Annotated in this window: 55 protein-coding genes (2 of these 55 only partly in view); 25 read left to right on the top strand and 30 right to left on the bottom strand. The window is 65.1% G+C overall.

Annotated features, from left to right (window positions below):
- A protein-coding gene (locus tag ACZ9J7_RS01270) for a response regulator transcription factor (RefSeq protein ID WP_476206382.1) crosses the window boundary here: on the top strand, positions 1 to 708 show its 3' portion. The gene continues 75 nt to the left of window position 1, outside the view; the window shows 708 of its 783 coding nt (coding positions 76–783); its start codon lies beyond the left edge, outside the window; its stop codon occupies positions 706 to 708.
- 3 nt (positions 709 to 711) lie between these two features.
- Here the strand turns inward: ACZ9J7_RS01270 and ACZ9J7_RS01265 are convergent, their stop codons facing one another.
- From ACZ9J7_RS01265 to ACZ9J7_RS01175, 19 genes are all read right to left on the bottom strand, one after another.
- Positions 712 to 1194: an Hpt domain-containing protein gene (locus ACZ9J7_RS01265; RefSeq protein WP_476206380.1), complete on the bottom strand. Its 483-nt coding sequence runs from the start codon at positions 1192 to 1194 to the stop codon at positions 712 to 714.
- 94 nt (positions 1195 to 1288) lie between these two features.
- Entirely contained in the window at positions 1289 to 2173 is an 885-nt protein-coding gene (locus ACZ9J7_RS01260; protein WP_307362590.1) for a type II secretion system F family protein, read from the bottom strand.
- A gap of 7 nt (positions 2174 to 2180) precedes the next feature.
- Positions 2181 to 3113, bottom strand: coding sequence for a type II secretion system F family protein (locus ACZ9J7_RS01255; protein WP_476206377.1), 933 nt, complete (start codon positions 3111 to 3113; stop codon positions 2181 to 2183).
- Between the two features lie 10 nt (positions 3114 to 3123).
- Positions 3124 to 4608, bottom strand: coding sequence for a CpaF family protein (locus ACZ9J7_RS01250; protein WP_476206376.1), 1485 nt, complete (start codon positions 4606 to 4608; stop codon positions 3124 to 3126).
- Positions 4608 to 5801 (bottom strand): CpaE/TadZ family protein, encoded by a 1194-nt coding sequence (locus ACZ9J7_RS01245; RefSeq protein WP_476206374.1) that lies wholly within the window; start codon positions 5799 to 5801, stop codon positions 4608 to 4610. Before ACZ9J7_RS01245 ends, ACZ9J7_RS01250 begins: the two co-directional genes overlap by 1 nt.
- Positions 5798 to 6547 (bottom strand): Flp pilus assembly protein CpaB, encoded by a 750-nt coding sequence (gene cpaB, locus ACZ9J7_RS01240; protein ID WP_476206372.1) that lies wholly within the window; start codon positions 6545 to 6547, stop codon positions 5798 to 5800. The genes ACZ9J7_RS01245 and cpaB (ACZ9J7_RS01240) overlap by 4 nt, the downstream gene beginning before the upstream one ends.
- A 26-nt stretch (positions 6548 to 6573) precedes the next feature.
- On the bottom strand, positions 6574 to 7548 hold the full coding sequence (locus tag ACZ9J7_RS01235; RefSeq protein WP_476206370.1) for a pilus assembly protein TadG-related protein: 975 nt from the start codon (positions 7546 to 7548) through the stop codon (positions 6574 to 6576).
- Positions 7536 to 7949 (bottom strand): TadE/TadG family type IV pilus assembly protein, encoded by a 414-nt coding sequence (locus ACZ9J7_RS01230; protein WP_476206368.1) that lies wholly within the window; start codon positions 7947 to 7949, stop codon positions 7536 to 7538. Before ACZ9J7_RS01230 ends, ACZ9J7_RS01235 begins: the two co-directional genes overlap by 13 nt.
- A gap of 115 nt (positions 7950 to 8064) precedes the next feature.
- The gene (locus ACZ9J7_RS01225; protein WP_141159792.1) at positions 8065 to 8304 is read right to left on the bottom strand and encodes a Flp family type IVb pilin; all 240 of its coding nucleotides are present in this window, start codon (positions 8302 to 8304) and stop codon (positions 8065 to 8067) included.
- A 262-nt stretch (positions 8305 to 8566) separates the two neighbouring features.
- On the bottom strand, positions 8567 to 9451 hold the full coding sequence (locus ACZ9J7_RS01220; RefSeq protein WP_476206366.1) for a type II secretion system F family protein: 885 nt from the start codon (positions 9449 to 9451) through the stop codon (positions 8567 to 8569).
- Positions 9452 to 9460: 9 nt separating this feature from the next.
- Entirely contained in the window at positions 9461 to 10402 is a 942-nt protein-coding gene (locus tag ACZ9J7_RS01215; RefSeq protein WP_476206364.1) for a type II secretion system F family protein, read from the bottom strand.
- A gap of 4 nt (positions 10403 to 10406) precedes the next feature.
- Complete coding sequence (locus ACZ9J7_RS01210) at positions 10407 to 11879, bottom strand: CpaF family protein (protein ID WP_476206362.1); 1473 nt, start codon at positions 11877 to 11879, stop codon at positions 10407 to 10409.
- A complete protein-coding gene (locus tag ACZ9J7_RS01205) occupies positions 11876 to 13075 on the bottom strand; it encodes a CpaE/TadZ family protein (RefSeq protein ID WP_476206360.1) in 1200 nt (399 codons plus the stop codon). Before ACZ9J7_RS01205 ends, ACZ9J7_RS01210 begins: the two co-directional genes overlap by 4 nt.
- On the bottom strand, positions 13072 to 13848 hold the full coding sequence (gene cpaB, locus ACZ9J7_RS01200; protein ID WP_476206359.1) for a Flp pilus assembly protein CpaB: 777 nt from the start codon (positions 13846 to 13848) through the stop codon (positions 13072 to 13074). The genes ACZ9J7_RS01205 and cpaB (ACZ9J7_RS01200) overlap by 4 nt, the downstream gene beginning before the upstream one ends.
- A 55-nt stretch (positions 13849 to 13903) precedes the next feature.
- A complete protein-coding gene (locus ACZ9J7_RS01195; RefSeq protein WP_476206358.1) occupies positions 13904 to 14950 on the bottom strand; it encodes a Tad domain-containing protein in 1047 nt (348 codons plus the stop codon).
- Positions 14938 to 15429, bottom strand: a complete 492-nt coding sequence (locus ACZ9J7_RS01190; protein WP_476206356.1) for a TadE/TadG family type IV pilus assembly protein — start codon at positions 15427 to 15429, stop codon at positions 14938 to 14940. Before ACZ9J7_RS01190 ends, ACZ9J7_RS01195 begins: the two co-directional genes overlap by 13 nt.
- 24 nt (positions 15430 to 15453) lie before the next feature.
- Positions 15454 to 15648: a Flp family type IVb pilin gene (locus ACZ9J7_RS01185; protein WP_441858674.1), complete on the bottom strand. Its 195-nt coding sequence runs from the start codon at positions 15646 to 15648 to the stop codon at positions 15454 to 15456.
- A 661-nt stretch (positions 15649 to 16309) separates the two neighbouring features.
- Positions 16310 to 16504, bottom strand: a complete 195-nt coding sequence (locus ACZ9J7_RS01180) for a Flp family type IVb pilin (protein WP_441858672.1) — start codon at positions 16502 to 16504, stop codon at positions 16310 to 16312.
- A 279-nt stretch (positions 16505 to 16783) separates the two neighbouring features.
- Positions 16784 to 17449, bottom strand: a complete 666-nt coding sequence (locus ACZ9J7_RS01175; RefSeq protein WP_476206353.1) for a prepilin peptidase — start codon at positions 17447 to 17449, stop codon at positions 16784 to 16786.
- A gap of 295 nt (positions 17450 to 17744) precedes the next feature.
- Between ACZ9J7_RS01175 and rplM the strand changes: the two genes are divergently transcribed.
- The 3 genes from rplM (at position 17745) to glmM (ending at position 20344) form a co-directional block, all read left to right on the top strand.
- Positions 17745 to 18188, top strand: a complete 444-nt coding sequence (gene rplM, locus ACZ9J7_RS01170) for a 50S ribosomal protein L13 (protein ID WP_015937805.1) — start codon at positions 17745 to 17747, stop codon at positions 18186 to 18188.
- A 38-nt stretch (positions 18189 to 18226) separates the two neighbouring features.
- A complete protein-coding gene (gene rpsI, locus ACZ9J7_RS01165; RefSeq protein ID WP_159631395.1) occupies positions 18227 to 18730 on the top strand; it encodes a 30S ribosomal protein S9 in 504 nt (167 codons plus the stop codon).
- A 252-nt stretch (positions 18731 to 18982) separates the two neighbouring features.
- A complete protein-coding gene (glmM, locus tag ACZ9J7_RS01160; protein ID WP_476206349.1) occupies positions 18983 to 20344 on the top strand; it encodes a phosphoglucosamine mutase in 1362 nt (453 codons plus the stop codon).
- A 92-nt stretch (positions 20345 to 20436) separates the two neighbouring features.
- Here the strand turns inward: glmM and ACZ9J7_RS01155 are convergent, their stop codons facing one another.
- The 4 genes from ACZ9J7_RS01155 to coaA all read right to left on the bottom strand — a co-directional run bounded on the left by ACZ9J7_RS01155 (position 20437) and on the right by coaA (position 23634).
- A complete protein-coding gene (locus ACZ9J7_RS01155) occupies positions 20437 to 21099 on the bottom strand; it encodes a methyltransferase family protein (RefSeq protein WP_476206347.1) in 663 nt (220 codons plus the stop codon).
- Positions 21100 to 21323: 224 nt separating this feature from the next.
- Complete coding sequence (gene mscL, locus ACZ9J7_RS01150; protein ID WP_387557448.1) at positions 21324 to 21713, bottom strand: large conductance mechanosensitive channel protein MscL; 390 nt, start codon at positions 21711 to 21713, stop codon at positions 21324 to 21326.
- Positions 21714 to 21805: 92 nt separating this feature from the next.
- Positions 21806 to 22663, bottom strand: coding sequence for a M15 family metallopeptidase (locus tag ACZ9J7_RS01145; RefSeq protein ID WP_476206345.1), 858 nt, complete (start codon positions 22661 to 22663; stop codon positions 21806 to 21808).
- A 5-nt stretch (positions 22664 to 22668) separates the two neighbouring features.
- On the bottom strand, positions 22669 to 23634 hold the full coding sequence (coaA, locus tag ACZ9J7_RS01140) for a type I pantothenate kinase (protein ID WP_476206343.1): 966 nt from the start codon (positions 23632 to 23634) through the stop codon (positions 22669 to 22671).
- A gap of 134 nt (positions 23635 to 23768) precedes the next feature.
- Between coaA and glmS the strand changes: the two genes are divergently transcribed.
- From glmS to ACZ9J7_RS01125, 3 genes are all read left to right on the top strand, one after another.
- Complete coding sequence (gene glmS, locus ACZ9J7_RS01135) at positions 23769 to 25661, top strand: glutamine--fructose-6-phosphate transaminase (isomerizing) (RefSeq protein ID WP_476206342.1); 1893 nt, start codon at positions 23769 to 23771, stop codon at positions 25659 to 25661.
- Between the two features lie 184 nt (positions 25662 to 25845).
- Complete coding sequence (locus ACZ9J7_RS01130; RefSeq protein WP_476206153.1) at positions 25846 to 26250, top strand: helix-turn-helix domain-containing protein; 405 nt, start codon at positions 25846 to 25848, stop codon at positions 26248 to 26250.
- Entirely contained in the window at positions 26247 to 27101 is an 855-nt protein-coding gene (locus tag ACZ9J7_RS01125) for an IS3 family transposase (RefSeq protein ID WP_285245879.1), read from the top strand. Before ACZ9J7_RS01130 ends, ACZ9J7_RS01125 begins: the two co-directional genes overlap by 4 nt.
- 44 nt (positions 27102 to 27145) lie before the next feature.
- Here ACZ9J7_RS01125 and ACZ9J7_RS01120 read toward each other — a convergent pair whose 3' ends face one another.
- Complete coding sequence (locus ACZ9J7_RS01120) at positions 27146 to 27577, bottom strand: DUF5956 family protein (protein WP_476206145.1); 432 nt, start codon at positions 27575 to 27577, stop codon at positions 27146 to 27148.
- A 224-nt stretch (positions 27578 to 27801) separates the two neighbouring features.
- On the opposite strand from ACZ9J7_RS01120, the gene ACZ9J7_RS01115 reads away from it, so the two are divergent.
- From ACZ9J7_RS01115 to ACZ9J7_RS01075, 9 genes are all read left to right on the top strand, one after another.
- Positions 27802 to 28413, top strand: a complete 612-nt coding sequence (locus ACZ9J7_RS01115; RefSeq protein ID WP_285245880.1) for an RNA polymerase sigma factor — start codon at positions 27802 to 27804, stop codon at positions 28411 to 28413.
- Between the two features lie 56 nt (positions 28414 to 28469).
- Entirely contained in the window at positions 28470 to 29078 is a 609-nt protein-coding gene (locus ACZ9J7_RS01110) for a hypothetical protein (RefSeq protein ID WP_476206143.1), read from the top strand.
- A 397-nt stretch (positions 29079 to 29475) separates the two neighbouring features.
- Entirely contained in the window at positions 29476 to 29823 is a 348-nt protein-coding gene (locus tag ACZ9J7_RS01105; protein WP_141159808.1) for a holo-ACP synthase, read from the top strand.
- 15 nt (positions 29824 to 29838) lie between these two features.
- Entirely contained in the window at positions 29839 to 31422 is a 1584-nt protein-coding gene (locus ACZ9J7_RS01100; RefSeq protein ID WP_476206339.1) for an NAD(P)H-hydrate epimerase, read from the top strand.
- A gap of 69 nt (positions 31423 to 31491) precedes the next feature.
- The gene (gene glgX / locus ACZ9J7_RS01095; protein ID WP_476206337.1) at positions 31492 to 33750 is read left to right on the top strand and encodes a glycogen debranching protein GlgX; all 2259 of its coding nucleotides are present in this window, start codon (positions 31492 to 31494) and stop codon (positions 33748 to 33750) included.
- The gene (gene treY, locus ACZ9J7_RS01090; protein ID WP_476206335.1) at positions 33747 to 36077 is read left to right on the top strand and encodes a malto-oligosyltrehalose synthase; all 2331 of its coding nucleotides are present in this window, start codon (positions 33747 to 33749) and stop codon (positions 36075 to 36077) included. Before glgX ends, treY begins: the two co-directional genes overlap by 4 nt.
- Positions 36074 to 37861, top strand: a complete 1788-nt coding sequence (gene treZ, locus ACZ9J7_RS01085) for a malto-oligosyltrehalose trehalohydrolase (RefSeq protein WP_476206333.1) — start codon at positions 36074 to 36076, stop codon at positions 37859 to 37861. The genes treY and treZ overlap by 4 nt, the downstream gene beginning before the upstream one ends.
- Positions 37858 to 38898, top strand: a complete 1041-nt coding sequence (mgrA, locus tag ACZ9J7_RS01080; protein ID WP_476206331.1) for an L-glyceraldehyde 3-phosphate reductase — start codon at positions 37858 to 37860, stop codon at positions 38896 to 38898. The genes treZ and mgrA overlap by 4 nt, the downstream gene beginning before the upstream one ends.
- Positions 38899 to 39060: 162 nt before the next feature.
- Positions 39061 to 40146, top strand: a complete 1086-nt coding sequence (locus ACZ9J7_RS01075; protein WP_476206330.1) for an inositol-3-phosphate synthase — start codon at positions 39061 to 39063, stop codon at positions 40144 to 40146.
- Positions 40147 to 40480: 334 nt separating this feature from the next.
- On the opposite strand, the gene ACZ9J7_RS01070 is transcribed toward ACZ9J7_RS01075, so the two are convergent.
- From ACZ9J7_RS01070 to ACZ9J7_RS01055, 4 genes are all read right to left on the bottom strand, one after another.
- A complete protein-coding gene (locus ACZ9J7_RS01070; protein ID WP_476206328.1) occupies positions 40481 to 41440 on the bottom strand; it encodes a DUF559 domain-containing protein in 960 nt (319 codons plus the stop codon).
- Positions 41441 to 41656: 216 nt separating this feature from the next.
- A complete protein-coding gene (locus ACZ9J7_RS01065; protein ID WP_476206327.1) occupies positions 41657 to 43333 on the bottom strand; it encodes a formate--tetrahydrofolate ligase in 1677 nt (558 codons plus the stop codon).
- 105 nt (positions 43334 to 43438) lie between these two features.
- Positions 43439 to 44704 (bottom strand): D-inositol-3-phosphate glycosyltransferase, encoded by a 1266-nt coding sequence (mshA, locus tag ACZ9J7_RS01060; RefSeq protein WP_476206325.1) that lies wholly within the window; start codon positions 44702 to 44704, stop codon positions 43439 to 43441.
- A gap of 76 nt (positions 44705 to 44780) precedes the next feature.
- Positions 44781 to 46193, bottom strand: a complete 1413-nt coding sequence (locus tag ACZ9J7_RS01055) for a family 4 glycosyl hydrolase (protein ID WP_476206324.1) — start codon at positions 46191 to 46193, stop codon at positions 44781 to 44783.
- A gap of 90 nt (positions 46194 to 46283) precedes the next feature.
- Between ACZ9J7_RS01055 and ACZ9J7_RS01050 the strand changes: the two genes are divergently transcribed.
- From ACZ9J7_RS01050 to tsaD, 6 genes are read left to right on the top strand one after another with little or no spacing between them, the layout of a single operon-like run.
- Positions 46284 to 47375 (top strand): carbohydrate kinase family protein, encoded by a 1092-nt coding sequence (locus ACZ9J7_RS01050; RefSeq protein ID WP_476206323.1) that lies wholly within the window; start codon positions 46284 to 46286, stop codon positions 47373 to 47375.
- 56 nt (positions 47376 to 47431) lie between these two features.
- The gene (alr, locus tag ACZ9J7_RS01045) at positions 47432 to 48667 is read left to right on the top strand and encodes an alanine racemase (protein WP_476206321.1); all 1236 of its coding nucleotides are present in this window, start codon (positions 47432 to 47434) and stop codon (positions 48665 to 48667) included.
- Positions 48664 to 49251 (top strand): tRNA (adenosine(37)-N6)-threonylcarbamoyltransferase complex ATPase subunit type 1 TsaE, encoded by a 588-nt coding sequence (gene tsaE, locus ACZ9J7_RS01040; protein WP_476206319.1) that lies wholly within the window; start codon positions 48664 to 48666, stop codon positions 49249 to 49251. Before alr ends, tsaE begins: the two co-directional genes overlap by 4 nt.
- The gene (tsaB, locus tag ACZ9J7_RS01035; protein WP_476206318.1) at positions 49245 to 49916 is read left to right on the top strand and encodes a tRNA (adenosine(37)-N6)-threonylcarbamoyltransferase complex dimerization subunit type 1 TsaB; all 672 of its coding nucleotides are present in this window, start codon (positions 49245 to 49247) and stop codon (positions 49914 to 49916) included. The genes tsaE and tsaB overlap by 7 nt, the downstream gene beginning before the upstream one ends.
- A gap of 44 nt (positions 49917 to 49960) precedes the next feature.
- The gene (gene rimI, locus ACZ9J7_RS01030; protein ID WP_476211788.1) at positions 49961 to 50431 is read left to right on the top strand and encodes a ribosomal protein S18-alanine N-acetyltransferase; all 471 of its coding nucleotides are present in this window, start codon (positions 49961 to 49963) and stop codon (positions 50429 to 50431) included.
- The gene (gene tsaD, locus ACZ9J7_RS01025) at positions 50428 to 51519 is read left to right on the top strand and encodes a tRNA (adenosine(37)-N6)-threonylcarbamoyltransferase complex transferase subunit TsaD (RefSeq protein ID WP_476206316.1); all 1092 of its coding nucleotides are present in this window, start codon (positions 50428 to 50430) and stop codon (positions 51517 to 51519) included. The genes rimI and tsaD overlap by 4 nt, the downstream gene beginning before the upstream one ends.
- Positions 51520 to 51605: 86 nt before the next feature.
- On the opposite strand, the gene ACZ9J7_RS01020 is transcribed toward tsaD, so the two are convergent.
- The gene (locus ACZ9J7_RS01020) at positions 51606 to 52757 is read right to left on the bottom strand and encodes a glutamate--cysteine ligase (protein ID WP_347886895.1); all 1152 of its coding nucleotides are present in this window, start codon (positions 52755 to 52757) and stop codon (positions 51606 to 51608) included.
- Positions 52758 to 53131: 374 nt separating this feature from the next.
- Between ACZ9J7_RS01020 and ACZ9J7_RS01015 the strand changes: the two genes are divergently transcribed.
- Complete coding sequence (locus ACZ9J7_RS01015; RefSeq protein ID WP_476211787.1) at positions 53132 to 54580, top strand: glycoside hydrolase family 3 N-terminal domain-containing protein; 1449 nt, start codon at positions 53132 to 53134, stop codon at positions 54578 to 54580.
- Between the two features lie 42 nt (positions 54581 to 54622).
- Positions 54623 to 55441, top strand: a complete 819-nt coding sequence (locus tag ACZ9J7_RS01010; protein ID WP_476206313.1) for a shikimate 5-dehydrogenase — start codon at positions 54623 to 54625, stop codon at positions 55439 to 55441.
- A gap of 6 nt (positions 55442 to 55447) precedes the next feature.
- On the opposite strand, the gene ACZ9J7_RS01005 is transcribed toward ACZ9J7_RS01010, so the two are convergent.
- Positions 55448 to 56686, bottom strand: coding sequence for a THUMP-like domain-containing protein (locus ACZ9J7_RS01005; RefSeq protein ID WP_476206312.1), 1239 nt, complete (start codon positions 56684 to 56686; stop codon positions 55448 to 55450).
- A gap of 54 nt (positions 56687 to 56740) precedes the next feature.
- On the opposite strand from ACZ9J7_RS01005, the gene ACZ9J7_RS01000 reads away from it, so the two are divergent.
- A protein-coding gene (locus tag ACZ9J7_RS01000) for a hypothetical protein (RefSeq protein WP_476206310.1) crosses the window boundary here: on the top strand, positions 56741 to 57072 show its 5' portion. 49 nt of this gene lie beyond the right edge of the window; the window shows 332 of its 381 coding nt (coding positions 1–332); its start codon is at positions 56741 to 56743; its stop codon lies off the right edge, out of view.

Raw genomic sequence — 57072 nt, 5'->3', positions numbered from 1 at the left:
CAAGCGGGCTTCGAAGTGCATACAGCTGTTGATGGGCGGGCCGGGGTTGAGGTGGTCCGCAGCAAGCAGGCCAACGTTGTTACGCTCGATATTGGCCTGCCGGATATTGACGGCTTCGAGGTTTTGCGGCGAATCCGGAATTTCAGTAACGCGTACGTGGTGATGCTGACGGGACGGACGGAAGAACCGGACCTCCTGTCGGCTCTGAATGCCGGCGCGGACGACTACATTGCCAAACCCTTCAGGCCGCGGGAACTCCGGGCCAGGGTGGCGGCAATGATGCGCAGGCCCCGGCACGAGGTCGCGGGGGAGCAGCCGTCCCCGTCGCACTGGGGACAGGCCGCGGCCCCTGCCATACACGCCGACCCGGCGGTGCTGCAGCACAACGGCCTCCTCCTGAACCACCGGACACGCACGGTGGAGGTCAAGGGTGAGCCGCTGGGACTGACCCGCAGTGAATTCGACCTGCTGCACGTCCTGCTCAAGGGCGGCGGTGCCGTGTGCACCAGGGCTGACTTGGTGCGCGCCGTACGGGGCGACTTCTATGACCACGACACGTACATCAGCGAGGCGGATGAGCGGGCCGTGGAGGTGCATGTGGGAAACCTGCGGCGCAAGCTCAAGGAGGACCAGCTGTCTCCGCGCTGGCTGCAGACCGTCCGCGGGGTAGGCTACCGGCTCGCACCGCGCAGGCCCGATGACGCCTGAGCGTCAGCCTTTTTCCAGGATGTAGGTCGACTGGAGCTCGGACACCGTCCGGGCTCCGTCCTGGGCCACCCCGGGCATCATGGCCTGGCCCTGGACAAAGTCGCCCTTCCGGATCAGGCCTTCGAGGACTTCGGCGAGCCTGGCCAGCCGGACACCGCCCACCATGGCAGAGCTGATCTTCAGGCTAATGACGGCATCCAGGGCAGCGGCCTCGTCCTGGGTGCCCACGGCTGTTCCCAGCCGCGCCAGGCGCAGGTCCCACATGGCGGCGTAGTCGCGGGCGAAACGCTGGGCCAGTCCTGATCCGGCCAGTTCGTCCTCGAGTTCGGCCAGCACGGCTGCGTCAATCAACGGCAAGAGCGCAGCCGCTTCGAGTGAGAGCGCCGTGCGTGCCGCCGGCCCTGGAGCGGCAGGCAGCGGGACCCCGGCCAGCGGGGAGTCCACAGCGGGGCTCTTTCCGCTGGAACCGGGATCCTGACTCTGCATTGTTCAAGGCTACTTCCTGGAAATCCTTCGGCGTCCAATTTCTTATCATTCTGTGTAAACCTTGAGGCAACCTTGCCGTCGCCCTGCGTATCGATTATTGTCCGCTGAACGTCATCACCGTATTGATCACGGCCGGTCCCAGGATGGCGATGAAGAGGACCGGAAAGATGAAGAACAACAGCGGGAAAAGGATCATAACCGGCAGTTTCATGGCTTTTTCCTCGGCCCGCTGGCGCCGCTTGACGCGCATTACCTTCGCCTGGACACGCAGGACCCGGCTGATGGCGATGCCGTACGTGTCGGCCTGGACCACTGCCTGCACGAAGCTGCGCAGCTCAGGGATGCTGGTCCGTTCCGCCAGGGCGATGTAGGACTCACGGCGGCTGCGTCCCACCTGCATGTCCTGGAGGGTGCGGACCAGTTCCTCGGCCAGCGGGCCCTTGCCATTCTCGCCGGCGCGGGCCATGGCGCCTTCGAAGCCGAGCCCTGCCTCCACGGAGATCAGCATCTGGTCCAGCGTGTTGGCCAGTTCAAGCTGCATGGCCTTCTGCCGCTCCTGGCCTTTGCTGTAGAGGAGGAGGTCCGGGATGAAGTAGCCAAGGACCAGGACGAAGATGCCGGCGAGCTTCATCAACGGGCTGCTTCCGATGCCCGCGAGCCAGCCGCCCACCGCCACGCCCGCCAGGCCGAGGGCGAGCTTGGACCCCAGCACCTTTCCAAGCGGCATTGAGGCGGGCCGGCCGGCGAGGGACAGCAGCCGGTCCAGGAAGGCCACGTAGGCCGGGGGCGTTAGGCGCCGGCCGATGCCTTCCAACAGGCTCGGCGTGGATGCAGGTGCAACTGCGGCCGGCGGGGCGCCACGGGAGAGGAGGTCGGTAACCGCGACGCGGCCCTGCTTGTCCACGGTGAGGACGGACCAGGCCATAGCCCCGAGCGGGATGCAGACCAGCAGGACGGAGAGCAGGACGATGAGGTTCATGGGGTCCTCAGAACTTCAGGTCGATAATCTTGCGCATCCACAGCGCACCGATGGTCATCAGGACAAAGGAGGCACCGATCATCACCCAGCCCAGCGGATGGGTGAACATCGCGTTCATGTAGTTGGGGCTCACGGCCAACAGCATGGCCACAATGCCGAACGGCATGGCGATCAGGATGTAGGCGGAGAACTTGCCTTCCGCGGCCAAAGCCTTGATGTGGCCCTTGATCTCTGCGCGCTCGCGGATGGTTTCGTTGACCTGGTCCAGCACCTCGGCCAAATTGCCGCCCACCTCGCGGTTGATCTGGATGGCCTGCGAGATCCACACGAAGTCCTCGTTCTTCATTCGGTCGGCGGTGTCGTTGAGGGCGGCGAGCAGGTCGCGGCCAAGGCTGGTCTCGGTGATCACCCGCCGCATTTCCTCGGAAGTGGGCTTCTGCGACTCGGTCGCCGCGGCGTCGATGGCGCGCAGAATGCTGTGCCCTGCGCGCAGGCCGCCCGAGAGCAGCTGCAGGGTGTCGCCCAGCTGGCTGTCGAAGGCGGTGCGGCGCTTGCTGGCCAGGAATCCGAGGACCAGTTTGCCGACGAAGGGTGCCAGCAGGGCCAGCAGCAGTCCCATGACGGGGCCAACCGTGACCAGGCCCACCAGCATGCCGACGCAGGCGCCGATCCCCACCAGGAGGAAGAACTCGGCCTGACTGAGCCGCAGGCCTGCGTTCTCCAGTTCGGCCCGGGCGAAGAGCTTGACGTTTCGGCCGGCGAGGAGGCGTTCGAAGGACCTGACTGCGGACAAGGCCACGCGGGTCAGCGAGGATGGCGGCTCGGGTTCAAACGGGCGACGGCGGTCCAGCGGCACCGAGGGTGCGCTTGGCAGGAGCACGGCGACGCCCAGCAGGCAGATGGCTGCGAGGAGGATAACGCTTCCTATGGCGATGATCATGGGCCCGTCCCTATTTCACGCCCGGACCCAGCGGCGTCGCAAACACCGCGGGTGAAACATGGATGCCCAGGTCCTCGAACCGGTCGATGAAGCGGGGACGGATGCCGGTGGCTACGGGCCGGCCCAGGAACCGGCCCTGCGCGTCAACACCTGCCGAGTAGTCGAAGATGAAGGCGTCCTGGAGGGTGACGATGTCCCCTTCCATGCCCTGGACCTCCGTGACGTGGGTGATCCGGCGGGAGCCGTCGCGGAGCCGGGAGATCTGGACGATGAGGTTCACGGCGGAGGCGATCTGTTCCCGGATGGCGCGCAGCGGCAGGTCCATCCCGGCCATGAGCACCAGGGTTTCCAGGCGGGCCACGGCATCGCGGGGCGAGTTGGAGTGCACGGTGGAGAGGGAGCCGTCGTGGCCGGTGTTCATGGCTTGGAGCATGTCCAGCGATTCGCCGCCGCGGACCTCGCCCACCACGATCCGGTCCGGGCGCATACGGAGGGAATTGCGGAGGAGTTCGCGAATGGTGACTTCGCCTTTGCCCTCGGTGTTGGGCGGGCGGCTTTCCAGCCGGACCACGTGCTCCTGCTGGATCTGCAGTTCCACCGCGTCCTCGATGGTGACGATCCGTTCGTCGTGGGGAAGGAAGGAGGACAGGACGTTCAGCAGCGTGGTCTTGCCCGTGCCGGTACCGCCGGAGACGATGATGTTCAGCTTGGCCTTGACGCAGGCGTTCAGGAGCTCGGCCATTTCGGGCGTGAGGGTGCCGAAGTCGATGAGGTTCCGGACGGTCAGCGGGGTTTTGCTGAATTTACGGATGGTCAGCGAGGAGCCGCCGACGGCCAGCGGCGGAATGACCGCGTTCACACGGGAACCGTCCTCCAGGCGGGCATCCACCAGCGGGGAGGACTCGTCGATGCGGCGGCCCACCTTGGAAACGATCCGTTCGATGACCTTGCGCAGGTGCTCCTCGGAGCTGAAGCGCGACTCGGTGAGCGTCAGCTTGCCTTTGCGTTCCACATAGATCTGGTCCATACGGTTGACCATGATTTCGGTGACGGCGGGATCGTCCAGGAGGCGCTGGAGGGGGCCGTAGCCCAGGACGTCGTCGGCAACGTCCTGGACCAGGCGGGTGCGTTCCTCGGGGGTCAGCGGCACCTGCTCGGCGTCGACGATGCGGGTGAGTTCTTCCTTGGCAGTGCTCCGCAGCTCCCGTTCACTTACGGCGGCGTCGTTGAAGCGCGTCCCCATCCGTTCGAACAGGGCGGTGGCCGCCCTGTCCTTCATGGCTGCGAAGACGTCCACCCTGGGTGCCGCGGGCACCAAGGGGGTGCCGGCGTCGTGCGTTGAATGGGCGACGGCGGCATGCGCCGGTTGGTGCCGCTCCGTGCTTTCCGCGGGGGAGGGCGAGGGTGCGGGGGCCGGGCGGGGCGGCTCCAGCAGCGCAGTCCCGGCCGCCTGGTTGCGCGATTGGACGGCGTTGATGCGGTCGGAGAGTTTCATCAGATGACCACCCTTCGGTGAAGTTTCCGCTGGGCCTGCGTGCGCCATGCCGGGTTGAAGCGTTCCACGAGCTGGCGGAGGCTCTTGACGGCGGGGTCCTTTTTGGATTCCTGGAGGACGGGGATGCCGCGGTTGGTGGACAGGGCCACGGCGCGGGAGCGGGGGACGCTGACGTCCACGGGGGCGCCGATGGTGGATTCGACGTCGCGGACGTTCAGGCCGGATTTGGCGTCGGCCATGTTGAGGACCACGTGCCGCGATTCGGGCATGATGTCCAGCTGGCGCAGGACCTCAAGGCCGGAGCGGAGGCCGCGCAGGCTGGGGATGTCCATGGCGCTGACCCAGACCACGTCCGTGCACTGTTCCATGGCGGCGAGGCCGATCTCCGGCATGCCGGGGGCCGTATCGATGACCACGTACTGGAATTCCTGGGCCAGCTGTTCCAGCAGGTGGCCGATCTGTTCCGGAGTGATGTGGTCCGCGTCCACGGGGTTGGGCGGGGCGCAGAGCGCGTAGATGCCCGCCGGGTGGACCGTGAGGAAGGCCTTGAGGACCAGGGAGTCCTGGGCGGCGGCAGGGGTAACGGCGTCCGTGACCGTGTGCTGCGGGTTGAGGTAGAGGCCGGAGGCGACGTCCCCGAACTGCAGGTCCAGGTCCACGATGACCACGCTCATGGGCGCGATCTGGCCCAGGCCGATGGCGATGTTGGTGGCCAAAGTGGTCTTGCCCACGCCGCCCTTGGGGGAGAACACGCCGATGACCAGGCCGCTGCCGCTCTCCGCCTGCTGTGCCTCCGGGCCGCGGTGGCGGGTGGCGAAGGACTGGCAGGCGCGTTCCAGCAGCACCCGGATTTCCGCGGCGTCGGCCTGCGGGCTGAGGATGTCGCGGATGCCGGCGCGCATGGCGTAGAGGAGGTAGTCGGGGTCCACGTCGCTGACCAGGACCAGGCTGAGGCCGGGGAGCTGGACGTCGAAGACCTTGGCGAACCGCAGCGCTTCCTCGTAGGGGACGTCCGGGCCGATGATCAGCACTTCCGGCTGCTCCTGGTTGAGGAGCGCGAACAGTTCCGCCGGGCCTGCGGGGAGGATGTCGCTCGCGATGGTCTGGACGGTGCCGCGCAGGCCGTTGGCGACGGCGGCGCGCAGTTTCTGGTCGAAGTCGCCGTTGGGGGAGAGGAGGACGAAGCGGCTCATTTGTACACGTTGTCCTTCCTGGCGATGAAGCCGCCGTTGTCCTGGGCGTCCAGGGGTTCCTTGGTGAGCCAGAGGCTGCCATTGAGGTTCGTGTAGATGATCTTGCTTGCATCTACGTCACTCACCGCCACGGTCACCATGAAAGAACCTTGGGGAAGTGTTGTGTCCTGCGGGTTTGTGCCGTCGGTGGGCTTGGCAGTTGGCTGCGCGGCGCGCTGTACGGCCGTGACGAGGACTTTGCGTAGCGAGAGTTGCGTGGTGGGCTCACCGGGCTTGCTCTTGTCCGCGCCGCCCGCAAAGCTGAATCCAATGGCCACATGGTCGCCGGCTTCAAGACGGCCACCAACCACCATCTTCGGTTCCAGCTCGAAGGTTACTTCCTGCAACCCTGCTGGTACCTTCGCGGCACTGCTGGACTTGGCGTCTGCTGGGTCAACGAGACGTTCCTTTAGAAGCTGCTCGCCGGGAACCAGGTCCACAGCAGCCACCTTGCCAGTGGAGTCATCGAGGTTTTTGAGGGCGGTCTTGGAGACAGCCGTGGCTGGCACCTGCTGAACAGCTACGGACGCCCTGACAATATCGAGGGAAGAACCTGCCGGCACGGCCTTAATCACCACAAGTACGCCAGTCGGATCCATATCCTCCATTGCGCGCTGGTCGGCACCTTGGGCGTAGGTGACGATGAGGACCGCTCCGATGATGGCCAGCACGATTGCTGAGACACCGGCCAACATACGAGACTTCACTGACTGCTCCTGATTCTTTCTACTGGCTATGGGGTGAGACGGACGATTGAAGCCCCGTAATTAGGGGCGCTGCCAAGTTCAAAGGCTTGCGACAAGGAGACGAATTTTACGAAGTAGCCGCGGATCATCTTGTTCTGGATATTGCTGCCGGTGGACCAGTTGAAGTTGGAAAAGTGGTAGGCGGTTACGTGGAAGGCGGCGAACCCTTTCACGTAATACTTGACCGCGGTGCCGGTGCCCGTCGCCAAATCAAACAACGGCAGGAGCACGGTCTGGTCGTTCATCTGGTTGAAATCGGCGGTGCCGCAAATTGACGGGGCACTGGCGCCAGGGTCACTGTCGAACCAGATCCCGGAGTTGTTTGATTGGCCTGCGGTCATGGTGACTGAGCAACTTGTCCCAGTGGTCGTGATCCAGCCGAATCCACCGGGAAGTTTGTTGTTGCACGCCGGCGTCGACTGATCCAGAACCTGCACAGCGCCGGTTGTCCCGTCGAGGGGAATGTCCAGTTTGCAGTAGGCAATCGCTAAGGGCAGGATCGCTGGGCCTTTGGAGGGCGTCCCCCATGCTGCTGTTGAGCTGGCGTTGACTTCAGCCGTCTTCATCCCAAAAATATTGGCGAAAAATAGGGAAACCTGGTTAGGTGCGTGGCCCGACTCTTGGCTACCAACTGTTACTGTCACGGGTCCGCTTGATGATCCGAAGGCTATGGACTTGATATTGCTAAGACCGTCGTTTGCATTGAGGTTGGCGAGATTGGAAGCGAGGGGCGCGGTCGTCGAGCAGTTCAAATCATTGGGATACTTGGCACATTTTTGGGCAATCGCGAGAGCGGCTGCATCCGCCCCATTTCGAAGCTGCGTTCGCTCCGCGTACAGCATGCTGACATCCACTGCGATGGCCGCGAAACCGAGAAGAACCACCAGCATTATGGCTACGATTACGCTTACCGCCCCGCGTTCAGGACTGGCCTTGGTGTTTCGCTGAATTAACCGCCGCACAGCATGGCTCCTTTGGCGGTCAGGGTGAATGGTCCGGCAATTCCCGTAAGCGTGGACAGGCTGTACGTAATGGTGACGGTGGTCTGCGGACTTGTTCCTGAAGGGATCGTTGAAGGGCACGCAGCGCCAAATTGGATGGCGCTGTCCTGCAGTCCTGGTTGCAAAGAAACGGCTGTGTTCTTGGCTGCCGTTCTAGCGTTTATTTGAGCAGCCGCCTGGGCCGTAGCCGTTCGATCAGCCATTGCCATAACTCGGACAGCCTCGCGGGCTGCGGCTGAAAGCGAAGCTTGAGCGTTATAGACGCGACTGAATTCCATAATCCCCAATAGGAGCGTTATTAGGACCGGCACCACGATCGCGAACTCGACTGCGGCCGCGCCTCGTTCGGATGCCCTGGGCATGACCCAAACCTTTCGGTTGACCAAGAGTGCTTGAGAACATCTAGTGGCGACGGCATATTGCCGCCGCCACTTGAAGCGTTCTTGCTTTTGCGGCGCAAGTAAATTCTGCGCGACCCTATTTGGCCGCGCAGGTGCCAGTGGCAGCAGTTGTGGCAGTCTGAGCAGTGGCCGTCCACGCGCCGCCGCCGACCTGGCACTTGACCTGTTCGAACATGGTGCTCAGCGTGCCGCCGAGGAGGGTGACTGCAGCAATGATGACGACGGCAATGAGAGCGACCATGATGCCGTATTCAACGGCGGTGGCTCCCTTTTCGCTGCGAAGGCGGACGGAGAGGTTCGTGTAAAGAGAAAGCATTTTGACTCCTGAGCGAGACGGATTGGCTGGCCCAGCACCAGCGCTTCAACGAAGTTAGCAACGCTTGATCCGACGTTGACCCGATCTTGCAACATCCTGCGCAAAGCCTTTACGCCGTGCACACTTCCTGCGCTTTTGCTTGGCTATTACTGGGCTGAAGCTGGGCTTTCCCGACTTGCAGGCACACAAAAAGGACCCCCTCGGTTCTGGGTGCCGAGGGGGTCCGGTCTAATGGCGCCGCGAGGCGCGTTACCTGCTTCTTTCAAACACGGCTGAAGGCTTCGATGATGTTGATAGCGGCGGGCCCCAGCAGAACGATGAACAGTACGGGGAAGATGAAGAAGATCAGGGGAAACAAGACCTTCACCGGGAGCTTCATCGCTTTTTCTTCTGCACGCTGCCGCCGCTTTACGCGGGCATCCTTTGCCTGTGCACGGAGGACTTTAGCGATGCCGATACCGTACTTGTCGGCCTGCACCACGGCCCTTACGAAGCCCTTCAAGTCCGGCACTGAAGTCCTGGCCGCCATTGCGTCGTAGGCTTCGTGTCGGGGCCGCCCAACCTGGATATCCTGCAAGGTGCGCACGAGCTCCTGGGCCAGAGGTCCGCCACCATAGGAGCCTGCACGGGCCATTGCCGATTCGAAGCCAAGCCCGGCTTCCACAGCGATCAGCATTTGGTCCAAGGTGTTCGGCAGTTCCAGTTCGATCGCTTCCTGCCGCTTAATCGCCTTGTTGTAGACCAGCAGGTCAGGGACAAAGTAGAAGAAGACGGTCATGAAGATCGCCACTGCGATGTTCATCGAAGTAAACGAGTTGGTGAGTACGACGATTCCTGCCAGCGCACCGGCAAGGGACAGCAGCGGTTTTGAGACGATCAACTTATCCAGCGGCATGGAAGCGGGGCGTCCGGCCAGTGAAAGCCAGTGGTCCAATTTGGCCTCGTAGCTGCCTGGCGTAAGCCTTTTTGATATTCCCAGGAGGATCGGAGCCTGCTGTCCGGCGTCGCGACCTCCAACGTTGAAGCCGCGCCCAAGGTTTCCCCGGATGGCGAGGGCCCCTTTTCGGTCAAGCGTGGCCCATGACCAGACGAAATAGGTGAGTGGAAGGATAACCGTGGCAATTATCAACCAAGCGATTGGAGTCATTTTCGATCCTTAGAACTTGATCTTGACGATGCGGCTCATCCAGAAGCCGCCGATGATGAACATCAGTGCACTGAGGCCCAGGAGGAACCAGCCGATCGGTTTCTGGACAAAGACGTCCAAGTAGCCCGGGTTGACCATTCCGACGAAGAACGCGACCCCAACCGGCAACGCCATGAGGATGTAAGCGGACATCTTTCCTTCCGCGCTGAGTGACCGCACGTGGCCTTTGATTTCGCTGCGCTCGCGTATCGTGCCGGCCACCTGGTCCAGGACCTCCGCGAGGTCTCCGCCGACTTCGCGGTTAATCTGGATAGCCTGCCCGATCCACCGAAAGTCTTCGCTGTCCATCCGCGTGGCAGCGTCGTCGATGGCCTCCCGGGCATCTTTGCCGATTCGCGTCTCGTTGACGATCCTGGTCAGTTCCTCTGATGTGGGCGACTCGGACTCGTTCGCTGCGGCTTCGATTGCCCGCATCACGCTGTGGCCGGCACGCAACCCCCCGATCAGCATTTGAATGGTGCCGATCAGTTGCCCGTCGAATTTGCTCCGGCGCTTGTCCCGTCGGACTGTGAGCACCAGCCTGGCCACGAACGGCGTTGCGAGCGCCAGCAAGATTCCGAATCCGAGGTTAGTCGCGAGGCTGGACAGCAGCCCAACAGCTACGGTCACCGCAGCCACGAAGGCGCTGAATTCAGCAGGCGTCATTTTCACGCCGGCGTTGTAGAGAAGTTCGCGGCTGTAGGGGCCGCCGGACTTCCCGATCAGGCCACCCATCGCGTTGGCCGCTGATTCCGAAAACTTTGACAGCGTGGACGGGTCCGGCTGTCCGTCGGGCCTGCGGCGTTGGAGTGGAATGGCGGCATACCGAGGCCTGAGGACAACGATCACCAGGACCAGCAGGGCGCCAAAGCACAGACTGATGGCACCGGCGAAAACCAGGGGCGAGTCCATTGACCTACCTCCTGCCGGCCGGAACTGCGGCGCCGAATACGGCTGGGGAGACACCAATGCCGAGTTCTGAGAACCGGTCAAGGAACCTGGGGCGAATACCCGTGGGGATTGGTTTGCCCAGGAACCTTCCGTGCTGGTCAACTCCGGCTGAGTAGTCGAAGAGGAACGCATCCTGGAGGGTGACGATGTCACCTTCCATTCCTTGGACTTCCGTGACGTGCGTGACCCTGCGGCTGCCATCACGCAGGCGGGTGACCTGGATGATGAGGTCGACTGCCGATGAAACCTGTTCGCGGATAGCCCTCAGGGGCAGATCCATACCGGCCATGAGGACGAGAGTCTCCAGGCGGGCGATGGCGTCCCGGGGTGAATTTGCGTGGACTGTGGACAGGGAGCCGTCGTGGCCTGTGTTCATGGCCTGCAGCATGTCCAGCGACTCGCCGCCGCGGACCTCGCCTACGATGATGCGGTCGGGACGCATGCGAAGGGAGTTGCGGACAAGTTCCCGGATTCCAATCGCACCTTTCCCCTCAATATTCGGAGGCCGGCTCTCCAGGCGGACCACGTGCTCCTGCTGCAACTGGAGTTCCACTGCGTCCTCGATGGTGACAATGCGGTCGTCTTCGGGGATGAAGGATGACAGTACGTTGAGCAGCGTGGTTTTGCCCGTACCGGTTCCGCCGGAAACGATGATGTTCAACCGGGCCTGGACACACGCACTCAGCAATTCAGCCATCTCCGGGGTCAAGGAGCCCCAGTCGATGAGGTTCCGGACTGTGAGGGGTACGTGGCTGAACTTCCTGATGGTCAGCGAAGGCCCGTTGACTGCCAGCGGAGGAATGATCGCGTTGACGCGGGAACCGTCCTCAAGCCGGGCATCGACCAGCGGCGACGATTCGTCGATGCGCCGGCCCACCCTGGAAACGATGCGCTCTATCACTTTTCGGAGGTGGTCGTCGGAGCTGAACTGCGATCCGGTCAGGCTCAAGTGGCCGCCGCGCTCGATGTAGATCTGGTCGTACTTGTTGACCATAATTTCTGTCACGGACGGGTCTTCGAGCAGCTTCTGCAGGGGACCGTACCCCATCACCTCGTCTGCAATCTCGCGAATGAGCCTGCGGCGTTCTTCGGGCGAAAGTGGCACCTGCTCGTCGTCGATGACTGCGGAGAGTTCATCGACGGCTATGGTCCGCAATTCCTCGTCCGACGACGACGTGTCCCCGAAGCGCGTGCCGAGACGATCAAAGAGTGCCAAGGCTGCCCTTTGTTTGAGCCCGGCAAGCGCATCGATAGGCGGTGCTGTGAGGTTGCCACCCAGCGGCGAACCTGGAACCGGGGCGCCAGCCGGGGTAAAGGATGTGCTTTCAGGTTGGGTGCCTGTCTTCGACATTTCAGACAGCGTGCGGCCGTTGGGCGGTGTGGCGTTTGGCCCGTCGGAATTGCCTTGAGAGCCAGCGAGCCTATCTGAGAGTTTCATGACACAACCACCCTTCGGTGCAGCTTGGTGCGTGGGGAGGATACCCACTCGGGATCAAACCGATCTACGAGCTTCTTCAGCCCTTTGGCCGCGGCATCCCTGGTGGTCGCTTGGAGGACCGGTATGCCGCGGTTCGTTGAAAACGGGAGCGTCCGGGACCGCGGGATGACAGCGTCAACAGGGACGCCAACGGTGGCTTCCACATCCTGGACGGACAGTCCGCTTTTGCGGTCCGCAAAGTTGAGGATGGTGTGCCGTCCCTGGGGCATCAGCTGCAGTTCTTTCAGTACTCCAAAGCACTTTCGCAACCCACGGACACTTGGAACGTCCATCCCGCAGACCCACACCCCGTCGGTGGCCTGTTCCAACGTGGCGAGTACGTGCTCGCCCAGGCCCGGCGCGGTATCTACCACGACATATTTGAATTCACTGGCCAGTTGCTCGAGCAGCCGGCCCACGTGCTCGCCGGTGATGTAATCGGCTTCGGCCGGAGTCCGGGGAGCGCAGAGCGCGTAAATCCCGGCGGGGTGCACGGTCAGGAATGCCTTGAGGACCATGGAGTCCTGGGAGGCAATCCCATGAACGGCATCGGTGATCGAGTGCTCGGGCTCGAGCAACAAACCGGATGCAACATCGCCGAACTGGAGGTCCAGATCGACAAGGACGACGCTCATCGGCGCTACTTTGCCCAATCCCACCGCGAGGTTGGTGGCGACTGTCGTCTTGCCGACTCCGCCCTTCGGTGACATGACGGCGATGACCCGGCCCCGTTCCTGCCCCGGGTCCGTGGGCAACGACATTCCCCGCCGCCGGCTGGCAGATGCCAGGCAGGCCCGTTCGAGCAGGACCCGCAGGTCGTTCACCTCGATATCTGGCCTCAAAACGTCCCGGATACCTGAGTGCATGGCACGGAGCACCAGCTCAGGGGAGGGCTCCGCAACCAGGAGCAGGCTGATCTCCGGATACTGGAGGTCAAAGACGGTGGCCAGTTTCAGCGCGTCTTCTTCGCTGACGCCCGGCCCCAGGATCAGAACTTCAGGCGGTGCCCCTGTCAGCTGCCGGAATACGTCCTCCGGTCCGCCCGACAGAATGGCCGGGCTGAGAGTTTCCAGGTCCCCATGGAGGGCAGTCGATACCGCCTCCCGCACTCGGGACTCGAAGTCCCGCACCCCGGTTATGGCTACGAAGCGGCTCACCGGTACAGCCCGCCAAAGGTCGTCACGGGAGGCTGCGTCTTGGTGCTCTTGTCGGTCTGCTTCGAGAGCCACAGTGTGCCGTATTCTGCCCCGAAGACCATCTTTGCGGCGTCGGCGTCGCTCCTGGCCACCGTTACGAAGGCGGAACCATTCGGCATGGCCACCGTTGAATCACCCGAGGAGTTGGACGAGTTCTTGCTGTCATCGGGTGCGGCTTTTTGGACGGCAGTGACCAGCACGTCGTGGAACAGCAGCCCGGTGGACTGCTTCCAGCCCTTCACTTCAGCTGGGACGTTGGCATCCGCGGGCATGTTGTCGTCAGTCTTGAATGAGCTGTACACAGTGACCACGTCGCCCGCTTCCAGTCGGCCGCCCAGGATCCGCTCGGGGGCCAGGAGGAATGTAACCTCCTGTAGGCCGTCCGGCACCGGCACGGTGCCCGGTACCAGTTCCTTCGGGTCCACCAGCTTTGCTGCAAGCAGCTGTTCGCCGGTTTGGAGGGCGGAGGCGGTAACACGTCCCGACTGGCCATCCAGGCTTTCGAGTGCAGCTGCCGGTACGGCAGACTGCGGAAGCTCTTCGACCTTAACCTTGCCGCCCAAGTCTTCAACCTTGGTGCCGGCAGGGACGGCCTCCTTGACGACGAGAACTTTCACGGGGTTGAGCCCCTGTGCAGCTCTAGCGTCGGCGCCCTGGACATAGACGACCAACAGGGCAGTTCCAATGATTGCCAGCACCAGTGCTGCAATGCCTCCCAGTAGGCGAGATTTCACTGTGGGTACTCCTTTGCAATGTGGGTTTGTTGATTAGCGGGAAAGTCCCGCGCGGTTAGTTCTTGAGGTACACCTGGGAGCCGCCGTAGTTAGGAATGGTGCTCGAAGACAACCCCTCGGCAAGGGACACAAAGCGAGTGAAGTACCCCTGGACGGCACGGCAGTTTCCACTGCAGGACGGCGCTAGCGGGTCGAGGTCCTGGACGCTGCCACTGAACTTGTAGCCAGTGACCTTGAAGGCCAGGAACCCCACGATCGTGTATTTGGTGTTGTTGCCGTTGTTGAGCGAAACAGCTGATGAAAAGACGGGAACCAGGACTGTGGTGCCCTTGATGGTCGATGGCATGGTGTCGCAAACGTGTGGCAAGGAAATCCCAGGCTTGCTGCCAACGATGGCAGTACCCGCATCGATTGTGGCGGAGCAGTCACTGCCGGCGTCCAGCCAGCCGAAGCCGCCCGGAGCATAGCCGTTTTGGGCTGCGCAGCCTGGGTACGCGGGTGTGTTCTCGTCGTAGCGAAGGGTGAGGTGGTTGGGGATCGGATCCCCGGTGAAAGTGCCTGTGGAATTGAAGTCCGCCAGTTGTGAAGCGGAGAGGTTCTTCTTGAAGACGCAGTCACTGATGGTCCAGGGAAAGCTCGTTGCTTCGGAAACGGCGCCCCACGAGGCTTCTGCTGTCGCTTGGATTTGAGTGGTGTTGAATCCCATGACGCGTGCAAAGAACAGCCCAAATCCGTCAGTCGACGATCCCGCTGCCCGGGCTTTGGTTTCTACGTGCACGGTTGTGGCGTTGGGAAATGTGACTGTGGATCCGCTCGTGCCGTCATTGGCGTTGCTGTTGGCGAAGAGGTTCCCGGTTCCGGACGAATCCCCGCAGGAGCCTTTGGCGCACTGATTCGCAACGGCCAAGGCCGCCGAGTCCGCTCCGTTCTGCAACTGGGCCTTTTCGGCGTACATTGCTCCGACATCGACAGCCAGGGCCGCAAAGCCGAGGAGGACGACCAAAACAAGTGCCACAACAACTGTTGCCGCGCCTCGCTCATCCCCTTCCCCTGGGGTGGTCCGCTGCTCACTCTGCGCTCGCGTGCGATCTATCCGCCGCATCTCATAACTCCTACTCCTGTGAGGGTCATCGGAAAGATGCCCGGGGCGCCGAAGAATCCGGCATCCAAAAATCCGGAGAGTGAAGGCAAAGTGACCCTGGTGGTCACTGTCACGTTCGCGTCGGCCGCGCAGCTGCCCGCATTGTTCGTTACGCCAACGGGGAGCCCGGAAAGCGAGGGTGCGGCGGCGAGGGTAGCTGATGTGACGTTCAGACCGGGATCTTTATAGTGGATGGCTGCGTAACGTGCGCCCTCCCTCGCGGCCTGGGTCAGAGAAACCTGCACGTTCAGCACCCGGCCAAATTCGATTGTTCCCATCACTACGAGAAGCAGTAGTGGCAGTAGCATTGCCATCTCGACGGCCACTGCGCCGCGCTCTTTTCGTTTCGCTTTCAAAACCGTCTCCCAGGCCGATTTGCGAGGATTACCGTGTGTGTAGGTTCGTTTAATGGAGTCGGCCGGCTCCCGGTTTTCCACCATGAGAGCCGGCCAACGCGGCTTGGGCTAGAGGCCTGCCGTGACGCCCTGGAACATGTTCCGGATGGCGATGCCGAGAGGTCCGATAGCGACGATGACCACCACTGCGATGAGGGCGACCATGATGCCGTACTCGACCATCGTTGCTCCCTTTTCTTCCCGGGTGAACCGATCCTTGACGCCGGCGATGAAAGCAGTCATTGAGACCATGAGAGAAGTCATTGTATTTTCCTTAATTCGGTGAAATTGGAGTTGATGCTGATTTCAACGAATTTCCAGCTGCCCCCGTAAAAGTTTTAGCGGCTGGACTTCGCTAAGAAGAGATTGTCACTGGGGGCCATGGGCAACAATGCGTAGTGGTACTCGTCTTTTTAGCCGTGCGATAAAAAGACGTACTCGAATACGTGGACAAGTACTCAGGCATCTTGTGCTGGCAGCTACCCGACTACTTGCAGCAGTGAACCTCTGGGCGCATGGGCAGTGACGCGACACGCCGCCATGGGCGTGGGTGAGATGTGGATAGGGTGGGTGGCTTGGCGCCGCCGGGAGCAGCAGGCCCGGGACGCAGGTTTGCGCAACGATCCGGGAGGTCGATGCTGTTCGCCGGCTGCCTCTCACAAAGCAACCGGCGCGAGCAGGGCAACGGCGAACCCGGAATTCAGCGCAGGCTCCCCAACGACGAAAGCGCCCAAGGCGTGGCCCTCGCCTTCCCGGTGAAGAGTGAACCGGGAACAAGAGCGAGAACAAACATGCCTTGGGCGCTGAGTCCGTCTGGGAATAGGGCGCGCGGCCCCGAAGAACCGCGGAGATAATGTCGTCAGGGCCGCAAGCCTCAGGGCCTGAAGTTAGTCAGGACCTGGCGCGGCCGTCAATCAGGGATGCACTAAATGCCGGCCGTCACCCCTGCGAACATGTCGCGGATTGCGATTCCGAGAGGTCCGATAGCGACGATGACCACCACTGCGATCAGGGCGACCATGATGCCGTACTCGACCATCGTTGCACCCCTTTCTTCCCGGCTGAAGCGATCCTGGACGCCGGCGATGAAAGCAGTCATTGAGACCAAGAGAGAATTCATTGTATTTTCCTTAATTCGGTGAAATTGGATTACTTTTGATTTCAACGAATTTCCAGCTGCCCCCATAAACTATTTAGCGGCTGGGCTTCGCTAAGAAGAGATTGTCACTGGGTGGCATGGGCAACAATGCGTAGTGGTACTCGTCTTTTTGGCGGTACGCTAAAAAGAGGTACTCGAATATGCGGAGCAAGTACTCAGGCGCCGCAGGCCGTACCCGGCCGACTACTTGGACTTTTGCCTTGGCGAAGCTGTCGATGTGGTACGAGCGCCAGGCTGGGTCTAAACGAAGAACAAAGTCACGGCCATGAGGGCACCCAGCATGGACGGCCCGTGGGGTACTTCGGTGGCCTTGGTCCGGCCTTTCCTGCCTAGGACAATCACCGTGACGAGGCCGTTCAGGATGAACCCGATGAGCCCTCCGTAGAGGAGGTGGCTCCAACCTAGGTACCCCAGGTAAAGGCCAACGGGAGCGGCGAGCTTCACGTCGCCCATTCCGATGCCGCCGGGAGAAATAAGTCCCAAAATAAGGTAGCCGGCAAACAATATGACAGCTCCCAGGACTGAGCGGAGGAGATCACCAGATTCCTTACCAAATATTCCTGGCAGCAGAAGCAACAAAAGACCGCCGGACAGCAGCATCAACACGAGGGGGTTCGGCAGGAGATGGAGTGCGACGTCGATCCTTGCCAGCTGGACGCCCAGGACAGCAAGTAAGAGGAACGCCGGGAGGCCCAGCGCGCTGCCGAAATGTGCCGCGAAGGCCCCGCACGCGACGGCGGTTACTGCCGCCGTCGTAATTCTTGCCTGCAGGCGCGGCACCTCGCCAAGCCTGGGAAGCAGCTTTGCGATGAGTCGCTCGGCGATGGGGGAGAGGACGGCTCCCAAGAGCGCGGCGCCAACGACCAGGAGCGCGGCGTTAGGGTCCCAGTTCACCGCTGACAACACTGCATCCCCCTGCTTTGGATTGGGCCGACACGGCCCCAGCGGCCTCCGGCTACCTCATTTTGACCCCGAACCACCTGACGCGCTAATCTTGGTAGTCGTTGTGCGTGTCCTATTCCGATGGTGCGTGCCCGCTTGAGGATCCGGTTGCAGGATAACTACTCAACGTGCACATTCGGAACTTCAGGATGACTGGTTACATGGAGCCCTCACCTCTGTTCCGGTAGCGCGCAGACAGTAGGTGCGCGAGCTAGCGACACCTAAACAAGAACGCCAGAACAAGAACGAGGCAAACACCGTGCGTACGTACACCCCGAAGCCCGGCGATATCAACCGCCAGTGGCACGTCATTGACGCCACCGACGTTGTCCTTGGTCGTCTTGCAAGCCAGACCGCAATCCTGCTGCGCGGCAAGCACAAGGCCACTTTCGCATCCCACATGGACATGGGCGACTTTGTCATCATCATCAACGCCGAAAAGGTAGCCCTGACCGGCGCCAAGCTGGAGCAGAAGCGCGCATACCGCCACTCCGGCTACCCGGGCGGCCTGACCTCCGTCAACTACGCGGAACTGCTGGAATCAAACCCGGTCCGCGCCGTTGAGAAGGCCATCAAGGGCATGCTCCCCAAGAACTCCCTCGCTGCCCAGCAGCTGGGCAAGCTGAAGGTGTACCGCGGTGCTGAGCACCCGCACGCTGCCCAGCAGCCCAAGACTTTCGAAATCACCCAGGTCGCCCAGTAGTCCTGGCCACCAAACAACTTATCTATACAAGGAGAATCGTGGCTCAGAACGAAGAGACCACCGAGGTCGTCGAGGCCGAGGAAAACCTGACCAGCTACACCTCTGAGAGCTCAGCTGCTGAAGCTGCTCCCAAGAAGGAGCGTCCGGCCCTGACCGTTGCCGGCGCAGCTGTTGGCCGCCGCAAGGAAGCTGTTGCACGCGTTCGCGTCGTGCCCGGCTCCGGCAAGTGGACCATCAACGGCCGCGAGCTGGCGAACTACTTCCCGAACAAGCTGCACCAGCAGGACGTCAACGAGCCCTTCAAGATCCTTGATCTTGAAGGCGCCTACGACGTTATCGCCCGCATTCACGGCGGCGGCATCTCCGGCCAGGCCGGCGCCCTGCGCCTCGGCATCGCCCGTTCGCTGAACGAGATCGACGTCGAGAACAACCGCCCGACGCTGAAGAAGGCCGGTTACCTGTCCCGCGACGCCCGTGTCATCGAGCGTAAGAAGGCCGGTCTCAAGAAGGCCCGTAAGGCTCAGCAGTACTCCAAGCGCTAACAAGGCGCCTTCCCAGGATGGGGCCGCTGGCGCGACCTCATCCTGGGGCCCGCAGCGGTTTTTAGCGCTCGGCTCCACAAGCGCTAAATCCGCTTGCACAGAAGCCCGTCCCACCGGTTGGTGGGGCGGGCTTCCGCCGTTGGTGGACTCCTGCTTGCCCTTGTCCGCGTTGGACACCCCGAATTGTGCCGCGACACAAGCCGCTGGCCAGCCGTTTAAAGCCGCGGCAACACCATCCTCTACACTTGACCGGTGTCTAGATTATTTGGAACTGATGGCGTCCGGGGGCTGGCCAACGGCCTGCTGACAGCAGAGCTTGCCCTGCAGCTGGCCCAGGCGGCCGCCGTCGTGCTCGGCCACGACCGCAACTCCAACGGCTCCCGGCCCCGCGCCGTGCTGGCCCGTGACCCGCGAGCCAGCGGCGAATTCATCGCCGCCGCCGTGGAAGCCGGCCTCTCCAGCTCGGGCATCGACGTCTACGACGCCGGCGTCCTGCCCACCCCCGCAGCCGCCTACCTGGTCGCGGACCTGGACGCCGACTTCGGAGTCATGATCTCCGCCTCCCACAACCCGGCGCCGGACAACGGCATCAAGTTCTTCGCCCGCGGCGGCCAAAAGCTGCCCGACGAGGTGGAGGACGCCATCGAGGCCCAGATGAGCAAGGAAGCCGTCCGCCCCACCGGCCCCGACGTCGGCCGCATCCAGCGCTTCTCCGATGCCGAAGACCGCTACATCGTCCACCTGCTCCGCACCCTGCCGCATCGCCTGGACGGCCTCACCGTTGTACTGGACTGCGCCAACGGTGCCGCCAGCGGCTGCTCGCCCCAGCTTTTCAAGGACGCCGGAGCCCACGTCATCGTCATCGGCGCGGATCCGGACGGACTGAACATCAACGACGGTGTGGGTTCCACCCACTTGGGGCCGCTCAAGGACGCCGTGATCAAGTACGATGCTAACCTCGGCATAGCCCACGACGGCGACGCTGACCGCTGCCTGGCCGTGGACCATGAAGGCAACGAGGTGGACGGCGACCAGATCATGGCCATCCTTGCCGTCGCGCTCAAGAAGGCCGGCAAGCTCAAGGACGATGTCCTGGTGGCCACCGTCATGAGCAACCTGGGCCTCAAGATCGCCCTCCGCGACGCCGGCATCACCATTCTGGAAACAGCAGTGGGGGACCGCTACGTCCTCGAGGGCATGCGCGACGGCGGCTACAACCTCGGCGGCGAGCAGTCCGGCCACGTCATTTTCTCCGACCATGCGACCACCGGTGACGGCCTCCTTACCGGCCTGCAGCTCGCCGCGCAGGTGGCCCTGACCGGGAAACCGCTCAAGGAGCTCGCCACGGTCATGACGAAGCTCCCGCAGGTACTCATCAACGTCAAGGGCGTCGACCGCAGCCGGGTCAGCAGCAACGGCGTCCTGGCCCAGGCCGTGGCGGCAGCGGAAGCCGCCCTGGGTGACACCGGCCGGGTCCTGCTCCGTCCCTCCGGCACCGAACCCGTGGTCCGTGTGATGGTGGAGGCGGCGGACGAGGAAACCGCCCAGTCCATCGCTGAACACCTTGCCCGGGTGGTCCGGACGGAGCTCGCCCTGGAGCTCGCCTCAAACTAGAAGTCAAAGGAAATGTGGCCCGCCTCCTGATAAGGAGACGGGCCACATTCGGTTGGGTGAATACCCCAAGTGCGTAGGAACAGCAGCAGGCGTCAGAACAGGCCGGGCACGAACCGCGCAGTCCGCAGCTTGTATGCCGCATATTCGGGCACGTTTTCCGCCAGCAGTTGCTCCTCCTGAACGGCCCGGTACGCCTGGACGGCTGCCAGCACCACGAGGATTGCCGCCTTCAGCACAGCGGGGCTAAAGCACACCGCCCCAACCAGGGTGATCATCTCTCCGACGTAAAGCGGGTTACGGATCAGCCGATAGGGGCCGTGCTGCACCAGCGTCCTTACCTGCGGTTCCACGCCGAAACTCTTACCGAGCGTCATCAGGGACCAAACAGTGAAGACCATTCCCAAGGTCATCAGTCCCACCGCAAACGACGCAAGACCTTCAGACACTTCCGAGCCGCCGGCAAATGCGAGCAGGAAGGGCAGGAAGGTTCCAACGTATGCCGCGACTGTGGGAGCAATGCGTCCGCTCCGGGCGCTTGCGGAACTCCTGGTCAAAAGGAAATAGACCGCCATCAAATAGAAGACGGTCATCAGTACTTGGTAGGAGACGTGCAGCCCGGTGACAAAGGCAGAAGCCGAAGCGACCTTCGAGCCCGAAAACAGTGCGGAGACCGCCCACAGCAACAAGAGCGCCATGATCGGGACGAGGATTACCCGTTCAATGTCAATTGACGTTGACTGCTGGCGAAGTTTCATCAAAAAGCCTTCCAGGGAGTTGCAGACCCAACATCTGCAGCCACGGTTCCGCGGCCTCCCCATTGAGGCGGCGGTGCACTGAGCCTAATAGGACTTGGGGCCCTAATCGCAGAAATTTGCCATAAATTGCCGCGATCCTGAGCAAGATCCGCAGGTAGTCACAACATTAAAGAAATGTGGCCCGCTCCCTGACAAGGAAGCGGGCCACGTTCGGACGGGTGGACCTAGACGGCGCGGTCCCTCAGGGAATCGCGGATTTCGGTCAGCAGGGCGATCTGCGGGTCTTCGGCAGATTCTTCCTTCACGTCGGGGTTGATCCCGAGCCGGCGGTTGCGCCGCTCGATCATGTGGTTCATCGGAAGGACCACAACGAAGTAGATGGCGGCCGCGATCAGGACGAAGGAAATGATGGAAGAGATGACCCGGCCGTAAAGGAAGCCGTTCCACTGCATTTCCTCGATGCCCTTGGCCTGGAAGAGCAGGCCGATCAGCGGTGTAAGCAGGCCCTCCACGATTGATGTGACAACAGCACCGAACGCGGCACCCATCACGACGGCGACGGCAAGGTCAACAACGTTGCCCTTCATAATGAAATTCTTGAATCCAGTCAGCATGGGACCCACGCTAGCCCACGGAGGGAGTGCTTCAGATAACGCGGCGGTAAATTTTTGGCGCGTCATGGGAACTGGACTGGCGTCTTGGACGTCTAGAGGTATCCCGGTGCAGCTTCCAGCCCGAAGTATTCCTCCAGCGTTCCGATGCCGCGGTTCAGCATGTCCGAGGCCGCATCCACGCCCACGTACCGCAGGTGCCACGGCTCGTAGTAGTAGCCCGTGATGGGGTGCAGCATCCACGGGTAGCGCACCACGAATCCGAACCGGTGCCCGTTCGCTTTCGCCCACGTTGCGGCAGGCTGCTCCGCGAAGCACGGCTGGAAGCTGCACGCACCCCCGCCGTCCCCGATGTCGAACGCCCATCCCGTCTGGTGCTCCGAGTGGCCGGGCCGCGCACTGGCGGTGTCGGCGTCGGCCTGTCCCCGCGCCGCGACGTACCCGTTGTAGGTGGTCACCTGAGTGCTGTACGAGCGGTAGCCGCTGGCCAGGACAATCGCCACGCCGTCCCTTGCGGCCGCAGCGAACATCGCCTCCGCCGCTGCGGCGGTCGTGCTGTTGAGCAGCGCAGCCTCACCGGCGGCAGAGATGGCGACGGCGGGACGCACCAGGTCGGCCGGCACATAGTCGGCGGGCTTCAGTGCCCGGTGCTTGTTCACGATGACCCAGGGGCTGGCCGGATCATCAAGCGAAAATTGCCGTGCCAGCGTTGCCGAGGGAGACGGTGTGGGGGACGGCGTCCCGGACGGCTGGCCCACCGCGGCCGCGTCCGCCGTCGTGCCCGCTGTTGCGGTGGCGGCGGCAGGGGAGGGTAACGGTGAGGCAGCCGCGGACGACGACGGCGCCGCCTTGGGTGCCTCCGGCGTGCAGGCGGACAGGACAGTCAGCCCGGCCCCCGCAGCGAGGAAGCGCGTGAAGCTGCGCCGGCTGTATGACCCGCATTCGTAGCACACCTGTGCTAAACCTTCCGGAGCAGCATCCGGCGGATGGAATGGTCCGCCTCTTTAGTCAGCACCAGCTGCGCCCGGCCGCGGGTAGGCAGCACGTTCTCCTCCAGGTTGGGCTCGTTGATCCGCTTCCAGATGTCCCGGGCGGTCTCCTCCGCCTCGTCGTCGGAGAGCGTGGCGTAGCGGTGGAAGTAGGATTCCGGCTGCGCGAACGCGGTGCTCCGCAGCTTCCGGAACCGGTCCACGTACCACTCCTCGATGTAGGAGGTCTTGGCGTCCACGTAGATGGAGAAGTCAAAGAAGTCACTCAATGCCAGGCCCTGCCGGCCGTCATGCCGGGGGCGGGCCGGGGCCAGCACGTTCAGGCCCTCCACGATCAGCACGTCCGGGCGGCGGACCACCACTTCCTTGCCGGGAACTATGTCGTACGTGACGTGCGAATACCAGGGTGCCCGCACTTCCTCAGCGCCGCCCTTGATCTCACTCACGAAGCGCAGGAGCGCCCGGCGGTCGTAGGACTCGGGAAAACCCTTCCGGTCCAGCAGCTGCCTGCGCTTGAGCTCGGCCAGGGGGTAGAGGAACCCGTCGGTGGTAATGAGCTCCACGTTGGGGGTGCCCGGCCAGCGGCGAAGCATCTCCCGCAGCACGCGGGCGATGGTGGACTTGCCCACGGCAACAGAGCCGGCCACGCCGATCACGAAGGGGGTGCGCTGGGTCTGCTCGCCCAGGAAAGTGGTGGTGGCCGCGTGGAGTTGCCCGGCAGCTTCCACGTACAGGTGCAGGAGCCGTGACAGCGGCAGGTAGACGTCACTGACCTCCTTGATGTCCAAGGGGTCGCCGAGCCCGCGGAGGCGCAGCACGTCCTCTTCATTGAGGGGCTGTTCCATCTGGGCTGCGAGCCGGGACCAGGTATGCCGGTCCAGCTCCACGAACGGCGAGGCACCCTCCCCGTTCGCTTCATTGCGTTGTGAAGTCACCTAAAGATTCTGCCCCGCGCCGGGCCCATCGCGAAATGACGCCCCTGCTCAGCGCGGCGGCACCTGTCACGGAGGCACCTCACCGCGGCCCTCCGGTTTAGAGCAAGTGCCACGCGCCCGATAGTCTTGTGCCTATGTGTGGAATCGTGGGTTACGTAGGCCGTTCGGTTGACGGTGCAATTAATGGCCACAGTGCCTTGGATGTTGTCCTTGAGGGGCTGCGGCGCCTGGAGTACCGCGGTTATGACTCTGCCGGTGTGGCTGTGGTGTCCCAGGGGGCCATCGAGTCGCGGAAGAAGTCCGGGAAGCTGAGCAACCTGATTGGTGAGCTGGAGGCCCGGCCGTTGCCGGAGGCGGTGACCGGTATCGGCCACACGCGGTGGGCGACGCACGGCGGCCCGACGGACCGCAACGCGCACCCGCACCTGGCTGACGGCGGCAAGCTCGCCGTGATCCACAACGGCATCATCGAAAACTTCGCCGAGCTCAAGCTGGAGCTGCTGGAGAAGGGTGTGACGTTCCTGTCCGAGACGGACACCGAGGTCGCTGCCGCGCTGCTGGCCGACATCCTGCGGAACCAGCTGGGCGGGGACACCGCCAATGGTGGCCTGACCAAGGCCATGGAGCTCGCCTGCCAGCGCCTTGAGGGCGCTTTCACCCTGCTGGCTGTGCACGCTGACCAGCCCGACGTCGTCGTGGCCGCCCGCCGTAACTCACCGCTGGTGGTGGGCCTGGGCGAGGGGGAGAACTTCCTGGGCTCGGACGTGTCCGGGTTCATCGACTACACCCGCCGGGCGGTGGAACTGGGCCAGGACCAGATCGTCACGATCACTGCCGATTCCGTGGAGATCACTGATTTCTATGGCAACCCGGCCTCCGGCAAGGAATACCACGTGGACTGGGATCCGGCCTCGGCGGAAAAGGGCGGGTTCTCCTCGTTCATGGAGAAGGAAATCCATGACCAGCCCGACGCCGTGGCGCAGACCCTGCTGGGCCGCTCGGACATCAAGGGCAAGCTGACCCTGGATGAGCTGCGGATCGACCCGGAGCTGCTGAAGCAGGTCAACAAGATCATCGTGCTGGCCTGCGGTACCGCCGCGTATGCGGGCATGGTGGCGAAGTACGCGATTGAGAACTGGTGCCGGATCCCTACCGAGGTGGAGCTCGCGCACGAATTCCGTTACCGCGATCCAATCCTGGACGAAAAAACCCTGGTGGTCTCCATCTCCCAGTCCGGGGAGACCATGGACACCCTGATGGCCGTCCGGTACGCCCGCGAACAGGGCGCGAAGACCATCTCGATCTGCAACACCAACGGCTCCACCATCCCGCGTGAGTCCGACGCCGTGCTCTACACGCACGCCGGCCCGGAGATCGCCGTGGCCTCCACCAAGGCGTTCCTGGCCCAGATCACGGCCGCGTACCTGCTGGGCCTGTACCTGGCGCAGCTGCGCGGGAACATCTTCTCGGGCCAGATCAAGGACGTCCTGGCGGACCTGAACAAGATCCCCGCCAAGATCCAGACCATCCTGGACAACGCCGGCCCGCTGCGTGAACTGGCCCGGTCCATGGCGGACGAGAAGTCCGTGCTGTTCCTGGGCCGGCACGTGGGCTACCCCGTGGCCCTCGAAGGCGCCCTGAAGCTCAAGGAAATCGCGTACATCCACGCCGAAGGGTTCGCCGCCGGTGAACTCAAGCACGGCCCCATCGCCCTGATCGATGAAGGCCAGCCCGTGTTCGTCGTCGTCCCGTCCCCCCGCGGGCGTGACTCGCTGCACGCCAAGGTGGTCTCCAACATCCAGGAAGTCCGCGCCCGCGGCGCCCGGACCCTGGTCATCGCCGAGGAAGGCGACGAAGCCGTGAAGGCCTACGCCGAGTACGTCTTCTACGTCCCGGAGACCCCCACCCTCCTGATGCCCCTGCTGACCACCGTCCCGCTGCAGATCTTCGCCGCGGAACTCGCAGCAGCCAAGGGCTACGACGTAGACCAGCCCCGCAACCTCGCCAAGAGCGTCACCGTCGAATAACCGGCACACTGCAGGACAGCTAAAGCCCCGGGCCGTACTGAACTGCTCCCCGGAAGTTGGACTGAAAATTCAGTTCGACTTCCGGGGAGCAGTTTTGCGTTCAAGTAGTTCTTTGTCGGCCGATCAGCGCGCAACGGCTGTAGCGTGGTTTGAGAAAGGCCTCGCTTACACGGCGACAGCCACCATGCTGGGTGTGTCTCGTGAGTCTAGTGGGCCTGTTAAGAGGCTGTATCGGCGGTGGAGGATCCATGGTCAAGGTGCGCTGGTGACGAAGCCTGCTCAGTCGTACACGTTCGAATTCAAGCTCGCCCTGGTGAAACGGTTCCTTGCTGGCGAGACTGCACCGGCCTTGGCGGAAGAGGCCGGCTTATCTTCGGCCGTGCTTCTCAAGTCGTGGGTGCGTACCTACCGTCGTGAAGGCGTGGACGCCTTACGCCCCAAGCCCAAGGGCAGACCCCGGAAGCCCGACTCCCCACCGCCTGCAGAAGTATCCGAGCTAGAACGGCTACGGCGGGAGAACGAACGCCTGCGGGCCGAAGTCGCATATCTGGGAAAATTGCGAGCCTTGAGGGGTCAAAAACAAAGGTGAAGGTCCAGGCCCTCATCGCCCTCAAGGCTGACTTCCCGCTTCCGCTTCTTCTTCAGGTCTCAGGCCTTGCACGATCCACGTTTTTCTATCACCAGGCGCGCCTCCAAGCCCCTGACCCGCAAGAGGAGCTCAAGGCCTCGATCAGGGACATCTTCAAGAAGAACCATGGCCGATACGGGCACCGGCGTGTGCACAGTGAACTGCTCAATCTCGGCTGGGCAGTTGCAAAGAAGACCGTGCTGAAGTTGATGCGAACACTCGGCCTGTTCTGCAGAGTCCGACGCAGGAAGCGCTACAACTCCTACCAAGGCGAGGCGGGCATCATTGCTCCCAACCTCCTGAACAGGAAGTTTGACGCCGCTGCCCCAAACCAGAAGTGGGTAACTGACGTGACAGAGTTCAGTGTCGGAGACCGCAAGCTCTACCTCTCGCCGGTAATGGACCTATTCGACCGGCAGATTATTGCCCACAGCATCAGCACATCCCCGAACCTGGATCTGACTAACAGTTCACTGCGTGCAGCCCTGACATGCTTGGATCCTGGGCAGCAACCCCTCGTGCATTCGGATCAGGGGTTCCAGTACCAGCACATCTCGTGGCGGGGCCTCTTGGCGAACGCCGGCGCAGTCCAATCAATGTCCCGCAAAGCCAACTGCTATGACAACGCCGTGATGGAAAACTTCTTCGGACACCTCAAGGAAGAACTCTTCCACCGTGTCCGATTCCTCAACACCGAAGCCCTAACAGCAGCACTGCACGAATACATCCGCTGGTATAACGAAGAGAGAATTTCAACCAAGCTGAAGGGCAGGAGCCCAGTACAGTATCGTGCTCAGATGCTTGCGGCATAGGTCCTTTTCAGCACACTTGAACGGGATGCTTCGCATAGGGACCCTCACTGCGTATAAAGCTTCGCGATAACTCTTTCAAACACAGAACGGACTTGGGATGGATGACCGCCAGCATCTTCCGCAGCCAGAGCGGCGTTGAGGAGAACGCTTAGTTCGTCTAAAGACGCGATTCCATTGGGCAACCGCAAGTACCAGTCATAGCCCCTCGGCCGAGGCTCAAACCCCGCTGCCACAAGGTACTCATCGAGAAAATCGTCAATAATCTCTTGGTCCTGATCCGTGAAAGGGACGCTCCTGGTCGTCGTCGTGGAGCCTGCGGTTGTCACAACAACTGGAAGCACCTTTTGAACACTGCGTCTGGGACTGCGGACACCACAGCCAGGGCCAGCGACGGCGAGTACCAGCGCTTCCCACCCGTTCTCAGGAAGTAAGACGAATCCGGCTGGTGATGGCACTGTCAAAAAGTCGTTCCACACGCGCAAACACCCTTTAGGTCAAATGAAGACTAAGAGACAGACTCAAAGTACATCGAAGTTGGCCAGGCCGACACCGAGCAACGAAGAAGTGGCCGTCCCAAGGGGGACGGGCACTTCTGTAAAGAGCCGATCGCGGCGTAAGTCCCGGTCAGTCAGCACAGCTGGACTAGGACCTTCTCTCACAAAAAGATGGAACCATTCCGATGATCCGGACACTATGAAGTATGAGTGGGGGATCAGATGACACGGATGAGGCCTTGTGGCTGCTCGCGGTAAACGGTGATGGTGATGCATTCGGGGCCCTTTTCGATCGTCATCGGGACAGGGTGCTCACGCATGCAATGCGGGTCGTTGGATCGGCCCATACTGCGGAGGACATCACGGCCATCGTCTTCTATGAAGCCTGGCGCCGGCGGGAGTACGTGCGCATCGTCAACGGCAGCATCGTTGCCTGGCTACTGGTCACGGCAAATAACACGATCCGGAATCACAATCGGCAGCGAAGACGTTACAGGTCCTTCTTGGAACAGCTTCCGCCACCGGCCCTGACGGCGGATATCGCCGATGAAGTTGTTGATGCTGCCGAGCGCGAGTCGGAGGCCAGGACTTTGCGGGATGCTTTCTCGCGCCTCAAGCTTCAGGATCGCGACGTCATCACTTTGTGTGTGATTGAGGGGTTAAGCCTGCGGCAAGCCGCCGTGGCCCTCGGTGTTGCAGAGGGAACCGTGAAATCCCGCCTGCACCGCGCGAAGACCAGGCTCGGTGCCTTGTACGGGCAACTGGATTCACCTGAGCCACGTCATGATCACTCACTTCACGAGGGGAGAACATGGTGAGATCACAACAGTTCCAGACTGACCGCAGTGATGCGCTCCGACAGCAGCTAATAGAAATGCCGAAGGCAGTAAAGAACCGCGAGCGTGCTCAGGGTCAGCGGTCCCACTTTCAACACCTGCGGCCGCAAGATTCATCGGCAAGTACTCGGAAACGACTGGGTCTGCGGGTAGGCGCCGGCGCTCTCGCGGGTGGGTTAGTTCTTGGTGCGTTGGCACTGGCTCTAACACCCGAGGACCGATCGGAAGACGCTTCGAGAATCATCGAATCACTGACCAAGGCTCAGCAGGAAGTGGATAAGCTGCCTGCCGGAGCCCTGCCGGTTCTAGCCAATACAGGTATTGACCCGTCCCAGACCAGGCTCCTGGGACACAGCGCAACGATCAGGTACTACGGTGCCCCCGCCCCGGAACAGATCACAAATGGCGCCACCGCCGGCAAGACGATCTGCATGATTCCCGTCGATGCCCGAGGGGAAAGCAAATCGCTGGGATGCACACTATTGAAGAGCTTCGAGTCCTACGGCCTCAAAATCGAGACCCCGGATAGAACTGAGGCAGGTTGGTTAGTAGTTCCTGCGGCTGCAGAGAGCAGCTTGGAATCAGTGAAGAACGAGGCCGGCTGGAGCCGACAGGCGCCGAACTTTCTCGTCCGCAACAACAATTGATACAGCCAAGGCTTGCCACGAGAGGCAGCTAGCCTGCCACGTTCATCGGCGCCCTAAAGGACCTCTAAACGGGGAAGAGTATAAGGAAGAAGTCCCCGTCCGACTCGGACGGGGACTTCCTCGAACAGCCGACGCCAGCCGTTAAAGTGGAACTCGCACATTTACGAGTCCAACTTCCGGGGACCAGTTCAGTACGGCCCGGGGCTTCTGCGTTAACGCTTGGGGCCGAACGGGTTTGCGTGACTTTTGGGCCGCCGCGGCCATGGAAGCCCTTTGGTGCGAGGGTGCGCTCCGCGCGACCAGCCTGAAAGTCACGCTTTTCCGCTGATGGCGGACAGCCCCAATGACCGGCGTGCGCCCGGCTTCCGGCCGCCACCGCCACCGTAGAATGGCACCCATGATCGTTGGCATCGGGGTAGACGTAGTAGACATCGAGCGGTTCGGACGGCAACTGGAGCGGACGCCGGGCCTGAGGGACCGTCTGTTCGTGCCCGCGGAACGGGAACTGAACACCCGGTCCCTGGCCGCCCGGTTCGCCGCCAAGGAAGCGGTGGCCAAGGTCCTCGGTGCGCCCGCCGGCATGAACTGGCAGGACTGCTGGATCGGCCTCGACAGCAACGGGCCCACCGTCCAGGTCAAGGGAACCGTCCTTGCCGTTGCCGAGGCCAAGGGCGTCAAGCGCTGGCACCTCTCCATCAGCCACGACGGCGGCATCGCCACAGCCACGGTCCTGGCCGAAGGCTGACCAGGCCCCCGACGCATGATCAGCGCCTACACCGGAACGCAGGTCCGGGCCGCCGAGGAGCCGCTTCTGGCCGCCGGGCTGGGGGACGTGCTCATGCAGCGCGCCGCGCACGGCCTGGCCAACGCCGTCGTCAATGAACTCAAGGCACGCAGCAGCCGCCTGAACGGCGCCCGTGTGGTGGTGCTGGCAGGCAAGGGCAACAACGGCGGTGACGGCCTGTTCGCCGGCGCCTTCCTGGCCACCCGGGGAATGCGCACGACGGCGGTGCTCACCGGGGACGCGGCCCATCCGGAAGGCCTGGCCGCATTTGAGCGCGCCGGCGGCCGGGTGCGGCGCCTTACCGACGCGGAACTTCCGGAGCTGTCCGCCGAAGCCGCCCGCGCCGACGTCGTGATCGATGCGGTGCTGGGAACCGGCGCCAAGGGCGGGCTGCGGGGGAGCGCCGCGGACCTGATCGAGGCTCTCGCCGGCGCACACCGCCGCGGACTTGTGGTGGCCTGCGACCTTCCCAGCGGCGTGGACGCGGACACCGGCGAGGCCACCGAGCCGGTCCTGCCGGCCGACCTGACGGTCACGTTCGGGGGAGCGAAAAACGGCCTGCTGGCTGACCCCGGGGCCGACTACGCGGGCCGGGTGCTGGTGGTGCCCATCGGGATCGAGGAGCACCTACCGGAACCATCCCTGCGCCGGCTCGAGGACGCTGACGTGGCACGCCTCCTGCCGCACCCGTCCCGGCGGGCCCAGAAGTACTCCCGCGGCGTGCTGGGGGTCGTGGCCGGCTCCGAGGACTACCCCGGCGCTGCGGTCCTCGCCTGCCGGGGAGCCCAGGCCGCGGGTGTGGGCATGGTCAGGTACCTCGGGCCGCCGTCGGTGGCCGACCTGGTCCGCCAGTCGTGCCCGGAAGTTGTCTGCAGCACCGGGACGGTGGCTGAAAACCGCGTGCAGGCCTGGCTGGTGGGCTCCGGTCTGGGACCGGGCGACCATGATCAACTGACCCGCGCGCGGGACGCGATCGCGTCCGATCTTCCGGTGGTGGCCGATGCCGGTGCGCTGCCCGCGCTCCCCGCCATCCTGCCCCCGCACGTGGTGCTGACCCCGCACGCCGGGGAACTCGCGTCGTTGTTCCAGCGGCTGGGCCACCCGGAGGACCGGGAGGCGGTGGAGGCCGGAACGCTGGCAGCCGTGCGCAACGCGGCGGAGCGCACCGGGGCTACCGTCCTGCTCAAGGGTGCCACCACGCTCGTGGCTGCACCGCGGGGCGCCACCTTCAGCCAGGCGGACGGCACGCCCTGGCTCGCCACCGCCGGCAGCGGGGATGTGCTGGCCGGCGTCATCGGTGCGTTGCTCGCCCACGCAGGGGACGACGTCGGGCCCTTCCAGGATCTGGGCATCGAAGGGGACGGCCGGTGGGCTGCCATCGCCGCGCTGGGTGCCGCGTTGCATGGCCGGGCCGGGAGGGCGGCATCGGAGGCGGCGTCCGGCGGGCCGATCGCCGCTGGCGGAATTGCAGATGCCCTACCCGAAACCTGGGGTAAAGTCAGCATGCTTAGTAACTATGAAGCCTGGAAACGTAATAGTCACAGCCAACCACTACGGTAGGCATTAGTTCGCACCAGCAGCAGGGGCGTTCCAATGCCGTCTGCTGCTGACCAATAAATGAGGAGCACGATGGAAGTCTGGCCTGGAACTGCCTACCCGCTGGGAGCTACCTTTGACGGCACCGGCACCAATTTCGCCCTGTTCAGCGAACGGGCGGAGCGGGTTGAACTCTGCCTCCTGGCCGATGACTTGACCGAGACCCGGATCGAGCTGACCGAGGTGGACGGCTACGTGTGGCACTGCTACCTGCCCCACATCCAGCCCGGCCAGAAGTACGGCTACCGGGTGCACGGGCCGTACGACCCCGCCGGCGGCAACCGCTTCAACCCGAACAAGCTGCTGATGGACCCGTACGCCAAGGCCATCCAGGGCCAGATCGACTGGGATCCCGCGCTGTTCTCCTACGAATTCGGCGACCCCGATTCGCAAAATGACGCCGACTCGGCACCGCACACCATGCACGGTGTGGTCATCAACCCGTTCTTCGAATGGGACGGCGACCGCCAGCTGAAGATCCCGTACCACGAATCGGTGATCTACGAAGCCCACGTCAAGGGCCTCACCGAGCTGCACCCTGAGATCCCCGAAGAGCAGCGCGGCACCTACGCCGGCGTTTCGCACCCCGCGGTCATCGACCACATGAAGAAGCTCGGCGTCACCGCGATCGAGCTCATGCCAGTGCACCAGTTCGTCAACGACGGCACCCTGGAAGAGAAGGGCCTCAACAACTACTGGGGCTACAACACCATCGGCTTCTTCGCGCCGCAGAACACCTACAGCTCCACGGGCGATGTGGGGCACCAGGTCCAGGAATTCAAGGCCATGGTCCGCGACCTGCACCGCGCCGGCATCGAAGTGATCCTCGACGTCGTCTACAACCACACGGCCGAAGGCAACCACCTGGGCCCCACGCTGTCCTTCAAGGGCATCGACAACCAGGCCTACTACCGCCTGGTGGACAACGACCTCAAGCACTACATGGACTACACCGGCACGGGTAACTCGCTGAACGTGCGCCACCCGCACTCCCTGCAGCTGCTGATGGATTCCCTGCGCTACTGGGTCACCGAGATGCACGTGGACGGCTTCCGCTTCGACCTCGCCTCCACCCTGGCCCGCGAGTTCTACGACGTGGACAAGCTCTCAACCTTCTTCGAACTGATCCAGCAGGACCCGGTAGTCTCCCAGGTCAAGCTGATCGCCGAGCCGTGGGACGTTGGGCCCGGCGGCTACCAGGTGGGCAACTTCCCGCCGCAGTGGACGGAGTGGAACGGCAAGTACCGCGACACTGTCCGTGACTTCTGGCGCGGCGAACCCTCCACCCTGGGCGAGTTCGCGTCCCGCCTGACCGGCTCCGCGGACCTGTACGAAAGCTCCGCCCGGCGCCCGGTGGCCTCCATCAACTTCGTCACCGCCCACGACGGCTTCACCATGCGGGACCTGGTCTCCTACAACGAGAAGCACAACGAGGCCAACGGCGAAGGCAACAACGACGGCGAATCCCACAACCGTTCCTGGAACTGCGGCGTGGAGGGGGACACCGACGACGAGAAGGTGCTGACCCTGCGTGCCCGGCAGCAACGGAACTTCATCGCCACGCTGCTGCTCTCCCAGGGCGTCCCCATGCTGCTCCACGGCGACGAGCTGGGCCGGACGCAGCAGGGCAACAACAACACCTACTGCCAGGACTCCGAGCTCAGCTGGGTGCACTGGGAAGCCATGGACCAGCCGCTGGTGGAGTTCACGGCCTTCGTGAACAAGCTCCGCCACGACCACCCGACCTTCCGCCGCAGCCGCTTCTTCGACGGCCGCCCCGTACGCCGTGGCGAAGGCGAGAAGCTGCCGGACATCGTCTGGCTCAAGACCGACGGCACCGAAATGCTGCCGGAGGACTGGGGGAGCGGCTTCGGCCGGACCATCGGCGTGTTCTACAACGGTGACGGCATCCAGGAACAGGACTCGCGCGGCCGCAGGATCACCGATGACAGCTTCCTCATGGCCTTCAACGCCCATGACGAAGCGGTGGACTTCTGCGTCCCGTCCGACGAGTACTCGCAGTACTGGGAGGTCCTGATCGACACCGCCGCGCAGGCCGACGCCTACGAGCCGCTCAAGGCCGGGGCCAACCTGACGCTGGATGCGAAGTCCATGGTGGTCCTGCGCGCCTACTCCGGCCCCGAAGCCGAAGTCGACACCTCGGCAGCCGCGTCCCTGGCCTCCATGGCCGAGCACGAGGAAGCCCAGGAGGAAATGGTGGAGGCCCAGACCAAGGCCGCGGAGGCGAGCGAGGCAAGGGCAACGGGCGCCGACGAGGACGCCAAGGCATGAGGACCCCGGTCTCCACTTACCGTCTTCAGATCCGCAGCAGCTTCACCCTGTTCGACGCCGCCGAGAAGGTCCCGTACCTGAAGGACCTCGGCGTGGACTGGGTGTACCTCTCGCCCATCCTCACCGCGGAGAAGGGCTCGGACCACGGCTATGACGTGACCGACCCCTCCGCGGTGGACCCGGACCGCGGCGGCCCGGAAGGCCTGCTGGCCCTCTCCAAGGCTGCCCGCGAACACGGCATGGGCGTCCTGGTGGACATTGTGCCCAACCACGTGGGCGTTGCCACTCCGGTGCAAAACCCGTGGTGGTGGTCCCTGCTCAAGGAAGGCCGCGGGTCGCCGTACGCCGAAGCGTTCGACGTCGACTGGGACCTGGGCGGCGGAAAGGTCCGGCTGCCGATGCTCGGCTCGGACGCCGACCTGGACAAGCTCGAGGTCAAGGATGGCGAGCTCCGCTACTACGACCACCGGTTCCCGCTGGCCGAGGGCACGTACAGCGAGGGTGACTCCCCGCAGGACGTCCACAGCCGCCAGCACTACCAGCTCATGGACTGGCGCCGTGCCGATGCCGAGCTGAACTACCGGCGTTTCTTTGCGGTCACCACCTTGGCCGGCATCCGGGTGGAAGAGCCGTCAGTTTTCGAGAAGGCCCATGCCGAGGTGGGCCGCTGGTTCACCGATGGCCTGGTGGATGGGCTCCGCGTGGACCACCCGGATGGTCTGGCTGACCCCGCAGGCTACCTCCGCTGGCTCAAGGACCTCAGCGGCGGTGCGTACGTCCTGGTGGAGAAGATCCTGGAGCCGGGCGAAGTCCTGCCCCAGGACTTCGCCTGCGAAGGCACCACCGGCTACGACGCACTGGCGGACGTGGACCGGGTGTTTGTTGACCCTGCCGGGCAGCAGGCCCTGGACGCCCTGGACGCTTCCCTGCGGGGATCGTCCAAGCCCGCCGATTACGCGGAGATGATCCGCGGCACCAAGCGCATGATCGCCGACGGCATCCTGCGCTCCGAGGTTCTGCGCCTGGCCCGGCTGGTCCCCGAGTCCTACGGCGTCACCGTGGACCAGGCGGCCGACGCCATTGCCGAGATCATCGCGTCCTTCCCGGTCTACCGGTCCTACCTGCCGGTGGGAGCCGACGTCCTCAAGGAAGCCTGCGAGTCCGCCGCGGCGCACCGGCCGGACCTGGAAGTAGCAGTGGGAACCCTCCTGCCGTTGCTGCTGGACCCCGCCAATCCCATCGCCGTCCGCTTCCAGCAGACCTCCGGCATGGTCATGGCCAAGGGCGTGGAGGATACGGCGTTCTACCGCTACACCCGCCTGGGCACCCTGACCGAGGTGGGCGCCGAGCCCACCGAGTTCGCGGTGGCGCCGGAGGAATTCCACCAGCGCATGCAGCGGCGCCAACAGGAACTGCCGCTGTCCATGACCACCCTGTCCACCCACGACACCAAGCGCAGCGAGGATGCCCGGGCCCGGATCTCGGTCATCGCCGAACTGCCGCAGGAGTGGGCGGAAACGCTGGAGACGCTCCGCGGACTGGCGCCGATTCCGGACGGACCATACGAGAACCTGCTGTGGCAGGCAATCGTTGGTGCGTGGCCGGCCAGCCGGGAGCGGCTGCAGGGCTATGCGGAAAAGGCGGCCAGGGAGGCCGGCAACTCCACCAAGTGGACCGAGCCCAACGAGGACTTCGAGGCCAAGGTCAAGGCTGCCGTGGATGCGGTCTTCGACGACGCCAAGGTGGCCAAGGTGGTTGCGGACTTCGTGGCCCGCATCGACGCCTACTCGGCTACCAACTCGGTGTCCGCCAAGCTGGTCCAGCTGACCATGCCGGGCGTGCCGGACGTCTACCAGGGCAGTGAGTACTGGGAACGGTCACTGACGGACCCGGACAACCGCCGGCCCGTGGACTTCGCCGCACGGCAGGCAGAGCTGGCCAAGCTCGACGCCGGCGAGTTGCCGGACGCGGGCACAGAAGCAAGCAAGCTGCTGGTCACCTCGCGGGCACTGCGCCTTCGCCGGGACAGGCCTGAGCTGTTCCAGGGCTACACCCCGCTCGGCGCCACTGGCGCGGCGGCCGGGCACCTGCTCGCGTTTTCCCGTGGCACGTCGGCGGCGTCGTCCGGCGCGGTGACCCTGGCTACCCGGCTTCCCGCCGGCCTGGAAGCCGCCGGCGGATGGCGGGACACCGCCGTCGAGCTTTCCGTTGCCATGCGCGACGAACTCACCGGTACCAGCTACGGTCCGGGGCCGGTTTCGGTGTCCGAGGTGCTGGGTACCTACCCCGTGGCCCTGCTGGTACCCGTGGATGGAGAAAAGGCATGACCCTGGTCAACGCAGGAACCGAGCGCTTCGATGTGTGGGCGCCGGAAGCTGCCTCGGTGGTCCTGCTGGCCGACGGCCGGCAGTACCCCATGCGGAAGAAGGAGACTGCGCCCGGCTCAGAGGGGTGGTGGACCGCACCCGACGCCCCGGCCGACGGCGACGTGGACTATGGCTACCTACTGGACGGGGACAGCACCCCCACCCCGGATCCCCGGTCGCGCCGGCTCCCCGCCGGCGTGCACGAACAGTCCCGGACCTACGATCCCGCCGCCTACGCGTGGCAGGACTCCGGCTGGGGCGGCAAGGACCTGCAGGGTTCCGTGATCTACGAACTGCACGTGGGCACCTTCACGCCTGACGGCACCCTTGATGCTGCCGCGGAGAAGCTGGACTACCTGGCGGACCTGGGCATCGACTTCGTGGAACTGCTGCCGGTCAACGGCTTCAACGGCACCCACAACTGGGGCTACGACGGCGTCCAGTGGTACGCCGTGCACGAAGGCTACGGCGGCCCTGCTGCCTACCAGCGGTTCGTCGATGCCGCCCACGCGGCAGGACTCGGGGTCATCCAGGACGTGGTGTACAACCACCTGGGACCCAGCGGCAACTACCTCCCCAAGTTCGGCCCCTACCTGAAGCAGGGCGACGCGAACACCTGGGGCGATTCCGTGAACCTGGACGGCCCCGGCTCGGACGTGGTGCGCGAATACATCCTGGACAACGCCGCCCTGTGGCTGCGTGACTACCACGTGGACGGGCTCCGCCTGGATGCCGTGCACGCGCTGCGGGACGAGCGGGCCGTGCACATCCTCGAGGACCTCGGGGCCCTGGGCGACACCATATCGGCCGAAACCGGGCTGCCCAAGACCCTCATCGCGGAATCGGACCTGAACAACCCGCGCCTGATCTACCCGCGGGAGACCAACGGGTACGGCCTGGCCGGGCAGTGGAGTGATGACTTCCACCACGCGGTCCACGTCAACGTCAGCGGCGAAACCACCGGCTATTACTCCGACTTCGACTCCCTGGAAGTGTTGGCCAAGGTCCTCAAGGACGGGTTCCTCCACGACGGCAGCTACTCCAGCTTCCGCGGCCGGCACCACGGACGCCCCATCAACGCCTCGCTGGTGCACCCGGCGGCGCTGGTGGTCTGCAACCAGAACCACGACCAGATCGGCAACCGGGCCACGGGGGACAGGCTCTCCCAGTCGCTGTCCTACGGGCAGCTGGCCGTGGCCGCGGTGCTCACGCTGACCTCGCCGTTCACGCCCATGCTGTTCATGGGCGAGGAGTACGGGGCCTCCACACCGTGGCAGTTCTTCACCTCGCACCCCGAACCCGAGCTCGGCAAGGCCACCGCGGAAGGGCGCATCCGGGAGTTCGAACGCATGGGGTGGGATCCCGCCGTCGTGCCCGATCCCCAGGACCCCGAAACCTTCCGCCGCTCCAAGCTGGACTGGGCCGAGGCTGGCACGGGTGACCACGCGCGGCTCCTGGAGCTGTACCGGTCCCTGACGGCGCTGCGCCGTTCCCACCCGGACCTGGCCGGGCCTGGCTTTGACGGCACCGACGTTTCGTTCGACGACGACGCCGGGTGGCTGCGGTTCCGGCGCGGTTCCGTCGAAGTGCTGGTGAACTTCTCCGACGCCAAGGTCCGGCTGGACGGTTCCGGCAGCGTCCTGCTGGCTACGGACGACGGAACCGGGCTGGACGGAGGGGCACTGGCCATGGCGCCCTGGAGTGCCGCGATCATCGCAACCCAACAGGACGGACAGAACGCATGACCTATGCAGCAGCGGACAACCGCTACGAAACCATGCCCTACCGCCGGGTGGGCCGAAGCGGGCTCAAACTCCCGGCCATCTCCCTTGGACTCTGGCACAACTTCGGCGACGACAAACGCTTCGAAGAGCAGCGGGACATCCTCCGCCGCGCCTTCGACCTGGGCGTCAACCACTTCGACCTCGCCAACAACTACGGTCCTCCGGACGGGTCCGCGGAAACGAACTTCGGCCGGCACCTGCGGGACGACTTCAAGCCCTACCGCGACGAACTGGTCATCTCCACCAAGGCCGGCTACTACATGTGGCCCGGCCCCTACGGCGAATGGGGTTCGCGCAAGTACCTGATCTCCAGCCTGGACCAGTCGCTGCAGCGGATGGGCCTGGACTACGTGGACATCTTCTACAGCCACCGCCCGGACCCCGAGACGCCCATGGAGGAAACCATGGGCGCCCTTGACTACGCCGTCCGGTCCGGCAAGGCACTGTACGCCGGGATTTCCTCGTACACCCCCGAACAGACCCTGGAGGCCGCCCGCATCCTCAAGGAACTCGGTACGCCCCTCCTGATCCACCAGCCCAGCTACTCCATGTTGAACCGCTGGACCGAGGACGGTTCGCCCAACCTTTACGAGGTACTGGACCAGGTGGGCGCCGGGTCCATCGCCTTCTCGCCCCTGGCACAGGGGATGCTCACGGACCGCTACCTTCACGGGATCCCCGAGGACTCCCGGGCGGCCAAGGCACGGTTCCTCTCCGAGGACTCCATTACGGAGGAGAAACTGGACCGGGTCCGGGGACTGCGGAAGATCGCCGAGGGCCGCGGGCAGTCGCTCGCGCAGATGGCCATTGCCTGGATCCTGCGCGACCAGCCCAAGGGTTCACCGGTCACCTCGGCACTGGTGGGCGCCTCGAGCGTCCGGCAGTTGGAGGACACCCTGTCCGCTATCAACAACCTCGACTTCTCCGGCGATGAACTGACTGCCATTGACGAGTTCGCGGTTGAGTCCGATATCAACCTCTGGAAACAGGACGCCTAAGGCACCTGTTTTCATTACACAGCGGGACCGGCGGAACAACGGCCGGTCCTGCTGTGTTGGGTAGTATGAAAAGGCGCCGCGCGGCGCCAAGCCAGCCGGCCGCCGTCGTCCATTACTCGGAGGCCAACCAGGCCGGCTGACGTTTGTCCCCAAAGGAGTTCCGTGTCTTCACATCCCATCCGTGTTGCAATCGTTGGCGTGGGCAACTGCGCCGCCTCGCTGGTGCAGGGCGTCCACTACTACAAGGACGCCGACCCGGCCGAAACCATCCCGGGCCTGATGCACGTTGAGTTTGGCCAGTACCACGTGGGTGACGTTGAGTTCGTCGCCGCGTTCGACGTGGACGGCAAGAAGGTCGGCGTTGACCTTTCCGATGCCATCCTGGCCAGCGAGAACAACACCATCAAGATTGCCGACGTTCCCCCCACGGGCGTCACGGTCCAGCGCGGCCACACCCTGGACGGGCTGGGCAAGTACTACCTTGAGACCATCGAGCAGTCCACCGAAGAGCCCGTCGATGTGGTCCAGGCCCTGAAGGACGCCAAGGCTGACGTCCTGGTCTGCTACCTGCCCGTCGGTTCCCAGCAGGCTGCCGAGTTCTACGCCCAGGCTGCGATCGACGCCGGGGTGGCGTTCGTCAACGCCCTGCCCGTGTTCATTGCCGGCACCAAGGAATGGGCTGACAAGTTCACCGCCGCCGGTGTCCCGATCGTCGGCGACGACATCAAGAGCCAGATCGGCGCCACCATCACCCACCGCGTGATGGCCAAGCTGTTCGAAGACCGCGGCGTCACCCTGGACCGGACCTACCAGCTGAACGTCGGCGGCAACATGGACTTCAAGAACATGCTGGAGCGTGACCGCCTGGAGTCCAAGAAGATCTCCAAGACCCAGGCCGTGACCTCCAACGTGGAAGCCGAGCTGGCTGCCAAGGACGTGCACATCGGCCCGTCCGACTACGTCCAGTGGCTCGACGACCGCAAGTGGGCCTTCGTGCGCCTCGAGGGCCGGAACTTCGGCGACGCCCCGGTGTCCCTGGAGTACAAGCTGGAGGTCTGGGATTCCCCCAACTCCGCCGGCGTGATCATCGACGCGATCCGTGCCGCGAAGATCGGCCTGGACCGTGGCATCGGCGGCCCGCTGCTGTCCGCCTCCAGCTACTTCATGAAGTCCCCGCCGGAACAGTTCAATGACGACCTCGCCCGCGAGAAGGTCGAAGCCTTCATCCGCGGCGACCTGGACCGCTAACCCGTATTTTTCCCGGTGCCCTGACGCTCCCTCACCCTCACCGGGTGGGGGAGCGTCCTGCGTTGACACGCCCCATCACTTCCGGCCGGTTCTTCCGGGACGCCCCATCACCTTTTGCCGGCTTTTTCGGGACGCGCCATCACCTTTTGCCGGCTTTTTCGGGACGCGTCATCACCTTTTGCCGGCTTTTTCGGGACGCGTCATCACCTTTTGCCGGCTTTTTCGGGACGCGTCATCACCTTTTGCCGGCTTTTCCGGGACGCGCCATCACTTACCGTCCCCTGAGGAGCGTAAACCCGGCGGCCTCGTTTTCGGAGGCGGTGGTGGTGTTTTGTTACCCGTTTCCGGCAAAACCGGCCGAGTAGGAATGGTCAAACCACGCCGTGCGAAGGTGCCGTTTGATTGCCGCTATAGCTCGTTGAAAACCGTCCGTGGCATCGTCCCTGGTGAATACGAGAACCGTCCACCCGGCTGCTTCGAAGGCTTTGTCGCGCCGTCGATCACTCAGTCGCTGAGCCTCAAGAAGATGGTGACCGCCGTCGTACTGGACTGCAAGGCGCCGGTGACGGTAGCCCAGGTCGGCAGTAGGGGAAGCTGCATCATTTGGGCGAAGTGCGATTTGCAGGTCAGGTTCTGGCAGGTTCGCATCAAGCATGGCCAGCCGCAGCATCGATTCCGGTGCCGAATCAGCGCCGACCCGCATCAGCTCCAAAGCTTCCCGGGCACGCACGACCCCCTGAAGATTAGGGTGCCGCCTGACTAAAGCGCTGAGACCCTGCAATGTGTCGAAGGGCTGCGACCTGGCCTCAAACTCCGCTCGAGGGATGCGAATGATTTGGTCTCCAAGGCAGACCAGTTCAGCCAGCGACAGCCGCCGGGCCAAGTCGAGCCAGGTTCGGGAACGGGTACTGATGCGGATACCGTCGACAGTTTCAATTTCGTCAGCACCGGCTATGACCTTATGGGCAACCACACCTTTCCGGCGCACCTGCGGTAAATGCTTCGGTTTGCTCATATGCAGTTCAGTTGAATCCGACAGCCACGCGGGGAGCAGTTGACAGTGCAAACGTGCAGCGGTGACGTGTGAAATCCACGCGCCCGGCGAAACTTCGGAGAGGACCCGTGCCGCGGCCTCCAACTCGAAGCTCCAAGTCGACGGGCGGTACAACCGCCTGCTGACGTGGACTACATCATCCTTCCGCAGCCGCTTCGCTGACACACCGGCAGTCACCGCCGAGTCGTATGTGAACGGGGAGCTTGCCAAGGTCGACGGTAGGTCAGCGCGCTTATGCATGCTGGCATTCTGGCGTAGAAGGCTAGACCACTGCAGGAGTTATCCACAGGAATAGACCTGCACGGTTCCAAGGTGATCGGGCGTTGGTGATTTGGGGGCGGGAGGTGATCGGGCGTTGGTGATTTGGGGGTGGGAGGTGATCGGGCGTTGGTGATTTGGGGGTGGGAGGTGATCGGGCGTTGGTGGAAAGTAGGCAGGATGTGATGGGGCGTGGGGTTAGGTGAGGCCCACGGGGTTCCCGTCCCCGTCGACATCCATGCGCAGCGCAGCCGGGACGGCCGGGAGGCCGGGCATGGTCATGACGGCTCCGGTAAGGGCGACGATGAAGCCCGCGCCGGTCTTGGGCAACAGGTCGCGGACGTGGATGGTGAACCCCTTGGGGGCGCCCAGCCGGGAGGCATCGTCAGTGAACGAGTACTGGGTCTTGGCCATGCACACGGGCAGCGAACTCCAGCCGTTCCGCTCAATGTCGGCAAGCCGCTTCAACGCGGGCACGGAGAAGTCCACGCCGTCGGCGCCGTAGATTTCCTGGACGATGGTCCTGATCTTGTCCTCAACCGACAGCCCCAGCGAGTAGAGGTGCCGGAAGCTGTTGGGGCCGGCCACTGCCCCGGCAACCAGGGCAGCCAGTTCATCACCACCGTCCCCGCCACCGCCCCGGCCCCACACGTCTGCGACGGCCGCCGGGACGCCTTCAGCAGCGCACCAGGCGAGCAGCCAGTCAAGCTCCTCGGCCGAATCGGACGAGAACCGGTTGATGGCAACCACGGGCGTGACGCCGAACTTCTCCACGTTGTGGATGTGTCGTCGGAGGTTCACCACACCGGCTTCCAGTGCGGCCAGGTCCGGCTGGGTCAGCTGGGCCTTGGCCACGCCGCCCTGCATCTTCAAGGCGCGGACCGTGGCTACCACCACGACGGCGGAGGGTGCCAGGCCGCCGATCCGGGCCTTGATGTCCATGAACTTCTCTGCCCCGAGGTCTGCGCCGAAGCCCGCCTCGGTCACCACGATGTCCGCCAGCCGGCGGGCGGTCTGCGTGGCAATGAGCGAATTGCAGCCGTGGGCGATGTTGGCGAACGGACCGCCGTGCACCAGCGCTGGGGTACCGGCAATGGTCTGCACGAGGTTCGGCTTAATGGCTTCCTTCAGCAGCAGGGTCAGGGCGCCCTGGACACCCAAATCGGCCACCGTGACGGGGGTGCGGTCATACGTGTACCCGAAGGTGATCCTGCCCAGGCGCTCCCGAAGGTCGGCAATGTCCGTCGCCAGGCAAAAGACGGCCATGATTTCTGACGCCACGGTGATATCGAACCCGTCCTGCCGCGGCACGCCCTGGGAGGGGCCGCCCAGGCCGATCACTACCTCGCGCAGGGCACGGTCGTTCATGTCCAGCACCCGCTTGAAGGTCATCCTGCGCGGATCGATGTTCAACGCGTTGCCCTGGTAGATGTGGTTGTCCACCAACGCCATCAGGGCGTTGTTGGCCGACGTGATCGCGTGGAAGTCGCCCGTGAAGTGCAGGTTGATCTCATCCATGGGCAGCACCTGGGAGTAGCCGCCGCCGGTGGCACCACCCTTCATGCCCAGCACGGGGCCCAGGGACGGTTCCCGCAGCGCGATCATTACCTTGTGGCCGGCACGGGCCAGCGAATCTGCCAGCCCAACAGTGGTGGTGGACTTTCCCTCGCCGGCGGGGGTGGGAGACATGGCCGAGACCAGCACCACCTTCCCGGCCGGCGGCGGCGCATCGAGGCGGGTGGGATCGATCTTCCCCTTGTAGCGGCCGTACTGTTCCAGTGCGTCAGGGTTGATTCCTGCGGCAGCCGCGATCTCCGCGATGGGCCGGATCCGCGCAGCGCGGGCTATCTCGAGATCAGAAGGGAGAGCAGACATCCTTGTCCTTTCCTGCACCGGCCGGCGCCGGATACCTGCCCCTAAGCTAACAGCACGCACGCCCAACGGCACGCGGTTCCGGCGCCACCAGGTAAAAGCGGGATGTCAGGACGCGGGAACCGCCGGGGCCAGGCGGCGGACCACGAAGTTGTCGACGGCGGCATGGTAGCTTTCGAGCGTGATGGCGGCAGTGCGTTGCCAGCCGGAGTTCTGGGCCCGGATGGCGGCAGCGCGGCCCAGGTCCTCGCGGGTGGCGGGGTCGTCGTACAGGGCCTCGAGGGCGTCGGCCCAATCGGCCGCGTGGTGGCCGTCCACCAGGAGCCCGGTCCGGCCGTGGAAGATGGCGCGGGACAGCCCGCCAACCCGGGTGGCCACTACTGGCGTTCCGCAGGCCTGGGCCTCGAGTGCCACGAGCCCGAAGGATTCGCTGAAGGAAGGCATCACCACAACGTCGGCCGCACGGAACCAGGACGCCAGCTCGGGGGCCTTCACCGGTGGAAGCTGCGTGACGACGTCGTCCATTCCCGCCTCTGCCACCAGGCAGCGAAGGTTGAATTCCTTGTTGCCGCTCAAAGCGCCCAGGATGGTGACGCGCATGTCGATATCCGGGCGGCGTTTCCGCAGCAACGCCGCGGCCTTGACCAGGACCTGGGGGCCTTTCAGGCGCTGGATGCGGCCGGCGAAAACCAGGTGGAACGTGTCGGGGCTGACGCCGTGCTCGGCCCTGGACCGTGCACGGAACGCGGGGGTGAACGTGGCGAGGTCCACGCCGGGCGGGGCGATGTCGATGCGGTCGTAGGTGGCGCCGTAGTGGGATACGAGTTCGGCGGCCTCGGCGCTGGTGTTGGCGATGAGCCTGGCCGCGCCGTCCACGATGCGGTGCTCGCCCAGTTCGCGGCGCCGGGGCTCGGGCTGCTCACCGGATTCCAGCAGCAGGTTCTTGACCTTGGCCATGGTGTGCATGGTGTGCACCAGAGGCACGCCCCACAGCTCGGACAGCTCCAGCCCGGCGATCCCGGACACCCAGTAGTGGGAGTGGATGACGTCGTACCGGCCGTGCGGCTGGCGGCGGCGGATCTGCTCGATTTCCGCCACCATGGCATGAAGCAGCCCGGGCAGCTCCTCCTTGGGGATCTTCCGCGGCGGGCCGGCCAGGACGTTGTGGACGCACACGCCGGGGTCGGGATGCTCGACGGCGGGCTGGTCGGCTGAGGTGGCGCGCGTGAAGATCTCCACCTCCACGCCTGCCTCGGCCAGCGCCGAGGCCAGCTCGCGGATGTAGACGTTCATTCCGCCGGCATCACCGGAGCCGGGCTGTTCCATGGGGGAGGTGTGGAGGGAAAGCAAAGCGACCCTGCGGATCAGTGCCACGGGACCTCCTTCCGGCCGCCGGCGCGTGTCAGGGGTGCCGGCTCAGTGCGCATCCGATAAAACATTACTCCTTCCCCTAACGCCCGCCGCCCTCCCACATCTTCCCCAGGTCCGGAAACACGTGCTCGTAGCCGGCCATCAGCTCCACGGCCAGGCCTGCCGAATCCACGAGCGGGTGCCGGGCGAAGGCCTCGACGGCAACTTCCCGGTTGCCGGTGGCCGCCGCCACGACAACGAGCCGCTCCACCTCCTTGACCCGCCGGAGCAGGCCCAACTGCGGTTCCGCCGGGACCTGTTGGGGCAGCGGGACGGCGCCGGCGGGAGTGACAGTGCAGGGGACCTCGACGACGGCGTCCGCCGGCAGGCCGGGGATGGCGGGTTGGGGAGGGGCCGGGTCAGCGCCGGCGGGCCCGGGTGCCGGGGCTGCCGGCAATGCGTTCACGGTGTTGAGGACCAATTGGGTATCGCCGCGGCCCGCCAGCGCCTGCATGGCCGCCAGCGCCACCCGTTCGTAGCCACCGCCGGCCAGGTCTTCCTCGTTCCGGGGTTCACCGTCGTGCCGGGCTTCGGCCAGGTAACCCTCTTCGCGGGAGCGCCGCGCCTCCTCCCACAGCCGGTACGCGTCCGGGCCCGCGGCAGCCAGCTGCGGGTACAGCTCCCGCTGCTGGCTATGGATGGCCTCCCCGCGGGTGCGCGCCATGGCCTGCATTGCCTGCCGGGCGGCCTCGCCCTGGTAGTAGTAATACAGGTACTCGTTGGGAAGCAGGCCCAGCCCGGCAAGGAACGGCTGCGGGAACAACCGGCCTTCCTCGAAGGACCGCAGCGCCGCGGCGTCCGCCAGCAGGCCCGGCAGCATGTCCCTTCCGCCGGACTCCAGCCGGTACAGCCAGCCCAGGTGGTTCAGCCCGTAGTAGCCCACGCCGTCGAGCCGTCCCGCCGGCAAGGGCACACCGGCAGCACCCGCCGCCCGCTGCACCAGGCCGCCCGCAGAGTCGCAGATCCCAATGACCCGGTTCCCCAGGACAGGGCGCAGCGCCTCGGTGACCATCCCGGCCGGATTGGTGAAGTTGACCAGCCACGCGTCCGGGCAGCGCTCACGCATCAGCCGGGCAAGGCCCACCATGTGCGGGATTGTCCGCAAGGCGTAGGAAATTCCGCCGGCTCCGGTCGTTTCCTGCCCCAGCAGCCCGAGGTCCTGCGCCACTTTCTCATCCGCCACTCGGCCTGCCGTGCCGCCGGGCCGGATCGCGGCGAAGACCATGGCGGTGCCTGACAGGGCAGCGGAAAGATCCGTGGCGGCATGCACCGGAAGGTGCGCACCCCGGCCTGCCGGCATGCTGCGCAGCACGGCGGTAACGGCGTCAAGGCGTGCGGGATCGACGTCGTGCAGCACCAACTCCGTGACCAGCCCGGAGAAGGGCCCGGACAGCAACGCCCGGTAGATAAGCGGCACCCGGAAACCCCCGCCGCCGGCAATCAGAAGCCGCATGCATGCAGTCTAGGACCAGCCGCCGACACCCTGTCCAGACTGTTTCCAAAGCCCCTACCGGAGCCCTTCCCCGCGGCGTATCCTGCGCTCATGGACGCGATGCCAGCCCGCCCCTTCGATCCGCTGGCCGCTGTCCGCTCGCCGGGGGAACCTGGATTCGACCTCCTGCTGGCCGGGACCGTCTTCCAGGACATCATCTTCACCGGCCTGCCGCATGGGCCCGAACCCGGCACGGAAATCTGGAGCGACGGCATGGGCAGCTGCCCCGGCGGGGTGGCCAACCAGGCCATCGCCGCCGCGCGGCTGGGGCTGCGCACCGGGCTGGCGGCGGCTTTCGGGGACGACGGCTACGGTGACTTCAACTGGAAGATCCTCTCCAGCCAGGAACACGTGGACCTCAGCCTCTCCCGCCGCGTCCCGGGCTGGCACTCGCCAGTCACCGTTTCCCTCTGCGTGGACCAGGACCGTTCCATGGTCACCCACGGCCACTCGGCACCGGTGACCAACTCCGAGCTGATCGGAAGCCCGCCCCAGGCGCTCGCCGGCATCGCGGAGGTCGGCATGGAAATTGAACCGTGGGCCCGGGCGGCCCACGGCGCAGGAGTCCGCCTGTTCGGGGACGTGGGCTGGGATCCCAGCGGGGAATGGGCACCCGTGCGGCTGGAAAACCTGCAGTACTTTTACGCCTTCCTGCCCAACCAGCGCGAGGCCATGGCCTTCACCGGCAAAGACAATCCATGGAGCGCCCTCTACGCTCTGGCGGACCGCGTGCCGGTGGCGGTGGTGACCCTGGGAGCGCAGGGGGCCATGGCCGTGGACTCGGAAACCGGGGAGGAGGAGTGGGTCCCGTCGCTTCCGGTCAAGGCACACGATCCCACCGGAGCCGGTGACTGCTTCGACGCGGCGTTCATCGTGGGTACCCTGGCCGGCTGGCCGCTGGGGGACAGGCTGCGGTTCGCCAACCTGTGCGCCTCCCTGGCCGTGCAGGAGGTGGGCGGGTCCCTGGCCGCCCCTGGCTGGGGGGACATCGCCGACTGGTGGAAGCGCGCCAATGCCCGCCCGGAACGGCAGACGAGCCAGTGGCTGCGGCGCTTTGGATTCCTCGCGGACATCATCGAGGACGTGCCGCTGGCGGCCCAGCGCCGGGCGGGGGCCACCATCGCGCATCTGTCCGATGCCTGAGGAGCGCCACACGCCCCGATTATTCGGCGCGAAGTGCCCGCACTAGAATCAGTTAGGTGACCTACCCCGCAACAACCGGTGAATTCAGCGCTGCCCCCGGGCCGGACCCCCGCAATGAGCGGTCCGCCGTGATCGACCTGGAGGCCATCCGGCACAACGTTCGTCGGCTCGCCAGCGCTGCTTCCCCCGCGAAAGTCATGGCCGTGGTCAAGGCCGATGCGTACGGACACGGCGCCGTTCCCGTCGCCCGGGCGGCGCTGCAGGCAGGCGCGTCCTGGCTGGGTGTGGCGCACATTTCCGAGGCCCTCGCGCTCCGCGCCGCCGGCATCGACGCGCCCCTCCTCGCCTGGCTGCACACCGCCGACAGCAACTTTGGCGCCGCCGTGGCTGCCGGCGTCGACATCGGTTGCTCCGGCTGGGAGCTGGAACGCATCGTCGCTGCCGCCCGCGAACAGGAACGCCCCGCACGGATCCACCTCAAGGTGGACACCGGGCTTGGCCGCAACGGTGCAACGCCGGAGGCCTGGGACCGCCTGGTGGGCGAGGCCGTGGAGTACCAGGACCAGGGACTGCTGCGTGTGGTGGGCATCTTCTCGCACCTGGCCGTGGCTGATGAGCCGGAGCGGCCCGAAACGGACCAGCAGGTGGCCGCATTCAGGGAAGCCCTGGCCATCGCCGAGGACGCGGGCGTGGACCCGGAGGTCCGCCACCTTGCCAACACCCCCGCCACCCTTTCCCGCCCGGACACCCACTTCGACATGGTTCGCGTGGGCCTGGGCATTTACGGGCTTTCCCCGTTCGACGGGACGACTTCCGCCGAACTCGGCCTCCGCCCCGCCATGACGCTCCGGACACTGGTGTCGCAGTGCAAGGAGGTACCCGCGGGGCAGGGGGTCTCCTACGGCCTGCACTACCGCACCAGGGAGGCGAGCACCCTGGCGCTGATTCCGCTGGGCTATGCCGACGGCGTCCCGCGCGTCGCCACCGGCGGGCCAGTCCGCGTGGCGGGGAAGACCTACCCCGTTGTGGGGCGGATCGCCATGGACCAGATGGTCATCGACCTCGGTCCGGAGGCATCCGGCGCGGCGCTGCAGGGCGCGGAGGCGGAGCTGTTCGGCAACGGGGCCGACGGCGGGCCAACGGTGGACGAGTGGGCACGCGCCGCGGGGACCATCAACTACGAGGTGGTGACCAGGATCAGTCCGCGCGTTCCCCGCCGCTTCATCAACGAGGACGAGCGCGCGGATGCCGGCAATAACCTGGTGGGCGTCCCCGGCAAGGGAGCGGCATGAGCGCACCGGAGGAACTGCCCGCCAACTGGGAAAAGACCTTCACGGCGACGACGGCGGAACAGACCCATGCGTTCGGCGCCCGTTTGGCAGGGGTGCTGCAGGCAGGAGACCTGCTGGTGCTGTCCGGCGAACTGGGTGCCGGGAAAACCACCTTCACCCAAGGCCTGGGCGAAGGCCTGGGCGTTCGCCCGGGCATCATCTCGCCGACGTTCGTCCTGGTCCGGATCCACCCCAACCTGCCGGACGGCGCCCGCCCGGGCGGCCCGGACCTGGTGCACGTGGACGCCTACCGGCTTGGCTCGGCGGCGGAGATTGATGACATCGACCTCGAAAACACCATGGACTCAGCGGTGACGGTGGTGGAGTGGGGACATGAGCGCGTGGAGCACCTGAGCGACAGCCGGCTGGAGATCGACCTGCAGCGTGCCATCGGGCTCGGGGCCACCCCGGCGGGCACCCCAGGCGGCCTGGACTTCGACGCCGAGGACACCGACGAGCCCCGGACCATCGTCATGCGTGGGTACGGTCCCCGCTGGGCGACCTTCCCCGAACTGGCTGGACCCGACGGGGGAGCGGCATGCTGATCCTCGCCATCGACACGTCCGCCGTGGCCAGCGCAGCGCTGGTCACTGATGACGCCCCCGAGAGCGTGCTGGCCAGCTTCGCCACGGAGGACACCCGCAGCCACGCTGAGGTGCTCGCGCCCGGAATCCACGCCATGCTGGCGAACGCGGGCGTGACCGGGCAGGACGTGGACGCCCTGGTGGTGGGGGTTGGCCCCGGCCCGTTCACCGGGCTCCGCTCCGGCATCGCCACAGCCCGCACCCTGGCCTTTGTATGGGGCAAGCCGCTGCACGGCATGGTGAGCCTGGACGCGATGGCCCTGGAAGTCGCCGAGTCCACCGCCGCCGTCGCCGAGTTCCTGGTGGTGACGGACGCCCGCCGCAAAGAGGTCTACTGGGCCCGGTACACCCTGGACGATGGCCAGCTGCCCGTGCTGGCGGACGGCCCCCACGTCGGGTTCGCATCTGACCTCCGGGACCTCCCTGCGTTCGGCGCTGGCGCGGGCCTCTACGCCGACGTTCTCCAGGCCCACCCGGATTTCGCCGCGGAGCAGCCGGACGCCCTGTACCTTGGCCAGTTCGCCCTGGCCCGGCTGGCGGCAGGAGACACCCTGCTGGACTCCACCCCCCTGTACCTGCGGGAATCCGACGCGCAGGTCCCCGGACCACGGAAGCGGGCATTGTGAGCAGCACCCCCGACCCGCGCGCGGCAGACGTCACCGTCCGCGACATGACGCTGGACGATGTGCCCGCCGTCGGCGCACTGGAGCACAAGCTCTTCCCCATTGACGCGTGGCCAGTCCAGATGTTCCTGGACGAACTCTCCCAGCCGGAGACCCGCCGCTACCTGGTGGCGGAGACCAGCGGAGGCATCGTGGGCTACGCCGGCCTGATGTGCATCGAGCCCATCGCGGACGTCCAGACCATCGCCGTCGTCCCTGAGCACGAGGGGCGGGGCATTGGCAGCACCCTGCTCACGCAACTGATCGAGGAGGCCCGGCACCGCGGCGCCGCTGACGTCCTGCTTGAGGTCCGCGCCGACAACCCGAGGGCACAACAGCTCTATGTGCGGTTTGGATTCGAACAGATCCACATCCGCCCCCGCTACTACCGCGACGGCGTGGACGCCCTCATCATGCGGCTCCAACTGCCCGCGGCACACCCCGACGGACACGAAGCAACGGAAGCAGGCCAGGCATGAACCGTACGCAACCCCTGGTACTGGGCATCGAATCATCCTGCGACGAAACCGGCGTTGGCCTCGTCCGTGGCACCACCCTGCTGACCAACACGGTCTCGTCCTCCATGGACGAGCACGTCCGCTTCGGCGGCGTCATCCCGGAAATCGCCTCCCGGGCCCACCTGGACGCCTTTGTTCCCACCCTCGAGCAGGCCCTCGCGGATGCAGGGGCCACCCTGGACGAGGTGGACGCGATCGCCGTCACCTCCGGACCCGGGCTTGCCGGCGCGCTCATGGTCGGGGTGTGCGCTGCCAAGGCGCTCGCCGTGGCCACCGGAAAACCCCTGTTCGCCATCAACCACCTGGTGGCGCATGTGGGCGTCGGACTCCTCGACGACCGTGCCACCGGCCGCAGGCAGGAGCTGCCGGAGAACCTCGGCGCCCTGCTGGTCTCCGGCGGCCACACCGAAATCCTGCGGATCAACAGCATCACCAGCGACGTGGAGCTCCTGGGTTCCACCATCGACGACGCCGCGGGCGAGGCCTACGACAAAGTGGCCCGCATCCTCGGGCTCGGCTACCCCGGCGGACCCGCCATCGACAAAATGGCCCGCACCGGCAACCCCAAGGCCATCCGCTTCCCCCGCGGCCTCAGCCAGCCCAAATACATGGGCACGGCAGATGAACCCGGCCCGCACCGGTACGACTGGTCCTTCAGCGGACTGAAAACGGCCGTGGCCCGGTGCGTCGAGCAGTTCGAGGCCCGCGGCGAAGAGATCCGCGTGGCCGACATTGCCGCGGCGTTCCAGGAAGCCGTGGTGGACGTGATTTCCTCCAAGGCGGTCCTGGCCTGCCGGGAGCAAGGCATCAAGGATGTCCTGCTGGGCGGGGGAGTGGCGGCAAACTCCCGCCTGCGGGAGCTGACCGGGCAGCGCTGCGCCTCCGCCGGCATCCGCCTGCACGTTCCGCCGCTGGACCTGTGCACGGACAACGGCGCCATGGTGGCCGCCCTCGGCGCGCAGCTGGTGATGGCCGGCGCCGAACCCAGCGGCATTGGATTCGCCCCGGATTCGTCGATGCCCGTCACCTCGGTGTCGCTCCCGGCCTGACACCCGGCAAACCCCACGATGCTCTATGAGATATGGCTCCTAAACCGACGGTTTAGGAGCCATATCTGATAGAGCAAGCAAGGGGGTCAGGCGGTGGGGCCGTTGCGCATCTGCTTGACCAGGTCCAGCACCACGGCCTGCAGGTTTCCGCCGTTCTCGGCAGCCACCCGGCGCTGGCGCTGGTACCCGGCGCCGCGGCGGATGATCTTCTCGACGTCGGCCAGCTCGTCGGAGCAGCGCAGCTTGGCCGCGACCGGTTCCAGCCGGTTCAGGGTTTCCAGCAGGTGGTCGGTGACCAGCTGCTCCTTGCCCGCGGCGTCGAGGATGATGATGGCGTCCAGGCCGTAGCGGGCGGCCCGCCACTTGTTCTCCTGGACGTGCCACGGCGGCATGGTGGGGATGGTGCCGCCGTTGTCCAGCGTGGTGGAGAACTCATCCACCAGGCACTGGGTCAGCGCCGCAATGGCCCCCACTTCCTCCAGGGTGGCCAGGCCGTCGCAGATGCGCATCTCGATGGTGCCGAGGGCAGGGACGGGCCGGATGTCCCACCGGATCTCCGAGATGGTGTCGATGACGCCCGTGGTGAACATGTCCTGCACATAGGACTCGTACTCCGCCCAGGACGTGAACTGGAACGGCAGCCCCGCGGTGGGGAGCTGCTGGAACATCAGGGCCCGCTGCGAGGCGTAGCCGGTGTCCTCGCCGCCCCAGAACGGGCTGGACGCCGAGAGCGCCTGGAAATGCGGGAAGTAGTTGACCAGGCCGTCCAGGACGGGGAGGGCTTTGTCCCGGCGGTCCAGGCCCACGTGGACGTGGACGCCGTAGATGACCATCTGCCGGCCCCACCACTGGGTCCGGTCGATGAGTTTGGCGTAGCGTTCCTTGTCGGTGACCGGCTGCAGCTGCGGTGGGCTGAACGGGTGGCTGCCGGCGCAGAACAACTCCACGCCCATGGGGTCGGTGATTTCACGGACGGCAGCGACGGACCTGTTGAGGTCCTCCTTGGCCTCGGCGGCCGTTTCGCAGATGCCGGTGACCAGTTCCACGGTATTGAGCAGCAGTTCCTGCTTGATGTGCGGATGTTCGTCGTCTTCGTTGAGTTCGGGGTGGCGGGAAGCCACGCCGCGGAGCACCTGGTTGGCCACGGAAGCGAGCTCGCCCGTCTTACCGTCCACCAGTGCAAGCTCCCACTCAACACCGAGGGTTGACTGCCTCGATGACGCGAAGTCGATCTTCACACGTTTCCTTACTGTCCGGTTTGCCGCTGGCTGATGCCGCTCACAGGCTGCAGCCGGCAGGCGAACGGATGGTTCAAGTCTAGTGCAGGGGTAGCATCGTACTGATGGCACCGTTCCCCTTGCGTCACAGTCCTGCCAAATCCTTCCACCTCCTCCTGGCCCTGTCCGCAATGGCGCTGGCATCCTGTTCCGCGCCTCCGGGCAGCGCGCCGCCGTCGTCCTCCGCGCCACCCGCCGGGACGTCCCCGTCCGCATCAGCCAGCACGACGCCGGCCGCTCCTTTGGCTTCCCCGTCACCCGATCCGGGTTCCCGGCCTCTGGGGTGGGGACCTGAGCAGCGGGACCAGGACGCCGCGGCGGCGGCCGTCGCGGCCATGTCGCCGGAACAGAAGGCCGGGCAGGTCCTGCTCCCGTTCTTCAAGGGCAACCAGGTGGAGGCCCACGCCGCGCTCATCCAGCGACTCCACCTCGCAGGCTCCATCATCATGGGCGACAACGTCCCGCGCGACCCGCAGGGCCAGGTGGACCTGGCCGCTATGGGCGCAGTAAACCAGCGGCTGCAGCAGGCTGTTGCGGCGGACGGCCGGCGCTGGCCGGGGATCATGAGCGTGGACCAGGAAGGAGGGGCGGTGGCACGCCTGGGCCAGCCCCTCACCGAGTGGCCCGCTCCCATGAGCTACGGGGCCGCCGGCAACCTGGACCTGACGCGCAAGGCCGGCAAAGGCCTGGCAAGCGAGTTGGTGCCGCTGGGCTTCGACCTGGACTTCGCACCGGACACGGATGTGACCGTCGGTCCTGCAGACCCGACCATCGGCGCCCGCTCCATGTCCGCGGACCCGGCTGCGGCAGCCGCCCAGGGAACCGCCTTCTCCCAAGGCATGCTGGATGCAGGCGTGCTCCCCACCGTCAAGCACTTTCCCGGGCACGGCTCGGTAACGGCGGATTCCCACCTCAGCCTCCCCGTCCAGCCCGCCGGCCTCGACGTGCTGCGGGGCCGCGATTGGAAACCCTTCGAGGCCGCTGTCGCTGCGGGCCTTCCCATCATCATGACCGGACACATTGCCGTCCCCGCGCTCGAACCGGGCGTGCCGGCGTCGCTCTCTGCCCCCAGCTACGCGACACTCAGGGGCCTGGGCTTCAAAGGGGTGGCCGTGACGGATGCCCTCAACATGGGCGCCGTCGAGAACCAATACCCGGCCGGCGCCGCTGCCGTGAAAGCACTGGCCGCCGGCGCCGACCTGCTGCTGATGCCTGCGGACGTGGAGCAGGCGCACGCCGCCATCGTCCAGGCCCTGGCCGCCGGCACCCTTCCCGCAGCACGCCTGGATGAAGCAGCTCAGCGCGTGGCCACCATGATGATCTGGCATGCCCGCACCACCGCGCCTGCCGGAACCGCGGGCGCGGGTGCTCCGGCAGGAAGCGGGGCGGCGCTGTCGGCCCAGGTTTCGGCCTCGGCTGTCACAGTGGTCTCCGGTCCCTGCAGCGGACCCCTGGTTCCCGGTTCCGTGCGGGTAGCCGGCGGGGGACCGGGGGACCGGGAGCGCTTCGAAGCCGCCGCCGCACGAGCCGGCGTCAAGATCGGATCGGGACCCCTGGTCAACCTCATCGGATTCGGCGGCAGACCGGCCGGCGGGGACATCGCCGTGTCCCTTGACGCTCCCTGGCCGCTCCAGGAGTCCACCGCCCCGGTGAAGCTGGCACTGTACGGCCGCACCGACGCCGCCTTCGACGCCCTGGTCGCCGTGCTGGCAGGGAAGGCCCCGGCGCCGGGAAAGCTGCCCGCCGCCGTCGGGCCCTTCCCGGCCGAAACCGGCTGCCCCTGATTCCCCGGCCGCCCACGCCCGCGGGAACGCTTTAATGGAGTGGTGCCCATACTGAATAAAGACATGACCCTCTGCATCTCGCTCTCGGCCCGTCCCAGCAACAACGGGACCAGGTTCCACAACCACCTCTACGGGCAGCTGGACCTGAACTGGATCTACAAGGCCTTCGCGCCCACCAACCTCGAACAGGCCATCGCCGGTGTCCGCGGGCTGGGCATCCGGGGCTGCGCCATCTCCATGCCTTACAAGGAAGACGTCATCGCGCTGGTGGACGAGATGGACCCCTCCGCCAAGGCCATCGACTCCGTAAACACCATCGTGAACACGGACGGCCACCTCAAGGCCTACAACACGGACTACACCGCGATCGAACAGCTCCTCGCCACCAACGCGGTCCCCACGGACTATTCCGTGCTGGTGCAGGGCGCCGGCGGCATGGCCAAGGCCACCGTTGCAGCCCTCCGGGACGCCGGATTCACGGACGTCACCGTCATCGCCCGCAACGAGGCCGCGGGGCGTGCACTGGCGGACCAGTACGGCTTCCAGTGGCGGGCAGCGCTCGACGGCGGGACGGCCGACCTGATCATCAACGTCACCCCGCTGGGGATGGCCGGCGGGGCGGAAGCGGACACCGTGGCTTTCCCGCCGGAAGCCATCAACGCGGCCCGCCTGGTGTTCGATGTGGTGGCGCTGCCCGCCGAAACCCCCCTCATCAAGGCCGCCCGCGCGGCCGGCAAGCCGGTGATCAACGGGGCCGAAGTGGCCACTATCCAGGCGCTGGAGCAGTTCGTCCTGTACACGGGCGTCCGGCCCACCCCGGACCAGGTGCGGGCAGCCGAGGAGTTCATGCGCGCCCAGTAGGGGCAGCTAGGCGGGTTCCACCACGATGGCCACCCGGTCCTCACCGATGCGCGTCAGGACCAGGGTGGCCGACTTGCCGCCCTTCTTCGCGTTCTTTCCGCCGGGCAGCAGCTGCTTCCGCAGCTCTTCCGGGGTGACCGCCGTGCCGCGCTTCTTGATGTCCAGCACGGTGATGCCCTCCTGCTTTACCCAGGCCTTCAGCGCCTTGACGTTGTACGGCATGACCTCCGAAACCTTGTAGGCCCGGGCGAACGGGGTGGCCAGGAGTCCGGGAGCGCAGATGTAGGCGATGTGCTCGTCCACCAGGTGGCCGCCGAGCTGCAGCGCCACATCCGCCACCAGTCCGGCGCGGATTACGGCGCCGTCCGGTTCGTACAGGTACCCCTCCACCGGGCCCACCGGTGCGGCCGGGCCCGCGCCGAAGTCCTCGGCGCTGGTCAGCTCCGCAGGTGCCTGCGGTCCCAGGACCAACGCGGCGCGCCGGACTCCAGGGCGGCGCACGGCGTTGAACCACAGGGTCACCTCCGTGACGTCACCGGCCACCGACACCCACTGCGCCTCGCAGGCCGCCGGCACGGATTCGTGCGGCATGCCCGGGCCCATCTTCACGCCTACTGCCTTGCCTTGGGCAGCCAGCGATTCCACGAAGGACAACGGCGGGGAGAAGGCTTCGGGGTCCCAGATCCGCTTGGTGCCCGAGGTGGAGGTGACCCGCCGGGCGGGGTCCAGCCAGACGCCGTCCATCCCGTCGAGGGGGACGGACGCGGCGTCAGCATGGACCACTGTGGCGTTGGGGAAAGGGATGAGGTTCACGGTGGCGCAGGCCGCGGTGGTTTCGTCCATTTCGACGGCGGTGACGTGGATGTCCAGGGACGCCAGGGCCAGGGAATCGGCGCCCAGGCCGCAGCCCAGGTCCGCCACATGGCTGATGCCGGCGGCGGCGAACCGCTGGGCGTGGTGGGCGGCCACATTCAGGCGCGTTGCCTGTTCCAGACCGGCCTGCGTGAAGAGCATCTGGCGGGCGAACTCGCCGAATTTTGACTCCGCCTTGGTGCGCAGCCGCGATTGAGTCAGGACGGCCGAGACAAGCCCTGCAGGGTGCCCGGCCTTCCGGAGTGCTGTGTTGAGCTCGAACGAGTCCTCATCCCGGTACGGGCCCAGGGATGCCAGCAACTCCCAGCCCTCGGGGGTCAGCAACGGTGCGATTTGGTCCTGTGCCATCTGGTCCTGGGGAGCGTGAGCCATGGGTTCCAGCCTAGTGGAGGAGCGGGTGGGCGGGATGCGGATACTGTTGAAACCATGGATGAGAGCGCAGCCACCCGCGAGCCCGATGACCACGAATCGCGTGACCGCGGCCCGGCCAGGTTCGCCCGGCCGGTCCTGATTGCCGCGGCCGTCGTGGCCGTGGTCTGCATCGCGCTGCTGGTGATCATCTTCCTGCTCGATACGTTCAACGCCACCGTTTACTCGGTAGGCGGCAACGACGTCCAGGACAACACCCAGGAGGCCAGGGACATCCGCGGGCTGTACGACGGCGCGCGGGCCGGAAGCATCTTCTTCCTCGTTGCTGCGCTGCTCGCCGCAGCAGGGTCCGGCTGGGTGCTCTTCCGGGGACGGAAGCAGTGCGGCGG

The organism is Pseudarthrobacter sp. TE9888 (genome assembly GCF_056279345.1).
Note: the sequence above shows the minus strand (reverse complement) of the source record. Positions and strands in the feature narration are given on the sequence as shown.

Excerpts from the sequence above, each read along its gene's own strand:
- treZ (WP_476206333.1), top strand. The coding sequence starts at position 36,074 with ATGACCCTGGTCAACGCAGGAACCGAGCGCTTCGATGTGTGGGCGCCG.
- ACZ9J7_RS01050 (WP_476206323.1), top strand. The coding sequence starts at position 46,284 with ATGGACGCGATGCCAGCCCGCCCCTTCGATCCGCTGGCCGCTGTCCGC.
- rimI (WP_476211788.1), top strand. The coding sequence starts at position 49,961 with ATGACGCTGGACGATGTGCCCGCCGTCGGCGCACTGGAGCACAAGCTC.
- ACZ9J7_RS01115 (WP_285245880.1), top strand. The coding sequence starts at position 27,802 with ATGAGTGGGGGATCAGATGACACGGATGAGGCCTTGTGGCTGCTCGCG.
- ACZ9J7_RS01185 (WP_441858674.1), bottom strand. The coding sequence starts at position 15,648 with ATGACTTCTCTCATGGTCTCAATGACTGCTTTCATCGCCGGCGTCAAG.
- ACZ9J7_RS01245 (WP_476206374.1), bottom strand. The coding sequence starts at position 5,801 with ATGAGCCGCTTCGTCCTCCTCTCCCCCAACGGCGACTTCGACCAGAAA.
- ACZ9J7_RS01220 (WP_476206366.1), bottom strand. The coding sequence starts at position 9,451 with ATGACTCCAATCGCTTGGTTGATAATTGCCACGGTTATCCTTCCACTC.
- ACZ9J7_RS01105 (WP_141159808.1), top strand. The coding sequence starts at position 29,476 with ATGATCGTTGGCATCGGGGTAGACGTAGTAGACATCGAGCGGTTCGGA.
- tsaB (WP_476206318.1), top strand. The coding sequence starts at position 49,245 with ATGCTGATCCTCGCCATCGACACGTCCGCCGTGGCCAGCGCAGCGCTG.
- mgrA (WP_476206331.1), top strand. The coding sequence starts at position 37,858 with ATGACCTATGCAGCAGCGGACAACCGCTACGAAACCATGCCCTACCGC.
- ACZ9J7_RS01230 (WP_476206368.1), bottom strand. The coding sequence starts at position 7,949 with ATGCCCAGGGCATCCGAACGAGGCGCGGCCGCAGTCGAGTTCGCGATC.
- ACZ9J7_RS01100 (WP_476206339.1), top strand. The coding sequence starts at position 29,839 with ATGATCAGCGCCTACACCGGAACGCAGGTCCGGGCCGCCGAGGAGCCG.
- ACZ9J7_RS01070 (WP_476206328.1), bottom strand. The coding sequence starts at position 41,440 with ATGCATAAGCGCGCTGACCTACCGTCGACCTTGGCAAGCTCCCCGTTC.
- ACZ9J7_RS01180 (WP_441858672.1), bottom strand. The coding sequence starts at position 16,504 with ATGAATTCTCTCTTGGTCTCAATGACTGCTTTCATCGCCGGCGTCCAG.
- glgX (WP_476206337.1), top strand. The coding sequence starts at position 31,492 with ATGGAAGTCTGGCCTGGAACTGCCTACCCGCTGGGAGCTACCTTTGAC.
- ACZ9J7_RS01250 (WP_476206376.1), bottom strand. The coding sequence starts at position 4,608 with ATGAAACTCTCCGACCGCATCAACGCCGTCCAATCGCGCAACCAGGCG.
- tsaD (WP_476206316.1), top strand. The coding sequence starts at position 50,428 with ATGAACCGTACGCAACCCCTGGTACTGGGCATCGAATCATCCTGCGAC.
- ACZ9J7_RS01155 (WP_476206347.1), bottom strand. The coding sequence starts at position 21,099 with ATGAAACTTCGCCAGCAGTCAACGTCAATTGACATTGAACGGGTAATC.
- mscL (WP_387557448.1), bottom strand. The coding sequence starts at position 21,713 with ATGCTGACTGGATTCAAGAATTTCATTATGAAGGGCAACGTTGTTGAC.
- ACZ9J7_RS01215 (WP_476206364.1), bottom strand. The coding sequence starts at position 10,402 with ATGGACTCGCCCCTGGTTTTCGCCGGTGCCATCAGTCTGTGCTTTGGC.
- ACZ9J7_RS01195 (WP_476206358.1), bottom strand. The coding sequence starts at position 14,950 with ATGCGGCGGATAGATCGCACGCGAGCGCAGAGTGAGCAGCGGACCACC.
- ACZ9J7_RS01260 (WP_307362590.1), bottom strand. The coding sequence starts at position 2,173 with ATGAACCTCATCGTCCTGCTCTCCGTCCTGCTGGTCTGCATCCCGCTC.
- ACZ9J7_RS01005 (WP_476206312.1), bottom strand. The coding sequence starts at position 56,686 with ATGGCTCACGCTCCCCAGGACCAGATGGCACAGGACCAAATCGCACCG.
- ACZ9J7_RS01190 (WP_476206356.1), bottom strand. The coding sequence starts at position 15,429 with ATGGTGGAAAACCGGGAGCCGGCCGACTCCATTAAACGAACCTACACA.
- glmS (WP_476206342.1), top strand. The coding sequence starts at position 23,769 with ATGTGTGGAATCGTGGGTTACGTAGGCCGTTCGGTTGACGGTGCAATT.
- ACZ9J7_RS01110 (WP_476206143.1), top strand. The coding sequence starts at position 28,470 with ATGCCGAAGGCAGTAAAGAACCGCGAGCGTGCTCAGGGTCAGCGGTCC.
- ACZ9J7_RS01210 (WP_476206362.1), bottom strand. The coding sequence starts at position 11,879 with ATGAAACTCTCAGATAGGCTCGCTGGCTCTCAAGGCAATTCCGACGGG.
- ACZ9J7_RS01255 (WP_476206377.1), bottom strand. The coding sequence starts at position 3,113 with ATGATCATCGCCATAGGAAGCGTTATCCTCCTCGCAGCCATCTGCCTG.
- treY (WP_476206335.1), top strand. The coding sequence starts at position 33,747 with ATGAGGACCCCGGTCTCCACTTACCGTCTTCAGATCCGCAGCAGCTTC.
- tsaE (WP_476206319.1), top strand. The coding sequence starts at position 48,664 with ATGAGCGCACCGGAGGAACTGCCCGCCAACTGGGAAAAGACCTTCACG.
- ACZ9J7_RS01130 (WP_476206153.1), top strand. The coding sequence starts at position 25,846 with ATGCTGGGTGTGTCTCGTGAGTCTAGTGGGCCTGTTAAGAGGCTGTAT.
- ACZ9J7_RS01055 (WP_476206324.1), bottom strand. The coding sequence starts at position 46,193 with ATGCGGCTTCTGATTGCCGGCGGCGGGGGTTTCCGGGTGCCGCTTATC.
- ACZ9J7_RS01265 (WP_476206380.1), bottom strand. The coding sequence starts at position 1,194 with ATGCAGAGTCAGGATCCCGGTTCCAGCGGAAAGAGCCCCGCTGTGGAC.
- ACZ9J7_RS01225 (WP_141159792.1), bottom strand. The coding sequence starts at position 8,304 with ATGCTTTCTCTTTACACGAACCTCTCCGTCCGCCTTCGCAGCGAAAAG.
- ACZ9J7_RS01015 (WP_476211787.1), top strand. The coding sequence starts at position 53,132 with ATGTCGCCGGAACAGAAGGCCGGGCAGGTCCTGCTCCCGTTCTTCAAG.
- ACZ9J7_RS01065 (WP_476206327.1), bottom strand. The coding sequence starts at position 43,333 with ATGTCTGCTCTCCCTTCTGATCTCGAGATAGCCCGCGCTGCGCGGATC.